We start from the raw sequence: 57306 nt of genomic DNA, 5'->3' as shown, positions 1-57306 counted from the left end.
GACGGGATTCGAACCTGTGACCCCATCATTATGAGTGATGTGCTCTAACCAACTGAGCTACGTAGCCATAATGGTGCGTTAATCTGAAAGCTAATCTTTCAAAACGCTGCTCCGTAAAAGGCTGATGACTTCGCGGGAACGGGGCGAATTATGCGGATATGAGAGAACAGCGTCAACAGTTTTTTATTGAAAAAATCTGACAAATCAATTGTTCGATGTCTTTTTGCACAAAAAGGCGTATTTGTCATCCAAAACTGAGCGAAAAAGTCGAATTTTATCGTCACTTTAGTGGGAGCGATTTCGTTGTTAATCAAGAGGGAATAAGTGTTGGAGTGCATTGGTTGCTTTTTACACCGACATTTATCATATCCGGTGTATAAAAAAAGCCAGCAGGCTGCTGGCTTTTAGAAACCGAATTTTCGGTGTGCGTTAGATGAGGCTGTGCCTATTACACGTTAAAACGGAAATGAACCACATCGCCATCTTTTACGATGTACTCTTTGCCTTCAAGACGCCATTTACCCGCTTCTTTGGCGCCATTTTCACCGTTGTACTGAATGAAGTCGTCGTAACCGACCACTTCTGCACGAATGAAGCCTTTTTCAAAGTCAGTGTGGATCTTACCCGCCGCTTTTGGCGCGGTGGCACCGATAGGAATAGTCCATGCGCGTACTTCTTTGACACCTGCGGTGAAATAAGTGTGCAGATTTAACAGTTCGTAACCGGCACGAATCACGCGGTTTAGTCCTGGCTCTTCAATGCCAAGATCCGCCAAGAACTCTTCGCGTTCGTCGTCTTCAAGCTCTGCCATTTCAGACTCGATAGCCGCGCACACTGGAACCACAACGTTATTCTCTTTTGCCGCAAACTCACGTACCGCATCAAGATAAGGGTTATTCTCAAAACCGTCTTCGTTGACGTTAGCGATGTACATGGTTGGTTTTAGGGTTAAAAAGTTTAGGTAGCCTACTGCCGCCAATTCTTCTTTTGATAGATCAACCGTGCGCGCAGAACCACCTTCAGTCAAAACGGGTAGCAGTTTTTCAAGTACGATTAGTTCGAACTTGGCATCTTTGTCGCCACCTTTGGCTTTTTTCGCGTTACGCTGAATAGCGCGTTCACACGAATCAAGATCAGCCAGTGCCAGTTCGAGGTTGATCACTTCAATGTCTTCAATTGGCGAAACTTTACCTGCGACATGGATGATGTTGTCGTTTTCAAAGCAGCGCACAACGTGACCGATAGCATCGGTTTCACGAATGTTAGCCAAGAATTTATTGCCAAGGCCTTCACCACGTGACGCGCCTGCCACAAGACCTGCGATATCAACAAATTCCATGGTGGTTGGTAGAACGCGTTGCGGATTCACAATTTTAGCCAGTGCGTCCAAACGCAGATCCGGCACAGGTACCACACCTGTGTTTGGTTCGATGGTACAGAACGGGAAGTTTGCCGCTTCAATACCCGCTTTCGTCAGTGCGTTAAACAGAGTCGATTTACCCACGTTTGGTAAACCCACGATGCCACATTTAAAACCCATGATAGTAACCTTATTCCGCTTTGAACGTGTGAAGTCGATTTTGTGCTTTTGCTAAGCCATCTTTCAGCAAGATATCTAGGCAGCGTACCGACTCATCGGCGGCCGCATCAAGCAATTCTTGCTCTTTTGTTGGGGCTTTACCCAGCACATAACCGGCAACCTTGTCTTTGTGCCCAGGATGGCCAATGCCAATCCGTAAGCGATAAAATTCTTTGCAATTGCCCAGTTTGCTGATGGTGTCACGAAGGCCATTATGACCACCATGACCGCCACCCAATTTGAATTTTGCAATACCCGGAGGTAAGTCGAGTTCATCATGCGCTACCATGATCTCTTCCGGTTTTATTTGGTAGAACTTAGCCACGGCGGCGATTGATTTGCCGGACAAATTCATAAAAGTGGTCGGGATCAATAAGCGAAGATCTTGCCCGTTGAGCGTAATACGTCCGGTGAAACCAAAAAATTTTGGTTCATTTTTTAGCGTGACGCTATGAACACGAGCGAGTTCTTCTACGACCCACGCTCCCGCATTATGGCGAGTTTTCGCGTATTCAGGCCCCGGATTAGCAAGGCCAACCAACAATTTGATCTGCGGCGTCACGGTATTATTCTCTTAGTGAATTGCAAAAGCGCCGTATGATAGCACACAAAAAGCGTCGCTCGGCTATAGCAATGTAAATAAAAAAGCACCTCAGATTGAGATGCTTTTTAAATTTTTAGGCTGTGTAACTGATGTTAAGCGAAGGTGCCTATCAGTTAAACATCGCAGAAATTGACTCTTCGTTGCTAATGCGACGAATGGCTTCAGCCAGCATGCTGGATAGAGTCAATTGAGTCACTTTGCCTGTTGCCGCCATCTCTTTAGAAAGCGTGATCGAGTCAGTGACAATCACTTGGTCAAGCACAGAGTTTTTGATGTTTTTCGCAGCGTCGCCAGAAAATACCGCGTGAGTCGCGTAAGCAAATACACGTTTTGCACCACGTTCTTTTAGAGCTTCTGCGGCTTTGCACAACGTGCCACCAGTATCAATCATATCGTCGACGATAACACAGTCACGGCCTTCAACATCACCGATAAGGTTCATCACTTCAGAAACGTTAGCACGTGGACGGCGTTTATCTACGATAGCAATGTCAATATCACCTAGTGCTTTAGCCGTTGCACGAGCACGTACAACACCACCAAGATCAGGAGACACTACGACTGGATCTTCCAGGCCGCGTTCTTTCATATCTTCAAGGAGAACAGGCGTACCGAAGATGTTGTCTACAGGCACATCAAAGAAGCCTTGGATCTGCTCAGCGTGAAGATCGATGGTCAATACGCGGTCAACGCCAACGTTAGAAAGGAAATCAGCAACCACTTTTGCGGTGATTGGCACACGAGCAGAGCGAACGCGACGGTCTTGACGCGCGTAGCCGAAATAAGGAATAACGGCAGTAATACGGCCTGCTGAAGCGCGGCGCATTGCGTCAATCATTACAACCAGCTCCATCAAGTTGTCGTTGGTTGGAGCACAAGTCGATTGAATGATGAAAACATCGCTACCACGAACATTCTCATTGATTTGTACTGCAACTTCGCCATCGGAAAAGCGAGAAACAGTAGCATCACCAAGAGAGATGTAAAGGCGATCAGCAATACGTTGGGCTAGTTCAGGTGTTGCGTTACCAGCAAATAGCTTCATATCAGGCACGGTGGAAACCTCAGGGTTGCATCCAGTTTTTAAGTAGGTCAGTATTTTGCTGAGCGGTAGTCAGCCAGTGCCTCAATCAGTGGCGAAACATTTCGACCTTGAGCGACGAACGCAGAGACACTGTCAGAGAGTTGGGCAAGAACAGTCTCTGCTTGCGATTTGCTCGAAAACTCGGCATATACGCACGATCCTGTCCCTGTCAATCTTGACGGCGCATATTGTAGCAGCCATGAAAGTTGCTTATCAACCTCCGGATAGAGCAAACGAACAATTTTTTCGCAATCGTTTCCGTAAGTTCCTTTAATTAATTGTGCCATCGGTTGCTTAGGGGTGTTACGAGTTAAGTCTGGGTGCTGAAAAATTTCAGCCGTCGCAATGCTCACCTTCGGCCGAACAACAACAAACCAGCGTTCTGGAATATCAACAGGGACGATTTTCTCGCCAACACCTTCTGCGAACGCAGCGTGTCCGCGAACAAATATCGGCACATCGGCGCCAAGATGCAGGCCTATCTCCGCTAACGTATCGAAATCATAGTTGAGCTGCCAAAGCTCATTAAGTGCCACTAACGTGGTTGCGGCGTTGGACGAGCCACCACCGATACCTCCCCCCATGGGCAAGATTTTTGCGATCTCGATATGAGCGCCAAGCGAGCGCTGCGAAGAGTCTTGCTGCGCTTTGATTTGCAGCGCGCGCGCCGCTTTCCAGATTAAGTTGTCTTGGTTGGCAACACCTGGTAAAGGGTTGGCCAGGGTGATCTCCCCACTGTGATTAGGCGTGATGCTCAATGTGTCGCAGCGGTCAATAAATTGAAACAGAGTTTGCAGCTCATGGTAGCCATTAGGTAAGCGGCCGTTCACGTATAGAAAAAGATTCAGTTTTGCAGGTGATGGCCAGTGGCTGGTAATCATCATGGGGTTACAGTCCATTTGGTAATGACAATGTTGAGTTTGATATCGCCCTGAGTCAGCTGCAATTTACTTGGCAGCGGTAAACGCTCGCCATTGACGTCAATATCACGATAGCGCTGGTAGGCAATATGCCATGGCGCACGCGTTACGCCTTGACGGGTGGATTCCGCTGTCAGTGAGGCCAACGTATTTTGGTCATTAAGCGTAAATTGCTGCTCATCTTGTGGCAGGCCAAGCAGCCACGCAGGCAGTTGCGTCACGGGTATGCGTAAGCCTGTCAGACGATAAATGAGTGAGGTCGCATCTTGGCCCTCGAACACATCGTCTTCGTAAGTGGTAATACGCGCGCCATCAGGCGAGATAGCCAGTTTTAAAGCGGTTTGCCCTAACACGGTGGTGAGCCGCAACTCACTGTAATACGGTTGGTGATGCCAAAAGAAATTCAGGCTTTGGCGCTCTTCTGGACTGATATACCCCAACTTGCCGGTCACTTGGAACTGATCAATTTGCTGAAGTGTTTTTTGGTGTTGCTGCCACTGTACTGGAAGCGTGGATTGCGGTACGGAGCTGCAGCCAAGGAGCAAAAGGGGAGTGAGAACCATCAGAGCAATGAGCGATTTTAGTGACATCCTGCCTACTTGTTAGTCAAATTTCGAAGGTTGAAGGCTGACTATAGCATTGAACTCACGAACTGAGGAAAACAAATCCGGCTCACCCTTTCATTAACGTCAACGTTACAGTAAAATTCGGCTCTTATTTTTATTTCCTGCCCGAGAATCCATCGTCAATGCCTTTGCTCGCTCTTGGTATCAATCACAATACAGCGCCTGTCGAATTGCGAGAAAAAATCGCCTTTGGCCCTGATAAATTGCCCAAGGCTTTGGCGCAGTTGAGTACCAATGGATTGGTCAATGGCAGTGTGATTGTCTCGACATGCAATCGCACGGAAATCTATTGCGATATTAAAGCGGGTGCTCAGCAAGAATTAATCGCTTGGTTGGAGCAATTTCACGGCGTCAGTGGTGACGCGCTAAAACCAAGCTTGTATTTGCACCAAGACCAAGCCGCGATTAAGCACCTTATGCGTGTCGCGTGTGGGTTAGACTCGCTGATTTTGGGTGAGCCGCAAATTCTCGGACAAGTTAAGCAAGCCTATGCGCAAGCTCGTGAGCATACGGCAATCAACCCTGCGTTGGAAAAATGGTTTCAAAAAACGTTTTCGGTTGCCAAACGGGTACGCACCGAAACGGACATTGGTGGCAACGCTGTTTCGGTTGCTTATGCGGCGTGCACACTTGCTAAGCATATCTTTGAATCCTTGGCAAAATCCACGGTGCTATTGGTGGGCGCGGGCGAAACCATCGAGTTAGTGGCAAAACATTTGGCGGCAAATGGTTGCCAACGCATGATAGTCGCAAATCGCACCGCTGCGCGAGCGCAGTCTCTTGCTACGCAATTTGGCGCCGAAGTGATAGGGCTGTCTGATATACCAAGCCACCTTGCGCGTGCCGATATTGTGATCAGCTCGACCGCCAGCCCCTTGCCAATTATCGGCAAAGGTATGGTGGAAACGGCGTTAAAAAAACGTAAGCGTCAGCCGATGTTATTGGTTGATATTGCTGTGCCTCGTGATGTGGAATCTCAAGTGGGCGAGCTGAACGACGCTTACCTTTACACCGTGGATGATTTGCAGTCGATCATTGATAACAACATTGAGCAACGCAAACTTGAAGCGATTCAAGCGGAAGCGATTGTTAGTGAAGAAAGTGCCGTCTTTATGACTTGGTTACGCTCATTGCAAGCAGTTGAAACCATCCGTGATTATCGCGAACAAGCTAATGCGGTGCGTCATGAATTGATGGAAAAGGCGCTGCAAGCGTTAGCCTCGGGAGCGGCCCCTGAAAAAGTGCTGCTTGAATTGAGTAACCGCTTAACCAATAAATTGATCCACGCGCCAACTCGCGCATTACAACAGGCCGCCGAACAGGGCGAGCCCAATAAATTATCGGTGATCCGCCAAAGCCTCGGCTTGGATGACCCCAAATAACCTGACTTATCGGTAAGATGAATACCCTATGAAAGCTTCTATTCTGACTAAGCTTGAAACACTGGTTGAACGCTACGAAGAGGTTCAACACCTGCTTGGCGATCCTGGCGTGATTGGCGATCAAGACAAATTCCGCGCATTGTCCAAAGAATATTCTCAATTGGAAGAGATAACCAAATGCTTCCAAGCTTACCAACAAGCGCAAGACGACTTGGTGGCGGCAGAAGATATGGCGCAAGAAGATGACGCAGAAATGCGCGAAATGGCGCAAGAGGAAATGAAAGAAGCGCGCGCGGCAATTGAGCGCTTGAGCGATGAATTGCAAATTTTGTTACTACCGCGCGATCCTAATGATGATCGTAACTGCTTTTTGGAAATTCGAGCGGGTGCGGGCGGTGATGAGGCGGGCATTTTTGCCGGTGATCTTTTCCGTATGTACAGCAAATTTGCTGAGAAAAAAGGTTGGCGCATCGAGGTCATGTCGTCAAATGAGGCGGAGCACGGCGGTTATAAAGAGATGATTGCCAAAGTGAACGGCGATGGCGCTTATGGCGTGCTTAAGTTTGAGTCGGGCGGTCACCGCGTGCAGCGAGTACCGGCAACCGAATCACAGGGCCGCGTGCACACTTCGGCGTGTACTGTGGCGGTGATGCCAGAAATTCCAGAAGCGGAAGTGCCTGAAATTAAAGCGGCCGATCTAAAAATTGACACCTTCCGCTCCTCTGGTGCCGGTGGTCAGCACGTCAACACCACAGACTCAGCGATTCGAATCACTCACTTACCAACCGGCACTGTCGTTGAGTGTCAAGACGAGCGTTCACAACACAAAAATAAAGCGAAAGCGATGGCGGTGCTTGCCGCGCGTATTGCACAAGCTGAAGAAGCCAAACGAGCGGCAGAAGTGTCAGACACGCGTCGTAACTTGTTGGGCTCTGGCGATCGTAGCGACCGTATTCGTACTTATAACTATCCGCAAGGCCGAGTGTCAGATCATCGAATCAACCTCACCATTTACCGTTTATCGGAAGTGATGGAAGGAGATTTACAATCTTTGATTGACCCAGTTATTCAAGAGCATCAAGCGGATCAGCTTGCCGCACTGGCTGAAGGTTATTAATGGCCCCGCTGACGCTTGAGCAAACGCTGAAAAATGCGGTGGGACAATTGCAGCAATCGGGCAGCCCTTCAGCGCAGGTGGATGCGCAAGTGCTGCTTTGCTTCGTGCTCGGCAAACCGCGCAGCTATCTGCTGACTTGGCCTGAAAAAATCCTCAGTGCTGAAGAGGCAGAGCAATTTAACCAGTTAATGCAGCGCCGTCTTACTGGCGAGCCGGTTGCCTATCTGGTGGGTGAACGCGAATTTTGGTCATTGCCGCTGAAGGTCTCGCCTGCCACCTTAATCCCACGACCCGATACCGAGCGGTTGGTCGAGTTGGCATTAGTGTGCGCGCAGCATAGCCAGGGACCGATTTTGGACTTAGGGACCGGAACAGGGGCGATTGCTTTGGCTTTGGCGCACGAGTTACCTCAGCGCACAGTGATCGGTGTTGATCTGATGCTAGAGGCTCAAGCCCTTGCCACTCAAAATGGCGAGCGCCTCGGCATTAAAAACGCCCAATTTCGCCAAGGCAGTTGGTTTGAGCCAATTGATGCAGATGAACGTTTTGACGTGATAGTGTCTAATCCGCCATACATTGACCCTGACGATCCGCATCTCTCGCAAGGGGATGTTCGATTTGAACCGCTTAGCGCGCTGGTGGCGCAAGAGCACGGCTTGGCCGACCTACGCTACATTAGTGAGCAAGCACGTTCGTACCTAAAACCAAACGGCTGGCTATTGTTTGAACATGGGTACGACCAAGGCGAAGCGGTGCGAAATTTGCTTACGCAACTGGGCTACCAACAGGTGCGTACTGAACAAGATTATGCTGGCAATGATCGCGTGACCTTAGGCTGTTACATCTAGCGCCTACTCGCGTTGAAAGCCAAAGCCATTGGCAATATACCCACACAATGTTCAGTCGAGTGGGTATCCGTATGCAAAGGACTATACCCAAACAACTTGAAGATGCAGGTAGGCGGCCAACGAACAAAGCCTCTGAGCACTTCGTGAACATAGATACACTATGTGATGAGGTTTGTGAGTGCCCGTCAACACCGCTGCAACTTCAAGTAGGACGGGTATATAACAATAAAGGATATTTTATGTATTCAGCGCTAAAACATCTTCACATGCTCACTGCGATTATCAGCGTCGGCTTACTGACACTGCGTTACGCCTTGATGATGATGGACTCGTCAAAACGTAACGTGCGCTTTTTGCGCGTTTTTCCGCATATTAATGACACCGTATTACTGGCTAGTGGCATTGCATTAATCTTTGTCACAGGCTTTATGCCGTTCACCCCAGCGGCCCCTTGGCTGACCGAAAAAATCACGTGTGTTTTGGCGTATTTCGCACTAGGATTTTTTGCGTTGAAATTAGGCAAAACTAAGCTACTACGCTCACTGGCGTTTTTTGGCGCATTGGGATGGTTTGGTATGGCGGCTAAATTGGCTATCACGAAAACGCCGATTTTGTTTGGTTTCTAGTCGAGGCAATTTCGATTCATGTTTGAGTATTTTGACGAAGATTTTGACGCAATGGAGCTGGCAGAAGGCGCTCTTACCTTAAACCAAGCTGTGGATCCAGAAACGGATGTGGCTTGGGCTAAGAGCGAACTTGAACGCTTGGTTAAAGAAGCGGAGCAGCTGCTTTTTATGGAAAGCGATGCAAAAGGGCGCTTTGATGCGTTTTTGCGTCTGTTTTACCAAGAGTGGGCGTTTCGTGGCGATCGTGATGCGTATTTTGATTCGGCAAACAGCTTTATTGATAAAGTATTGCTTCGTCGCCGTGGTGTGCCTGTCAGTCTTGGGGCCATTTTCCTATATATTGGCCGTAAACTCGGTTTTCCACTCGAAGGGGTGACGTTTCCTACCCAGTTTTTGGTTAAAATCCGCTGGTACGATGAAGCACCTCGCTATTTGAATCCGTTTGAAGGCGAGTACGTGAGTGAAAAAGTGCTTGCGGCTTGGCTGATTGGCAGTGAAGGCCCATTGGCTAAGATGAAACCGGAATACTTGCGCACGGTTGATAACCCGACCGTGATTGGACGGTGGCTCGCAATGATGAAAAGCGCACTGCTGCGTGAAGGCCGCTATACTCTGGCTCTGCGTTGTACCGATTTGGCGTTAACGTTTGTGCCCGATGATCCGTATGAAATTCGCGACCGTGGCTTTATCTATCAGCAGCTTGATTGCTATGACGTTGCCGCCATGGATTTTCAGTATTTTATTGATCAGTGCCCCGAAGATCCGGCCGCTGATATCCTCAAGGCCCAAGTGAGCGCCATGAGTCATAAATTAACCACGCTACACTAACTAAGAGAGCGACAATGGAACAAAAAATCGTCCGCATTGGTGACATCAATGTTGCCAATGACCAACCCTTCACCTTGTTTGCTGGCATGAACGTTCTTGAATCACGTGATATGGCAATGCGTGTGTGTGAGCATTACGTTAATGTCACAAATAAGCTTGGTATTCCTTACGTTTTTAAAGCGTCGTTTGATAAAGCAAATCGCAGTTCAGTTCACTCGTATCGTGGACCTGGATTGGACGAGGGGATGAAGATTTTCCAAGAGCTGAAGGCCACATTTGGCGTGAAAGTGATCACTGATGTTCACACCAGTGAACAAGCACAACCGGTTGCCGACGTTGTGGATGTGATTCAGTTACCGGCGTTTTTGGCTCGTCAGACCGATTTAGTGGAAGCGATGGCAAAAACTGGCGCTGTGATCAATGTGAAAAAGCCTCAATTTATGAGCCCAGGTCAGGTGGGTAATATCGTTGAAAAATTCGCCGAGTGCGGTAACGATAAAGTGATCTTATGCGAACGAGGTTCAAGTTTTGGTTACGACAACCTTGTGGTGGACATGCTTGGGTTTGGTGTAATGAAACAAGCGTCAAACGGCAGCCCGATCATTTTTGACGTGACTCATTCGTTGCAAATGCGCGACCCTGGCGGCGCGGCTTCTGGCGGTCGTCGCGAGCAGACAGTTGAACTGGCAAAAGCGGGCCTGGCAACGGGCATTGCAGGTCTGTTTATTGAAGCGCACCCTAACCCAAGTGAAGCCAAATGCGATGGCCCATCCGCATTACCTCTGGACAAACTTGAGCCATTTTTGGCGCAAATGAAATCACTGGATGATCTCATTAAAAGTTTTGCTGATATCGAAATTCGTTAATTAAACGTTGGGTATATGAGGTCAGCGGTGCTGGCCTTTTTTTGATCTGAACGACAATTTAGGATGTTGTTATGACACCGGCACTATTACTGGCCAAAAAGAAAAAAGTAGCGCACACCATTCATCAGTATGAACACGATCCTCGCGCGCAGAGCTATGGGTTGGAAGCGGCTGCCGTTTTGGGGCAAGATCCGAGTCGTGTGTTTAAAACCCTGCTGTTTTGCCTCAATGGCGATGCGAAAAATTTAGCGGTTGCCATTATTCCGGTTGATAAAAAGCTGAATCTAAAATTGGCGGCAAAGGCGGCCGGAGCGAAAAAAGCGGAAATGGCGGTTCCTGACATCGCGCAAAAAACCACCGGTTATGTGATTGGGGGCATCAGTCCACTAGGGCAGAAAAAAGCGCTACCCACCTTTTTGCATTTGAGCGCGCAAGAGCAAGCAACAATTTGCGTCAGCGCAGGCAAGCGTGGATTGGAAATTGAGCTTGCGCCAAACGATTTATTGATGCTGACTCGCGGCCAGTTTGCACCATTGTGCGAGGAGGCTGGGCTTTGATGAGCGTCACTTGAGGGCGCCGATAACGAGTCTCGGCACCTTAAGTGCAGGTTTGGGTTAGTGATTATTTTTTCAAGCTTAATGTTCCACCAACGCGTTCACTGTGCGTGCGTGTTTTGTGTTGTCCTTGGCCCTTCCCATGAGTCACTCGTGGTTTTTTTGCCTGCGATTGAGCATTGGTGTCGTGCCGAGACGCTGTCTCATTATTTCGAGGTTGAGGCTTACGTGGGTCATGCGCACGTCGGTCTGTGGTCTCTTCGCGTCGCTGCTGACCTTTTTTTGAGTTCGGCGCATGACGCCATTTATCGGCATCTTTACCTTTAAATGTTTTCGGCTTTTGGTTACGGCGCGCAGTGGAACCTTGGTTTTCCTCACGCGAGTCAAACAGTTTGGCATCGGTTGCACGGCGAATGCGCTGCCCTTGACCACTCACTCGCGACGCCTCTTCGGTGCTGCTTGAGCTTTCACACATCGCCATAATTTGCTGCACTTCATTGTCGCTTAAATAGCGCCATTTCCCATTAGGGATGCCATCAAGCGTAATGTTCATGATTCGAACGCGGCGCAGTTTAAACACTTCATAACCTAGCGCTTCGCACATGCGGCGAATTTGGCGATTTAACCCTTGTGTTAACACAATTCGAAACGAGAACTTGGTTTCTTGGGTCACTTTGCATGGCAACGTGATGGTATCAAGAATATTGACCCCTTGACTCATTTGAGTCAAAAACGCCGGCGTGATTGGTTTATCGACGCGAACCACATACTCTTTCTCATGTTGGTTACCCGCGCGCAGGATTTTATTCACGATATCGCCATCGTTGGTCAAAAAAATTAGCCCATCAGAGGGTTTGTCCAGACGACCAATCGGGAAGATTCGTTTACGATGCCCGATAAAATCAACAATGTTGCCTTCGATATTTCGCTCTGTGGTACACGTGATCCCGGTTGGTTTGTTTAGCGCAATATAAATCGGTTTTTCTTTTGCTTTTAGGGGCTTGTCATCAATGCAAACGTCATCACCGGGCTGCACCTTGCTGCCCATTTCGGCGCGATGACCATTAATGGTGACACGGCCTTGGTCGACCAATTTGTCGGCTTCGCGGCGCGAGCAAAAACCGGTCTCACTGATAAATTTATTTAAGCGTTTGGCATTGTCTTGAGGCATGGTCATTATGTTTACGTTTCCCAACGGCTTTGGCTTTTGGTCTTGGTCGAGCGGTTTACTGGCAATAATAGATGCACTGTCAGTCCGGTGCGACCAAGCTTGAGAGCGGAGAGTCAATAAAACGCTGCCCATTCAGGCAGCGAAAGTGGGCGCTAGTGTACCAGTTTTACTCTGTCATCCAAGGCGTTTTTGGTGACGCTCGCGTGTTTCCAATTTTTTCTCATCACTTTTTCGCAGTAGAACGTAGCTGGCACCACTGCCTCCGTGAAAGCGTTGTGCGCTATGAATGCATTGCACTTCGGTTAACTGTTGTAACCAGTGGCAGACAAAACTTTTCATTAAGGCGGGTGGATTGGCGCGTTCACCACGACCATGCACAATTAACACGGTGCGAATGTCTAATGCCATTGATTGGCGCAAAAAAGCCAGAACGTCTTCGCGCGCCTGTTTTAAGGTTCTGCGATGCAAATCAAGTTTGGCCTGAATAGGGTATTTACCAAGCCGAAGCTTGCGATACACGCCATCTTGCACACCATCGCGTTTGTACTCAACGATATCATCGGGTTTGAGCATCGGCGCGTGATCAAGAGAGAGCCCATCGGCGTCCTTACCTTCAAGGGATACCGCTGCAGCCCGTTTGGCTAAATGAGTCTCGGTCACTTGGTGGTTTTTTTTGTGCTCTGCCGTATCGTAATTCAGTGGGGTTACATCGCCCATCATCTGTTGGAAGAGATCCAGATCATCGTTTGACATCGTCAGCCCCTTTGGGATTGGTTGGTGCTTTGGTTTCAGTATACCAAGAGCCAAGGATAGGCTGAATAAAAAACGGAACGCGCAGAAAACGCGTTCCGGTGCTATACAAGTCGCTTTTACATAAGGCTTGCGTATATTACGTTAGCGACCATGGTACTTAGCGATGTCTAGTGAGGAGATTTGTCGTTTGTCACTTTAAAGCTGAAGCGTCGGTTGAAAGCAAAGCGTAAGCGCGAAGATTTCAAATAGGCTAGGATGGAAGAGAGCGCCACCGCGCTTTGTTGCGTACAGATCTAGCCAAACATTTAGACGCGTTTGTTAAAGTGGTGCGACAGGGTTACCTTAGGCATCTTGGTCTTTTTTTATGATGATCTGGATCAATTGGGGTTAATTGGTTAATTATTTGTAGCAAAAAGCGTGTATGTGGTCGCGAAAAAATGTTGAATCACGACTTTGTTGCTGAGAGAGTAACCAATCGATACATTTACGCGTTTTTTTTCGACTGAGGGGTTGTTAAAACGGAAATTCTCAGTAATATAGCGCTTCGTTGACCGACGTTGAGTTGGTGGCAAATCTCGGTGAATAGCGCAGTTTGGTAGCGCATCTGGTTTGGGACCAGAGGGTCGGGGGTTCGAATCCCTCTTCACCGACCACTTTTAAAAGCCTCGCATTATTGCGGGGTTTTGTCGTATTGGGGCTAAGGAAAGTGCCTAGGGTCGGGGTCTGGAAGCCCAGCCGCGTCAAATCCCTCTTCACCGACCACTTTTAAAAGCCTCGCATTATTGCGGGGTTTTGTCGTATTGGGGCTAAGGAAAGTGCCTAGGGTCGGGGTCTGGAAGCCCAGCCGCGTCAAATCCCTCTTCACCGACCACTTTTAAAAGCCTCGCATTATTGCGGGGTTTTGTCGTATTGGGGCTAAGGAAAGTGCCTAGGGTCGGGGTCTGGAAGCCCAGCCGCGTCAAATCCCTCTTCACCGACCACTTTTAAAAGCCTCGCAGTATTGCGGGGTTTTGTCGTTTTGGCGCTAAGGAAAGTGCCTAGGGTCGGGGTCTGGAAGCCCAGCCGCGTCAAATCCCTCTTCACCGACCACTTTTAAAAGCCTCGCAGTATTGCGGCGTTTTGTCGTTTTGGCGCTAAGGAAAGTGCCTAGGGTCGGGGTCTGGAAGCCCAGCCGCGTCAAATCCCTTTTCACCGACCACTTTTAAAAGCCTCGCAGTATTGCGGGGTTTTGTCGTTTTAGCGCTAAAGAAAAGCGTCTCGGGGTCTGGAAGCCCAGCCGCGTCGAATTCCTCTTCACCGACCACTTTTAAAAGCCTCGCAGTATTGCGGGGTTTTGTCGTTTTAAGGTCAAAGAAAGCACATGGGCAGAATGACCTCAAGGCAGTAGGTGGCAGGAAATAGGATCGGCTTGGGTTAATCGCTTAACACTAAAACCACGGTTTTTGAGCAGCTCAAGCAAATTATCTTGGCCGACCAAATGCAGGGCGCCCACCACCATGACATATTCGCCTGGACGCTCAACCGTCCAGCGCATGATTTTACGTGCCCAATCTTGATTACGTAGATAGAGCAAGCGTTCTTTGAGTGGTTTCGACATTTCCGGATTGTTAGCAAACTGCGCCAAGTTACGAGTGTTGCCTGCTTGCCAGCTCTCAATCATACAACGAAAGTTCGCTTCACTTTTGGTCGCAGGTTGTAAATAGGCTTGTAAGAGCGCCTTACCATCTTCGGCATCACCAGTGAGCAAATCGAGCTGGTATTGCGCAGTTTCAAGAGGCAATAGTGGCACGCCGTCTTTCTGCGCTAAAACGACCAAATGTTGGTCAACGCCATATTCAGGAGTCATCCCAGCCTTCGCCGCCAAAGTGAGTTCTATGGTTGCTGCCGTCAGCCAAGGCGCTGACTCCAGTAATGGGGCTGCGGGTAGCCCCAATGTGTTAGCAAGGCGTTCGAGTGTTTTTTTCTGAGGCTGGGTCAATATTGCATCGGTTGTGATGTCGGTTTTTGGATAGCGTAGTGGCTTGGTGGTGGAGAGGTCAGCTTCAATAATTAAGCCGTCTGCGGTGGTTAAAGGCTCGGTGATGGCTTTCGGCAATGGGTAGAAACTCGCGTCGCCAACGTGGATTGAGCCAATAATGCGAATCGTCATCTGATGCTGAGTTATTTCCCAAACGGCAGGGGCTGCACTCAGTGATATTGGTAAAAAAGCGTTCAGCAGAACAAACCAGAAACGACGCATGAGCGGACTCCTTTGATGAAAGGGAAAATGAACCACAATATGCCAAGTGTAATGAATGGCTGATTCTTGACGATGTTCTTTTTTGGGAATGAGTTAAATCGACCTAGAAAGTGAGATCTCATGTGCAAATTTGTAACCATTTATGATAACTCGCTCGAAATAAATGAGTTTATTTTGCGTGTTAAGTCACGTCATTGGATTTATTTGCTGCATAAAAGTGTGAAATTGATCGGCTTTGTTTTTTTATTTGCGCAAATTAATGAAGAGTTGGCTTGCGCTTAACTCATTGATTTGTATTTGGAGATATGGGTTTTTGACATCTTGTTGCGAGTGAGATCACTAAATTGGACTAATTATTTTACGGCAAGAAATAACTGAGCGTATCTTTGCCTCACGATTTGTTTGCTGTTTTGGCGAACGCGTATTTTTTAGGGGTAAGTAAGATGTTCAAACGGAATCTCATTGCGGCAACGATGGTCGCGACGCTTGCTGGCTGTGCCACGGTGCAGTCACCGGAGCAGAGCGTGGTTAACACGTTGGCAAATAACCTAGATATTCATTACCAGGTCGTGACGAATCACGGCGCAAATGAGGGTATCGCCTGTCAAGATTTGGGTGCTGAGTGGGCCTCATGCAATAAAGTCATAATGACACTAATCAATGAAGGTGAGGCCGTTGCAGCAAAAGATTGGGCAATTTATTTTCACAGTGTTCGATTGATCTTAGATGTACAAAATGAACAATTTAAGATTACTCGTGTTACTGGCGATCTTCACAAGCTTGAGCCAACAGAAAAATTTGATGGTTTTGCCGCTGGGGAAGTGATCGAAATTCCTTATGTTGGTGAATATTGGCAGTTATTTGCGACTGACTTTTTCCCTGGTGCCTTTGTTACTGCCCCGAATGCTGAACCCAAACGCATCGCATCGTTAGACACTGAAGAGATAGGCGCTTTTGTGTCTGGCCTTAGTGGTGATAATTTAAAACGCACTCCGGATGACAACAATGTCATCGCCACAGCGGCGACGCGTTATGAAAAAAATGTCGACACTCAGTTTGAAGATGTTTCGACAGCCTTGATCCCAAGCCCACTTTACGTTGAAGCTACTCAAGGAACGGTGAAGCTTGCCAATGGCATTGCATTGAGTAAAGCCCCGTTTACGGAGGAGCAATGGCAAGCACTTGAGACTCGCGCTGAGGTGATTGGTGTTGATATTGACGGCGCTTTGCCGATGAGTGTTGTGCTTGCATCTGAGACATTTTCAGGCGAGATGGCTCGCTCTGGTGCCTACAAACTGGTGATTGGCGATGAGGGGATTGAGGTAACTGCGTTTGATCAAGCTGGCGCGTTCTATGCGGTGCAGTCGGTTTTTGGACTTATGGATAGCAATAATACGACGTCTTTACCGAAATTGAGAATTCAGGATGCGCCGCGTTTTGATTATCGCGGCATCATGGTTGATGTTGCGCGTAACTTCCATTCAAAAGCGGCGATTTTAGCCACACTTGATCAAATGGCCGCATACAAAATGAATAAGTTGCACCTTCATTTGAGTGATGATGAAGGTTGGCGCTTGGAAATTCCGGGATTGCCTGAACTCACCAACGTTGGTAGTCAGCGCTGTTTTGATCTTAATGAGCAAACTTGCCTTTTACCCCAGTTAGGTTCTGGCCCGGATAGTGACAATTTCGGTTCTGGTTTTTTCAGTAAAGCTGATTATGTTGAGATCTTACAATACGCTAAGGCACGTCACATCGAGGTCATTCCAGAAATTGATATGCCAGCCCACGCTCGCGCTGCGGTTATCTCAATGGAAGCGCGTTACACTCGTTTGATGAACGAAGGCAATGAAGCCGCCGCCAATGAATATCGTTTGATGGATCCCAACGACACATCAAACGTGACGACAGTGCAATTCTACAATCGACAAAGTTTCATCAACCCTTGCATGGATTCGTCCACTCGCTTTGTCGATAAAGTCATCTCTGAAGTAATGGCAATGCATAACGAAGCGGGTATGCCTTTGACAACTTGGCACTTTGGTGGTGATGAGGCAAAAAATATTAAACTCGGCGCGGGGTTCCAAGATATTCATGACGCCAATCCGGTGGCTTGGAAAGGGAGCATTGATTTATCAAAGCAAGACAAACCGTTTGCTCGTTCTCCTGAATGTGCGCGCTTGATTGAAAATGGTGTTGTCACAGATTATGGTCACTTGCCAAGTTATTTTGCCGCAAAAGTTTCTCAAATTGCCGCAAATAAGGGGTTACCAAGTTTTCAAGCGTGGCAAGATGGTTTGAAATACAACAAAGGCGGGGCGAGTGATTTTGCGACTGCCAATACGCGCGTTAACTTCTGGGATGTGTTGTATTGGGGTGGAAATGCCTCAGCTTATGAATGGGCGGAAAAGGGGTATGATCTGATTTTGTCAAACCCAGATTATGTATATATGGATTTCCCGTATGAAGTGGATGCGCAAGAGCGGGGTTACTACTGGGGAACGCGCGCAACCGACACGCGTAAGATGTTTGGATTTGCACCGGAAAACTTGCCTCAAAATGCCGAAACCTCGGTGGATCGCGATGGCAACGGATTTAGCGGGAAAGGCACGACCGGCGTGCAAACGTTCCATGGTTTATCCGCGCAGCTTTGGTCTGAGACGGTGCGCACGGATGAACAATATGAATACATGGTCTTTCCTCGAGTGCTTGCGGCAGCAGAACGCGCATGGCACCGCGGAGAATGGGAAAATGACTATCAAGTGGGCGTGGAATACACACAGCAAACCGATCTAGTTAATAAAGTGGCTTTGCATCGAGAGTGGCAACGTTTTGCCAATGTGATGGGGCAACGCGAATTGGCCAAGTTGGAAAAGTCAGACATTGATTATCGTCTCCCTGTTCCTGGTGCAATTATTGAAGCAGGTAAACTGATGATGAATGTTCAGTTTCCGGGAGTGAGTTTGCAATATTCAACTGATGGTCAAAATTGGCAAACCTATTCAGAGGTAGAACGTCCGACCATCTCTGGAGAGGTTTGGGTGCGTAGCGTTTCCGCGTCAGGTGAAAAAAACAGCCGCGCAATATTAGTCGACAAGTCGCACCCTAAAAAATAACTTGAGTCGTCGGCCTAGCTTAGGTCTTTGATTGGCCTCGACTTGGCGGTACGTTGCTAAGCCGGCGTCTCAGGTTGTTCTGCTCTCTTCCCAGCGTAGTGACTTAAAAAGAGTTCAGCGGTTTGGCGCGCCAAATCTCTGGACTCTTTGTCGTTTAATGGCCCGCTCATTCCCATCAACTGAGGCCAGATAGCCCGACCTGCGCCTATTGAACCTTGGTGGCAGGAGTGAGATCTCGGTTAGCCCATTTTATTTAAAGCTGTAGCGTTATTGATTTGTACTCGCAAACCTCATCCTAAAGCTTATCTATGTTCACGAAGTGCTCAGAGGCTTTGCTTGCTTATCGCCTACCTGCATCTCCAAGTGATTTGGGTATCGCTGCATTTTCAGCTCGCTTGGGTATCATTTGCGACGAATTTTCTGTTTTGGATGTCAAATCGACGTAAGCGATTTGCATTGCTGACCACCGTGATTGATGAAAGCGCCATCGCCGCGCCTGCAATCACAGGGCTCAGCAAAAAACCAAACAGAGGATATAAGGCGCCAGCGGCAATCGGAATGCCCAATGTGTTGTAAATAAAAGCACCAAGCAGGTTTTGCCGCATGTTTTTAAGCGTCGCTTTTGATAGTGCAATGGCATTAACCACCGCCATAGGTGATGAATTAAGCACCGTCATTTGCGCGCTTTCAATCGCCACATCACTACCGCTACCCATCGCAATGCCCACATCAGCCAGTGCCAACGCCGGCGCGTCATTGATCCCATCGCCGACCATGGCAACACAGTGCCCTTGCGCTTTTAATTGGCGAATATGCTCGGCTTTTTCGGTGGGCAGAACTTCGGCTAGCACCTCATCCACGCCCAGAGTATTGCCGATAGCCTTAGCAACCGCATGAGTGTCACCGGTGAGCATAATGGTACGAATGCCAAGAGTTTTAAGCGTGTGAATAACGTGTTTTGATTCGGCTTTGAGTGGAACTGAAACCCCAATCACCGCGGCAAGCTCATTATCAATCGCCACCAATAATGGTGTCCATGCTTGCGCTTGACAGCTGGCAAGTGCATCGGCGGCCGCATCGATGTTGATCCCAAGCTGCACAAGGCAGTGACGTGATGCCACAACAACGCGTTGTTGGTCTATGTATGCTTGCACCCCTTTTCCTCGCCAATTGGCAAAGTCTGTCGCAGGGAGGGCTGAAATTGAATGTGCTTTGGCGTAATCGCACACGGCTTTTGCCAACGGGTGCTCGGAGTGAATTTCAGCAGAATACGCTAACTGCAACACCTGTGCTTGGTCGTTGTTTAACGCAAAAAAGGCTTGAACACTCGGCTTACCTTGGGTTAGCGTGCCGGTTTTATCAAACACAACGGTATCGATGCGGCTGGCCGATTGCAGGACGTCGGCGTCCTTGATTAATATGCCCATTTCCGCCGCTTTTCCTATGCCAACGGTAACCGACAATGGAGTTGCCAAGCCCAAAGCGCAAGGACATGCGATAATGAGCACGGTAGTTGCAACAACCAGCATGTAACTGGCTTGGGGCGCCGGGCCAAACCAATACCAAATCAACGCAGCGACGACAGCAATGGTCACCACGACGGGCACAAACACGGCCGAGATTTGATCGGCTAATTTGGCGATGGCTGGCTTACTGCTTTGCGCTTCACGCACCAAACGAATGATGCGAGCAAGCATGGTATTGGCGCCAACGCCAGTCGCCTCAATAACCAGCGCGCCATCTTGGTTTAGTGTTCCCGCAGAGACTTTTTCGCCTGCTGTTTTGTGTACCGGTAATGGCTCACCAGTCAGCATGGCTTCATCAAGATAGCTATTCCCTTCAATCACCTGGCCATCGACAGGCACTTTTTCCCCTGGTTTTAGGCGCAAGCGCATGCCAATGGTGATCTGTTTAACATCGATGATCTCATCGCCTTGTGGCGTGATTTGCGTGGCTTGCTGAGGTTGCAAATGGATCAGAGCTTGCAGCGATTGTGTAGTTTTGGCTTTCGCTTTTGCTTCAATATAATGGCCCAATGAAATTAAACCAATGATCATGGCACTGGCTTCAAAGTAAACATGCCGTGATGCGTTAGGAAACCAGTTAGGGGCAAGGACAACGGCCATAGAGTAGGCCCAAGCTGCTCCTGTACCTAATGCCACCAAAGTATCCATTGTTGCGCGACCATGACGAATTGCGCCAATCGCGTTGACAAAAAAGGATTTTCCCGCCGTGGCAAGCATGATGAAACATAAAAGCCCGATGCTTCCCCAGCCTAGTTGGTCTTGAGCCGAGGCTATCATCATACTGCCGCCAAGCAATCCCCACAGCATTAAGGGCGCGCCAAGGCCAAGGCCGATGATTGCCGAGCGGCGGTGATGGTGCAAAGTGGCTGCCATTTGTTGACGCTGCTGCGCTTGTTGCAGCAGAGGATCTTGTACTTCTTGAGCTTGATATCCGGCTTGTTTTACCGCTTGAATCAGTTCGAGCGTGATTGAGTTTTGCGTGGGTGCCTTGTTATCCGTTTTCGCAGATGGCTCGAGCATGATCAGCGCGCTCTGCTCAGCAAGGTTAATTTGGGCTTTGGTGACCCCTTTCACTTGAACCAGAGCTTTTTCGACCGAGGCGACACAACTGGCGCAAGTCATGCCTTGGATCAGCAGCTCTACGGTGTGATAAGTCAGGTTCACAGGCACGTTATCCGTTGGCTCTAAGGCTTCATGGGAAGCGGATGTTACGGCAGTAGAAGACGCATTGGAGATCTGAAGCTCTTGGTGTGAGTCGAACGCTTGTGATGGCGCCATTGGCTCTGCGTTAAAGCCAAGCGATTGTATTGTCGCAATAATACTTGTCAGCGCGTCTTCGCTTTCAAAGGTAATTGATTGAGGGGAAAGGGCGCTGATCGTGACGCAATGTTGTTCATGCAGCGCTTTTTCGACTTTGCCTGCGCAACCCATACAATTTAACCCGCTGAGTGCGAGAGTATATTGGCTCATGGTTAATCTCACAAATTAGAATACAACCAGAATAAACCTTGCCTCAGGGGTAAGGTCAAGCACGGAGATATTGATGGTGAGTTATCATTAAGAGACTTGGCAATCGCTTGCAGGTCAACTGGTTGTAGAATTGCGCGGCAGTGGTAAAATGTCGCCACTTTTGTCTTTAACAGACCGTGGGCGTGACGCGCACGATAATTATCCTAAGGAATACACATGACGGTGAAAACTCGTTTCGCTCCCAGCCCAACTGGCTACCTCCATGTCGGTGGCGCACGTACTGCACTTTATTCTTGGTTGTATGCAAAACATCAAGGTGGTGAGTTTGTATTGCGTATTGAAGATACCGACCTTGAGCGTAACTCTCAAGAGGCGGTTGATGCGATCATGGAAGGGATGACGTGGCTTGGCCTTGATTGGGATGAAGGTCCATACTTCCAAACCCAGCGTTTTGACCGTTATAACCAAATGGTAGACAAGCTGCTTGCTGAAGATAAAGCGTATAAATGCTACGCCTCAAAAGAGCTGCTTGATGAAGTGCGCGCTGAGCAAGAAGCCAACAAAGAGATGCCACGCTATGATGCGGATCACCCAAAAATTAAAGCGGCCAATGCGGCAGCAAAAGAGGGCGATCCATGCGTCATTCGTTTCCGTAATCCTAAAGAGGGTAGCGTTGTTTTTGACGATCAAATTCGTGGTCGCATTGAGATCAGCAACACCCAAATGGATGATTTGATCATTCGCCGTACCGATGGCGCGCCAACGTATAACTTCTGTGTTGTAGTTGATGACTGGGATATGGGCATCACTCACGTGATCCGTGGTGAAGACCATATCAACAACACGCCACGTCAAATCAACATCTACCATGCATTGGGCGCGCCAGTGCCAACCTTCGCTCACTGTGCGATGATTTTAGGTGACGATGGCGCAAAACTGTCAAAACGCCACGGCGCAGTATCCGTAATGCAATATCGCGATATGGGCTACTTACCTGAAGCGTTGAACAACTACTTGGTTCGCTTAGGCTGGTCTCATGGGGATCAAGAAATTTTCTCTCGTGAGGAAATGGTGGAATTTTTCAGCCTGAATGCCATTTCTAAATCGGCATCGGCGTTTAATACCGATAAGTTGTTGTGGTTGAATAACCATTACATGAAAACTTCAGCGCCTGAGTATGTTGCAGAGCATCTGCAATGGCACCTTGATCAACAAGGCATTAATAAAGACAATGGCCCAGCTATCACGGAAGTGATTGCGCTGGTGGCAGAGCGTTGTAACACCTTAGTGGAGTTGGCTGAACAAATTCGCTACTTCTATGAAGATTTCTCTGAGTTTGACGCTGGCGCGGCGAAAAAGCACCTACGTGGCGTAGCAAAAGAGCCGTTAGAGTTGGCGCTAGCTAAAGTAGAAGCTTTGAATGAGTGGACGACGGAAAGCTTGCATCAAATGATCGCAGACGTGTGCGCTGAGCTTGAGATTGGCATGGGCAAAATCGGTATGCCACTTCGTGTTGCTGTGACGGGTGGTGGTCAATCACCATCAGTGGATGCGGTCATGCAATTGGTTGGCAAAGCGCGTTGTGTTGCGCGTATTCAGATGGCTCTGGCTTACATCGCTGAGCGCGAAGCTAACGCGTAACTGAGCATTTCGAATGTTGACTTTAAAAGGCCGCAATGATTGTGGCCTTTTTTATTTAAGATTAATACTCGCAACGCGTCCCATAAAAGAGAGAATTTCAATGTTATCGCGATGCGCCTCGAGCAGAGCTTTTTTGGTTTGAGTGTAAGCGGCAAGCTTGCCGTATTTTTTGATTGAACGGACCACGGTTTTGTAGTGCACTGTCCCGTCGTCATCGCATTCGCGCCATTTGGCGATATAACAGGCATCACGGTGGTTAGGGTCGCTTTGGGTGGGGTTGGGTTTATAGACAATTTTCGGCTCGACGCTGTGTGGCAAGCGTGTCATGAGATACGGGTCTTTTAATAGCCTTCGCCAAAACTTACCCCACATCGCAGCGCCCAATTCATTACGCAGCTTAATCGCTTTTTTGAGCGCCTTTTTTTCCCCCATCTTGATAAATCCGACAGAGCGATGCAATACGGTATCTTCGGGAGTATGGATATGGATTTTATAAGCGGTTTTACCTTTTGATATAAAGCGGTGACCTGTATTAGTAATGAGATTGCTCTTTGTCATGCCATCAAGTTATAAACCTATCAGTACATTGAGCTTAGAAAACACAAGGGCAAAGGGAAAGTGCATTGCTGCGACAAGAAAGCGGTCTGATGCCATCCCCCCGTCCTACTGAAAGCTGCAGCGCTTTTCTTTAAAAAATTAAAGGGCTGGCTTTCATTTTAGGTGTATCGGCTGGTGCATGAGGATGACGGTTGTAATTACAGCTTATGCATGACGTCACCAATTTGAATGCTGGCGGCAAGCTCGGGTTGGTCAACAGTGAGATCGGCACCTTGTTCGTAGACACGTGACACCGTTAGCGTGATCTCACTTTCGGTGACTTTGTTTCGAGCCAAACCATATTGATCAATGAATGAGGCAGTGTGCCAAAGCTGCAATTTATCGCCTTCACGAACGCCATGAATCCGGCCTAAATCCATACTGATGGTGTCATTCCAGATGGCCACGATTTCTGGCAAAGTGATTTTGCATGACAGCTCCGACTCCATATCTAACATGACGTTACGGCTGACACGTAACAGCATTTCACCGTAAGTTGAGGTCCAAAAACGTGCGCTTTGAGTATCGACTTGGCTGGTTTTTGCAAAAGGCCAAGTTGCCACTTCGCGGTAAGTTTCACTAAATACTTCATTGCCAGTCTTGCCGTCAAAGATCTGCAGTTCCATTGCAAATTGACGGTTAATCACATCGTCTTGCAGCACTTTGCTTTCAATGGTTGCCGTGAGATCGTTGATTTCTCCTCGCACCAGATATTGAGCGCCCGCATCTTGGGCGATCATTTTGAGTCGCTCAGGGTTTTGTGGCTCGAGCGCATAATCTGTGGTGCCTACAGAGACAAAGCTGCGTGATTGTTGGTCGAGCTGACGATTCAGCACGGTACTAAAATCATCGCCGACGCGATAAATTTGCCCCATCACTGCTTGTTGCGGAGAGGCGAGGTCGATATTGCCAACAAGGATAGATTTCTTATATTGGTCAACGTGGCAACCGCTTGCCGATGGGTAAATATCGGCACGCACAGTCAGCTCAATGGTGCCACCGCGTTTGCGTTCTTGCTCTACCACCACATAGCGAACTTCATGGTTGGTAAATTGATATTCTTTTTGATTTTGTTCCAAATAAGGCTGCAATTGACTCAGTCCACCAATGTCTGCGCCAGAAAATTGAATCGCCTTATACAATGCATCTTCAAGCGCGTGGCTACGTGCTGCCGCATCAGAGGCAACAATCGTCGCTGAGCCAGTGACTTCGAACCAAGAAGCGTGTGCCGAAGTGAGCGCTGCCATTGCGCTAAGTGTGAGTGTAGTAAGGCGTATGCGCAGATTATTCATTTTATTACGACCGTTTGGCTGAAATTTGGCAATTGGGTATAAAAATTGCTTTCTAGTTTATCAGTGAACTGATTCAGTGATGTTCAGCGTAAGCTGGAAACGTTTGGAATGAAGCAAAGTCCGTTCCACAATCGCATAAATAACACGGCCAGTAGCGAATAAAAACGCATGGCTCAGCAAACAGAGCAAAAGGCAAAGCATGGTGCTGTAGCGGATAGTGTGCGACCCCGTTCCATCATGGTTTATTTGGAGATATGACCGATGAAAAAATGGCTTATGGTGGCGTCAGTTTGTATGCTGACCGCTTGTGCTTATTCGCCTATTTATAACGGCAAAGAGCCATATTCTGGTAGTCAGTTCATGTTACTGGACAGTCCGAGACATACCATGGACTACTTCGTTGAAGGGCTGACAGAAGAACTGATGGTATCCAATACCAGCGTTTCCGCTCGCACGCCGATTGCGGTCACCTCGTTTGTTGACTTGCAGAATTTGGATGCAACGAACTGGCTCGGCAACTCGGTTTCGGAAGGGTTTATTTATCAGCTGCAGCGACGTGGTTTTAAGGTGGTTGATTTTAAGACCACAGGGTCGATTCAAGTGACGCAGACGGGAGATTTTGCCCTGAGTCGTGACTGGAAAGATTTAGCGCATGAGCAAGAAATTCAATATGTACTGACGGGAACCATGCTGCGACAAGAAGGTGGCGTGTTGGTCAATGCGCGAGTGGTTGGCATGCAAAGTCGCATTGTTGTTGCCTCTGCACAAGGCTTTTTGCCCGCAGACCGTATCGGACGCGATCTTGATACGCTCAATAGTATTCGTACCCAAGATGGCGTATTAATTCGCTCTGATCCGGAAATTCGTCAGCCTCATACCGTTATTCTGCGCCCATAAGAGTGGCGCGAGCGAAGAGCAGTACAAACCAAATATTGATAGGAAAGAGAAGTAGAGATGGGACACAAAGTGAGACACATCGGCTTACTATTGATGGCACTGATATCGGCTTGGCTCATTACGGGGTGTCAACCACTTCAGCAGATGCGTGAAGATGAAATCTTAGTTGCGGTAGGTTACGCATCGGTCAGTGAGCAAGTGGGCCGAACACCAGAAGAGAAACAAATACGTGCGATGCGAGCATCAAAAATTGATGCCTATAGAGAGCTGGCTGAGCAAGTGTATGGCATGCGTATTAGTGGTCGTGCTGAGTTAGAAGATCAACGTTTAGGCATTGAAACCACGTCAGGCGCCGTCGATGGTGTTATTCGTGGCGCTCAAGTGATTCGCGCTTATATGGTGGAAGATAGCTATGTGACAGAGTTGCGTCTTGATATTCGTAAAATGGACAAGTTGCGTGATTTTGGCGAAGTGCAACATGTGCCAGAGAAGCGTCAGCAAACGTTGTTTTAATCGGCTTCTCTGTTACACACTAAGTTTTGAGCATGAGGCTTAACTAGGACAAAGGATGTTTGTTGTTGTTTATGAGTTTGAAGTCACGCCTGGAAGTGAGGATCTCTTTCGCCAAGCGTGGCTTGATGTGACTAAAGCCATTTACCGATATTGCGGGAGCTATGGCTCTCGCCTGCATCGTTCAGACGAGCCGCAACGCTTTATTGGCTATGCACAATGGCCCAGCAAAGCGCAATGGCAGAAAAATTACATTGCCACTGACGCGAAAGAGGTTCAAGCACGTGAAAAAATGCGAGCGTGCTTAATTCAATCGAGCGTTTTGTATCAGCTTGAGGTTATGGATGATTATTTACAATGCGAGCTTTCAAATGAGTTTGCGAGCTCACTTACGCCTTGATGTTGGTGCCTAATGTGGAAATGGTGTGAGTTTTTCCTGCCGCGTTGTAGGTCATGCCAACTTTTCCATGAGTTTGCTGGAACAAATTGTTGAGTTTTCGAAAACTTAATTGCGCGCGGTGTAGAGCATCACCATTAGCTTGATTGATGGTTTGGCACTGCTCGATGAGCAACCGAATTTCACTAACCTTCTGATTAAAATCGACCTCTTGCTGCGCGCTGGCAAGGTGAGGGTGCGCGGCAATGCGTTGGTCAGTCGTTTTTAATGCCTCGATTAATGTTACTTTTTCTTTGGCTATCATCTCAATATCACGAGCAACCCGTGATGTGATAGCAAGTGTCTCCCGCTCAAGTACGGCCAATAACTGACGAGCACTGTCGCGTTGAAAATCGATTAAGTCTGTTAACGCAGCCATTTACTGTTTCTAGTTTTACGCTTTGTTCTGTGGGGCTAGCTCGTTTTCAAACTTCATGATGTTATCCGCAAGACGCTCTGGATCGACCTGATAAGAGCCATTAGCAATTGCTTCTTTAATCGCCGCAACTTTTGCTGCATCAAACGCTGGTGTTGCCGCCATACTCTGTTGCAACTGACCCATAGCTTTACCTTGCGAGCTGAGCGAAACGGAATCTTGACCTGCGGTAGTTTTGACATCACGGCTGGCGGTTGAGTGTGACGCCGAGCTGTCGGCACGTGCGGAGGGGCGATTATTGGTATTAAACAATTGCCCACTGCGAATGTTATCGATACCTGCCATTGATAAACCCTATTTTCGTGTGAATGTGACGAGATGCAATATCAAATTTAAATAACGAAATCATGCATTTTGGCTGCTGTCTTATCGAACATGAGCTTAAAAATACAGCGATATAATACGCAATACTTAATTGCGCTGCATCCATTTGACCACAATATCGGCCGATATTGTCAATACTTTAGCGCTTTTTCTCGATATACGGTAACGAGTTAATGTGAATTGCGCATCCTTAGCGCTTAAAACATCACGCTGACTTCGGCAACATCGGTCACTTGCGCTTCGATTATACGCTGTGTTTTATCGTTTTTCACTCTAACTTGTTGACCTAAAATGCCATCTTGCAGCGCGGTGCCTTTGGTGGTGATGGTCATTGTGCTTTTGACCGCTTTGATCATGACTTTTTCATTACGGCAAACAAGACACACATCGCTTTGTTCAATGACATCACCGGGGCGCAGTGCACGCTTGACTTTGGCGCCGATAATATCTTGAAATGTGGAAAATCCAGCCTTACGAAAACGCTGCAATTCGATAAACGTTGTTGAAATGTCAGTTTCACTGAGGACTTCGCCACGAGCTAACGCACGGTTGGCTGTAACAAGGGCAACAGCCGTAGAGAGTCGCACTGGCACGTACACCTTCCAGCCATCACTTGGGCACTCAACCAACACATTGATATTACTTCGAGTGCCTTTGGTGCTTGAGGCGCTCGTTTGCAGTGGCTGAGGACAGTCGGTGGCTCGAATTCGTGAATCGAGCTCTGCCGCTTCAATATGAAGTTCTCCACCTCTAGGCGTTTCAACAGTTTGCAAAATGTGCGTTTCAGCCGCTAACTGGATTTGTTTTATTTGATTTTCGGTAGCGCCGTTGGAGAAAAAGCTAAATAATGCGAGTAAAATGCCGATAGACTTTGCATAACAGCGAGAGCGATCCATTGGTGTGAACCAGTGAGCGCAGACGGAATTCATTTCAAATCGCGACATAAGAGTTTCTCTGGTGTTATCCATAAGTAGGTGTATCAAAGCCACCAGTCTTCGATGTTGGTGAGTGATAATCAATATGAGTGTGAAACGGACTCTTGCATTGATACCTAAAACACTCACAACGGACCTGCAGCATCGCGTTGGTTGGATATAGAGTATCACTTTATAATTAAAAAGTATGAGATGGAGATGAGTATATGACAGGCATTCTTGATTCGGTGAACCAGCGCACTCAGTTGGTGGGTCAAAACAGACTGGAGTTGTTGACCTTTCGCCTAATGGGGCGTCAGCGCTATGGCATCAACGTGTTTAAAGTAAAAGAGGTGCTTCAATGCCCTAAGCTGACACTGATGCCTAATCTTCACCGTCTCGTTAAAGGCATTGCTCATATTCGGGGTCAAACGGTTTCTGTGATTGACTTGAGTCTAGCGATTGGTGGTCGTCCAACACAAGATGTCGATAAGGCGTTTGTTGTCATCGCGGAATTTAACCGAACCATCCAAGCCTTTTTAGTCTCCTCTGTTGAACGCATTATTAACATGCGCTGGGAGGAGATTTTGCCGCCGCCAGAAGGCTCTGGCAAAGCGAACTATTTGACTGCTGTCACCAACATTGACAATGAGCTGGTTGAAATTCTCGATGTAGAAAAAATCTTAGCGGAAATTGCGCCCGTCAATGAAAACATGAGCGAAGGAATTGGCGCTGAAATTCAGCAGTCTAAGCGCGGTGATGACATTGTACGTCGTATTTTGATTGCCGATGACTCAACCGTGGCACGCAAACAGGTTGAGCGCGCGATGGGGTCAATTGGTTTTGAGTTTGTTTCAGTCAAAGATGGCAAGCAAGCCTACAACACCTTATTGGAGATGGCGGCACAAGGTTCTGTCTTTGACCAAATTTCACTCGTTATTTCAGATATCGAAATGCCTGAAATGGACGGTTACACTTTGACGGCTGAAATTCGACGTAACCCAGATCTTAAAGATCTGTATGTCATTTTGCATTCGTCATTAAGCGGTGTGTTTAACCAAGCGATGGTTGAGCGCGTCGGAGCGAATGCCTTTATCGCGAAATTTAACCCCGATGAATTGGGTAATGCGGTAAAGATTGCCCTCGCAGAATAATTAGAAAAGAGACGTGAATGACCGCGATTACAATTAACGACCAAGAATACCGCGAATTTAGCCGTTTTCTTGAAACGCAATGTGGCATCGTGCTGGGAGAGAGTAAACAGTACTTAGTGCGCAGCCGCTTGAGTCCGCTAGTGACAAAGTTTCAACTTCCTTCGCTGTCAGCGTTATTGCAAGATGTGGTAGTAGGTCGTAACCGCGAGCTGCGCATCGCTGCGGTTGATGCAATGACCACCAACGAAACACTTTGGTTTCGTGATAGCTACCCGTTTACCGTATTAGCAGACAAACTATTACCTGAATTAGCGGCGGAAAAAAAACCGATAAAAATTTGGTCTGCAGCGAGCTCATCGGGTCAAGAGCCGTATTCGATTGCCATGACCATTTTAGAAGCGCGAATGCGTCGGCCTGGCCTGATGCCCAGTGTTTCCATTACTGCAACCGACATCTCAAACACCATGCTGGAAATGTGCCGCGAAGGTGTTTACGATCATTTAGCATTAGGTCGAGGTTTGTCACCAGAGCGTCGCCGGGAGTTTTTTGAGCCGGTAGACGAGGGGCGTATGCGGATTAAAGCGAATGTGAAGCAGATGGTTTCATTTCGCTCACAAAACTTAATGGACAGTTATGCGCTGCTTGGTAAGTTTGATGTGATTTTTTGCCGTAATGTTTTGATTTATTTCTCTCCAGAGATGAAGGCTAATGTGTTGAATCAAATGGCCAATAGCTTGAATCCCGGGGGGTATTTGCTACTTGGCGCTTCGGAATCGCTGACGGGACTCACTGACCGATTTGAGATGGTGCGCTGTAACCCAGGCATTATCTATCGTTTAAAATAAAACTGGCGCGATTGGCATTTGAGTTATCGCCTAAACGGATTAAATAAAGCGGCGTCTACGCAAGTAGTGCCGCTTTTTCTTTTTACTGGCACATTAATTGCTTTTGTTATGTAGGCAATGTGATAACCACGGTGACGTAAAACCGAATATCACCCTGTGTCATTGGGAAACGAAGTGATTTGGAGGCATGATGGCCATCTCGTTTGATAAAGCTTTGGGCATACACCAACATACGGTAGGCGTACGTGAACGCAATGCTGAAATCATCTCAACCAATATTGCACAGGCAAATACTCCCGGTTTTAAGGCTCGTGGCCTTGATTTTGCAAAAGAGCTGCAAGCGGCAAGTTCAGGAGCAAGTATTGGCTTGAGTCGAACCGATGGTCGGCATATTCCTGCCACCTCAACCGTGATGGGGGACAAGCTTTACCGCTTGCCAACTCAGCCGGATACGGGTGATGGTAATACAGTGGATGTCGATTTAGAGCGTAATCTTTTTATGCAAAACCAAATTCGTCACCAAGCGTCGCTGGATTTTTTGGGCAGTAAGTTTAAAAACTTAACCAAAGCAATTAAAGGACAATAATTAGATGAGCTTATTCAATGTGTTCAACGTTACTGGTTCTGCAATGAGCGCCGAATCTGTTCGTCTAAATACGACCTCCAGTAACTTAGCCAATGCAGACAGTGTCAGCAGTTCAGCAAAAGATACTTACAAAGCTCGTCACGCGGTGTTTGGCGCCGAGATGAGTAATGCACTGCGTTCAAGTGGTGAAACCGTGCCAGTCAAAGTGTTGGGGATTGTCGAGAGCGACAAGCCCTTAACGGCAGAGTACAACCCTGAGCATCCTCTGGCCAATGAAGAGGGATACATTTACAAGCCTAATGTGAATGTAATGGAAGAGATGGCCAATATGATTTCAGCTTCACGGTCGTATCAAACCAACGTACAGCTAGCGGATGCCAGCAAACAAATGTTGCTGCGTACGCTGCAAATGGGTCAATAAGGATAGGGGAATAGCGAATGGCCGGAATAAACAATGTTGGTCAAAGCGGCTTGTCCTACATCGACCAGCTTAAAAGTTTGCAAGAGAACAAAAAGCAGAGCGAAGTCACGGGTAAGCAAGATCTTAAGCAAGAAGATTTTCTCTCGTTACTGACCAAGCAATTGGCTCAGCAAGACCCTTTTAAGCCGGTGAGTAACGAGCAGATGATTGCTCAGATGGCCTCTTTTGCCACCGTAGATGGCATTGGCAAAATGAACAATCAGTTTGAAAGTCTTAATTCATCAATGACCTCTAACCAGGCACTACAAGCCTCTTCACTGGTTGGACGTGATGTCTTGGTACCGGGCGCGGCTGGCGTAAAAGCTGCAGAAGGTGGCATGCCGGCAATGGTGAAGCTGCCTCAGTCGGTCGATAACCTGATGGTTCGCATCGAAAATGAGATGGGGCAACTTATCAGCAGTTTTGATGTTGGCCCACAATTGGCCGGGGACACCCGTGTTGAGTGGGACGGAAAAGACGAGAACGGCAATGCGTTGCCTGCAGGCAAATACAAAGTGAAGGCCTCTGGATTACTTGAGGGTGAGTCGACGGAGTTTCCTGTCTCTACGTATGCCAATGTAAACAGCGTATTACTCGGTAAAGGTGACGGCAATGTATTGCTTAATCTTGCCGGATTTGAATCGCCAGTGCGACTGGCCGAAGTTCTTGAAGTAGGCAAAGCCTAACGGCGATTTAAGGAGAATTTAGTATGTCTTATGTAGCGCTCAGCGGTTTATCCGCAGCTCAACTGGATCTGAACACGACCAGTAACAACATCGCCAACGCCAATACGTTTGGTTTTAAAGAATCACGCGCTGAGTTTGGTGATGTCTACTCAAACTCCTTGTTTACTAACGCAAAAACCACGCCGGGTGGCGGCGTTCAAGCGAACCAAGTCGCGCAAATGTTTCATGAAGGTTCAAGTATTTATACCAATAACCCGATGGATTTGCGTATTTCAGGCACGGGCTTCTTTGCCGTAGCGAAAGACCGGTTAACACCACAGCAAAATGAGATGACACGTAATGGTGCGTTTCATTTGAACAAAGATAATTACATGGTAACAGCAAATGAAGAGTATTTGCTGGGCTATAACGTGGATCCAAATACGGGTGAGGTGAGTTCATATGAGCCTCAGCCACTGAATATTCCGGCAGAATTTGGTAAACCAAAGCAGACTGCCAATGTTGAGGTTGGGGTGAACTTGCCTGCGAGTGCGGCAGTGAAAAATCCACAAGGGTTTAATTACGCCGACCCAGATACCTATAACCGCTCAACGTCGTCAACCATTTATGACTCGATGGGCCAGTCATACAAACTGACCACATATTATTTGAAAGATCAAACTCAGGCCAATAGCTGGCAAGTTTATTACACAGTGACAGATAAAGGTGGTGAAAAGCCGCTGAATGTCGCCGGTGGTGATGCGACCAATGCGACTGGGCACTTGGGTCACTCGATGCGTTTCAATAATGACGGCACATTGGCCAGCCTTAACTCAGGCAACCCGATTGTCACTCAGCCACTGGGTGAGCAACCGATCCCGCTTGAGCTGAATGGTGGCGATCCAACGCAATCGCTGGTCTTTGACTTGAATACATCCACTCAATTTGCCGCGCCATTTGAACTGACTAAATTTAACGAAGATGGTGCCACAACGGGCTTTTTGACCAAAGTGGACTTTGATGAAAATGGCAGTGTTTACGGTACCTATTCTAACGGTGAAAATATCACGCTTGGTCGCGTTGCGTTAGTACGTGTTCCCAATGAGCAAGGTTTGGATAAAAAAGGCGGGACTCAGTGGAATTCGACCAATAATTCGGGCGATAAAATCTGGGGCGAGTCAAATAAAGGCTCTTATGGCACAATTTCAAGTGGCAGCCTGGAGCAATCCAATATTGATATGACGCAAGAGCTGGTGGATTTGATTTCAGCGCAGCGTAACTTCCAAGCCAACTCTCGTTCGCTAGAAGTGCATAACCAACTGCAGCAAAACATTCTGCAAATTCGTTAAGATACGATATCACTATAAGGTAATGAAGGCGGCATGGGCAAACGTGTGCCGCCTACCTGTGTCTTCAAGTTGTTTGGGTCTATTTTTGTCGTGTTGTCATTGTTTCATCGATACAGGCTCAAAACTTCCCCCTATCAATTTCCAGCTCCTCTTTCTTGCTGCGACGGGGTTTGTTTCCGTTGCGCGTTGCCAATCCGATTCAAGTAACTATGCACTGGCATAGTTTTTGCTTTTTCTAGTGAAGTCAATTTTTTGTTCCCTAGCATTGGGGATCGGGAGCTCACTATGGATCGCGCTTTATTTCTTGCTATGAGCGGTGCAAAGCAAAACATGCAAGCGTTGCAACTGCGCGCAAATAACCTCGCCAACGTTAGCACAACAGGCTTTCGTGCTGATTTAGCGCAAGCGCGTTCGATGCAAGCGTATGGGGACGGCTTGCCGACCCGTGTATTCAGCATGACGGAGCGTCCCAGTCACAATTATGCTCAGGGCAGTGTTATCACCACAGGTCGCGATTTGGATGTGACCGTTGAAGGCGATGGCTGGCTTGCGGTGATGGACAATGCAGGTAAAGAAGGTTTAACGCGTAACGGTAACCTTAAAATTGACCAAAATGGCTTATTGACTAACGCGAGTGGACATTTGGTGTTAGGGGAAGGCGGTGGTCCCATTACACTGCCTTTACCGATCAGCAAAATTGAGATTGGTCGAGACGGCACCGTTTCCGTCTTACCGCAAGGGGCACCTGCTGAAGAAATGGCAGAAGTGGACCGGATTAAGTTAGTCAAACCCAACAACCAAGAGTTGTTCAAAGATATTAATGGTCTATTTCGCTTTAAAACCCCAGGACAAGCTTATCAAGCTGATGCCACAGTGACATTGCAGACCGGCGCGATTGAAGGCAGTAACGTTAACGCGGTGGGAGAAATGACCGCTTTGATTGATTTGCAGCGCCAATTTGAAATGCAAGTCAAGATGATGAGCACGGCAGAGGAAATGGATAAGGCCTCTGATTCGTTGTTGCGTATGAGCTAAGTCGTCGGGAAATTCATTAATTTAAGGGGTTATTATGCATCCAGCACTGTGGGTCAGTAAAACCGGTCTAGACGCCCAGCAGACCAATATTTCAACCATCTCTAATAACTTAGCCAACGCCTCAACCATTGGGTTTAAAAAGGGTCGTGCGGTTTTTGAAGATCTCTTCTACCAAAATATTAATCAGCCAGGTGGCCAATCATCGCAAAATACCGAACTTCCAACTGGTTTGATGCTAGGGGCGGGTTCAAAGGTTGTCGCAACACAAAAGGTGCATACTCACGGCAATGCACAAACCACCAGTAATGCGTTGGATCTGATGGTGGAAGGCGATGGCTTTTTTCAAGTGACTATGCCAGATGGCAATATCGGTTACAGCCGCAATGGTCAATTTACGTTAAACGCCGAGGGGATCATGGTCACCTCTGGCTCTGGTTACCCACTTGAACCTGAGATCGTGATCCCTGAAGATGCGATGTCGATTACGGTAGGTAATGATGGTGAAGTCTCGGTGCGGATCCGCGGCCAGCAAGATAACCAAGTCGTGGGACAAATTACCATTACGGATTTCGTCAACCCAGGTGGACTCGAACCCATTGGTCAGAACCTTTACTTGCCAACGGGCGCTAGTGGCGATCCACAAGAAGGCGTTCCTGGTTTGGACGGCTTAGGGTCAATTCGCCAATCGATGCTGGAAACATCGAACGTGAATGTGACTGAAGAGCTGGTCAATATGATTGAAGCCCAGCGCGTTTATGAAATGAACTCTAAGGTGATTTCATCGGTTGATAAAATGCTGAGCTTTGTGAATCAGCAGTTGTAATGGTGGAATGGATCATGAGTGGATGCGTATCAATCGATAGGATCAAACGATTAATACTGTCAGTGTGCCTCATCGGTGTGATGCCGGGGTGTGCTTTATTAAATCAAGAAAACGCTGATGACGTGACCCAAGCAACCACTGTGGTTGATGCCGTTGAAGGGGAGCAATCTAATGCGCAGCAAACGGGCCTTTTAGATACGCTACGAGGCCGTGTTGACCCCGTGGCAGGAGATCCGGCATGGGCGCCGATTCACCCTAGTCAACAACCAGCGCATTATGCTGCAGAAACAGGGTCATTATTTAACGCAAAGCAATTGACCGATTTATACGATGATTCTAAACCGCGTGGTGTCGGCGACATTATCACCGTTATGTTGGATGAGTCGACCAATGCCAGCAAAAGTGCTAATGCCGATTTATCAAAAACCAATGAAGCAATGATGGAACCACTTCAAGTAGGGGGGCAAGAGTTGACCATTGGTGGCAATAACTACACCTTTGAATACGATTTGAACAATAGCAATAAATTTCAAGGCGATTCATCAGCCCAGCAAAGTAACAGCGTCAGCGGTTATATCACGGTGGAAGTGGTTGAGGTGCTAGCCAACGGCAACTTAGTCATTCGCGGGGAAAAGTGGTTGACGCTCAATACTGGGGATGAGTATGTACGACTGAGTGGTACGATTCGACCTGAAGATATTGGCTTTGATAATACGATTGCCTCAAACCGAGTTTCCAACGCACGAATTCAATACTCAGGCACCGGCATTCAGCAAGATATGCAAGAGCCTGGATTCTTGGCACGATTTTTTAATGTCGCTCTATAACCTTAACTCCGTCACATGGCTGACGTAATGCAGAGTAACGCCTTATGTTAAAACATACCCTCTTATTGATTGTGAGTACGCTGTTTTTATGCACCAGCGCTCAAGCCGCGCGTATTAAGGATGTGGCTGAAGTGGCTGGCGTGCGCAGTAACCAATTAGTGGGTTATGGTTTGGTGTCAGGTCTTCCTGGAACGGGCGAGGCCAACCCGTTTACTGAGCAGAGCTTTACGGCCATGTTGCAAAATTTTGGCATTCAATTGCCGCCTGGTACAAAGCCAAAGATCAAAAACGTTGCCGCTGTTATGGTGACGGCAGAATTGCCGCCATTTTCAAAGCCCGGACAAAAAATCGATATTACGGTCTCGTCAGTGGGATCGGCGAAAAGTCTGCGCGGAGGAACCTTGTTGCAAACCTTTTTAAAAGGTCTTGATGGTGAGGTGTATGCAGTCGCCCAAGGCAACCTAGTGGTCAGTGGCTTTAGCGCTGAAGGCGCAGATGGCTCAAAAATCGTCGGGAATAACCCGACAGTCGGCATTGTCTCAAGTGGTGCGACGGTTGAACGTGAAGTGCCTAACCCTTTTGGTCGTGGTGATTTTATCACCTTCAATTTACTCGAATCGGACTTTACTACTGCTCAGCGTTTGGCTGATGCGGTGAATAATTTTTTAGGTCCGCAGATGGCCTCAGCGATGGATGCCACATCAGTGAAGGTTCGCGCGCCGCGCGATTTAAGCCAGCGCGTGGCATTTTTATCCGCGATTGAAAACCTTGAGTTCAATCCTGCTGATGGCGCCGCCAAAATCATTGTTAATTCTCGAACCGGCACTATCGTTGTGGGCAAGCATGTGAAGCTGAAGCCGGCTGCGGTGACCCATGGTGGAATGACGGTAGCGATTAAAGAGAGCTTGAGTGTCAGTCAGCCAAATCCATTTGGTGGCGGTGAAACGGTGGTAGTGCCGGACAGCGATATTGCCGTAACAGAAGCGCAAGGCAAAATGTTCAAATTTGAACCGGGTTTGACCCTTGACGATCTGGTACGTGCGGTGAATGAGGTTGGCGCTGCGCCATCTGATTTAATGGCTATTTTGCAGGCATTAAAACAAGCAGGAGCCATCGAAGGACAACTTATCATTATTTGAGTCATTATGATGAAAAATAGTAACGATATTGGTTTCATTCATGACATCAGCAGTCTCGATAAACTTCGACAGCAAGCGGTGGGTGGTGAAAAGCAGCATGAGCAAGCGGCACTTGAGGCAGCGGCGCGTCAATTTGAGTCAATATTTACCTCGATGCTGTTTAAATCGATGCGCGAAGCCAATTCAGGTTTTGAGTCTGAATTGATGAACAGCCAAAACCAAACCTTTTACCGGCAAATGCTGGATGAGCAGATGGCCAGTGAACTCAGCAGCTCAGGCTCGCTTGGTCTGGCCGATATGATAGTGAAACAGCTTTCGGCAAGCCAAGGAAATTCAGCAAATTCTGAAGATTCCTCTGCTGCGGGTGAGCGTGAGTTAGCCATTCGAGAGGCGGCGCGTGATGCCTCTGCCAGCCGTCTATTTGGTGATGGACGAGTCGATGAAACGAAAGCACGTGACATCGAACGTCGTTTGCTTGAATCAGGCGAATTAACCAAGGGTGAGCCGGCACACTTTGACTCTCCAGAAAGCTTTATTGCGACTTTAAAACCGTATGCTGAACGCGCGGCGAAAGTGTTGGGTGTGACCCCCAGTTTACTATTGGCTCAAGCTGCGTTGGAAACAGGCTGGGGACAAAAGGTGGTTAAGAATCAGCGCGGCACCAGCCACAACTTGTTCAATATCAAGGCCGATAGCAGCTGGCGAGGTGGAAAAGTTGCCACGCAAACCTTGGAATACCATCAACAAACGCCCGTCATGGAGTCAGCATCGTTTCGCGCTTATGGCTCATACGCGGAAAGTTTTGCCGATTATGTGCGGTTTTTGAATGACAATCCGCGTTATGCACAAGCGCTGTCGACACGTGATAGCGACGCACAATTCATTCACTCAATTCACCAAGCGGGATATGCAACCGACCCTCTTTATGTCGACAAAGTCCTGCGTGTTCAAGCTCAAATAGATACCATGTAACTCTCTGGCACGTTTTTTGCTTTTTTCGATTCAGGTAATGGTTGGTTTTACCAACTTATTTTGTCGTTTCGGGGGCATCCATGGCATCGGATCTGTTGTCGGTTGGTACGCAGAGCGTACTCACCAGTCAAAGACAGCTCAATACTACAGGTCACAACATCTCTAACGTGAACACGGAGGGCTATAGCCGCCAGTCTGTGATCCAAGGGACAAACGACCCGCGTCAGTTTGGCGGTTCGACCTATGGCATGGGTGTGCATGTGGAAAATGTTCGCCGCTCGTGGGATCAATTTGCCGTTAATGAGCTTAATCTCTCTACCACCAATTTTTCCAATAAACTCGATGGCGAAGCCAACTTAGATATGTTGTCGAATTTATTATCGTCCATGTCATCAAAGAAAATTCCTGAGACATTGAATGAGTGGTTTGACTCACTGAAAACACTTGCTGATAGCCCAAATGATATGGGCGCTCGTAAAGTGGTGCTGGAAAAAGCACGCCTGTCATCAGAAACATTGAATAGCTTTCAAGATACGATTCGTCAGCAATTTGATGTGACGAATAAAAAGCTTGATATGGGGATTGATCGCATCAACCAGTTAGCGATTGAAATCCGTGATTTGCACCGCTTAATGATGCGCACGCCGGGCGAGCATAATGACTTGCGTGATCAACATGAAACCTTGATCAAAGAGTTGTCAGAATACACCAAAGTGACGGTAACACCGCGAAATAATGCAGAAGGTTTTAACGTTCATATTGGCAATGGACACACACTGGTATCAGGCACAGAGGCGAGCCAGCTGAAGATGATCGAAGGGTATCCCGACGTTCACCAGCGCCGTCTTGCTATTTATGAAGGTCAGTCGCTAAAGCCAATCAAATCGATTGATATGGATGGAAAACTCGGCGCGATGCTTGATATGCGTGACACCTATATTCCCGGTGTCCTTGATGAGTTAGGACGTTTAGCAGCTTCGTTTTCTCATGGAGTGAACTTGATCCAAGATCAAGGGCTGGATCTCTATGGTGAAAAAGGCGGACCTATTTTTACGCCCGTTAACTCACCCGAGTTAGTCCGTTCTCGAGTGGTCACTGCGACCGGATCGGACGCTCAAGTTTCGGTCTATTTAGACGATTTGCCTGCGCTTAAAGGCGGTGAATATGCGTTAAGATACGATGGTGACCGCTATCAGGTAACATTACCCAATGGGCAAGTCGTGCAGCCGAAAATGTTAGAGAAAGGCGAGGGATTCTTGCTCGATGGCATGCGAGTTGAAATCAATCAGCGGCCTGAAGTGGGTGAGAAGATACTACTGCGACCAACGCGTCAATCTGCGGCGCAGATGCAAATGGTTACCGATGATCCTAAAGCGCTAACGGCGCAAAGTTATGAAGCCTCGACCACCTTTGCTAAGGGGACAGCGGAGTTCAAAATTGAGTCGATTGGTGATATTCGAGAGTTTGAACTGGTCATCTCACCCGATGGCACTCAGTTTGCGGTGGTCGATAAACATGGCAAATTGCTTTGTACACCGACCGATTATCCGCCAAAGGGTACAATAGAGATTGATGTGCCGCGCTCTCATCCTGATTATCATGATGGTGAGCCGACTATAGTCACCCTCACGGAAGGCGCTTTGCCGCAAGACCGATTCACCGCCAACCTTGTGCCCTCTGAAGGCGACAATGGTAACTTGCGTAAGTTGCAAAAAATGCAGACGGCTAAGTTTTTGGATGGCGGTGAGAGCACCATGATTGACGTTTATCATAACCTCAATACCGATGTAGGGCTCAAAACGGCAACGGCTCGCCGCTTATCTGATATTGCACGTTTGGAAAACGAAACCGCTCAAGAGCGTGTGGCGTCAATTTCTGGCGTTAATATGGATGAGGAGGCGTCAAATCTGATGCGTTTTCAGCAAGCCTATATGGCGTCCTCGAAAATCATGCAGGCAGCCAACGACACCTTTAACACCATATTGCAGTTGCGATAGGAGGCGATGAATGTTGAATCGTATTTCCAGCTTCCATAATTTTCAGTCGGTACAGAATGATCTGCGTCGCCAAGAGAATAAAGTGCATCACAATCACGCTCAGTTAGCATCAGGAAAGAAATTACTGACGCCAGGCGATGATCCGTTAGCGACCCACTATATTCAAAATATTAATCAGCAAACCGCGCAAATCACGCAATATAAAGACTCGATTGTGCTGGTGCGCAATCGACTGGAACAGCATGAGGTGAATGTTGCTGCCGCTGAGCAGTTTACTGATGAAGCCAAGCGTACTGTAATGGAAATGATCAACGGCGCGTTATCGCCAGCGGATCGTCAAGCGAAGCGGCGCGAGCTTGAAGAGTTAGCCACGAACTTATTGACGGTTGCTAACGTACAAGATGAGTCCGGTAACTACACCTTTTCGGGGACAAAACCACGTAGCCAACCTTATTTTCGTGATTATGATGGCTCGGTGACCTATTCCGGTGATGATTATCAGCGCAAGATGCGAATTTCGAATACGCTTGAGATCGCGATGAACGATCCTGGTAGCCACGTTTTTAGCGAAATCCCTAACCCCTTTGGTGACTATGAGCCAAGTTATCAGTTGCAATCCGGTTCCGAGCTATTGCTTGAGCGCGCAGAAAATTTAGATTTTGATGACACGGATCCTTATCGCGTTACTTTTGTTGATATGAGCAATGGCAAATGGGGCTACCAACTTGAAAAAGATGGCTCAGTGGTGGACGCGGATGAATTTGACCCTAAAACAGGCATTCGTTACGACGATTTAACCATAGAAATTCGCGGTCAGATCCACAAAGGTGACGTGATAGATTTGGCACCGCGTAAGACTTTTAGTTTGTTTGATAGCTTTAAGCGGGCTGAAGAGACGTCATCCGCCTCGGTGTCGGATGCCAGCGCAACCGCTGAACTGCAAAAAGTCTCTCAAGAGTTTCACGCCGCGTTTGTTCACCTAAATAAGGTGCGCGCTGATGTAGGTGCACGTTTGGGTACATTAGATATTCAAGAGCAGCAGCACCTTGATTATCAATTGTCACTTGCCAAAGCTAAGAGTAATTTTGAAGACTTGGATTATTCTAAAGCGGTGATTGAGTTTGCAGAAAACTCACGTGCGCTAGAAGCATCACAAAAAGCCTTTGGTAAAGCAAAAGATCTCACGCTGTTCAATTACCTCTGAGCCGTTCTTCATCAGAGTCTCAAAAGGAGTGCGAGTATTCGCACTCCTTTTGCTTACCTCAGTCCCTAATGATAAGCGCCTTTATTCCTAGGCTGTATACCCATCCTACTTGAAGTTGCAGCGGTGTTGACAGGCACTCACAAACCTCATCACATAGTGTATCTCTGTTCACGAAGTGCTCTATCGGACGGTAAATAAACGGCCAAAGAAGCGGCAAACAGGCGGCAAAATAGTCGGCAAGTATTGCCGCTGAAAAATTAAGAACAAAATAAAACCAAATAAACTGTTGATATATATGGAATTTAAATTAAATTGATTTGCAATTAAATTATTGGCACGTATGTTGTATAACCTGATTCAGAAGCAATTTCATCGTTAGACGTTCTGCTAGTCCCTTTGAGGGTGTACGTGAGATGAGCTTGAACTATGGCAATAAAATCATAGTAATAAAGCGACATCATTTCTTGCGTATCAACCTAAAGGAGAGGGCGCGAAGTAGCTAGAGCAAGTAAATATATTTACGGTCAGCGCATTTCACGAAAGTAGAACTGACCACTTCGCACCCGATGGCGAACTCACAAGGAGAGCAACAATGACTGTTACTGTAAGCACTAACGTGGCGGCTATGACCACTCAGCGCTACCTCAATAAAGCGACCAATGAGTTAAGCACCTCGATGGAGCGTCTTTCTTCTGGTCATCGTATTAATAGTGCCAAAGATGATGCGGCGGGCTTGCAGATTTCTAACCGTTTGACAGCACAATCTCGCGGTCTTGATGTCGCTATGCGCAACGCCAATGATGGCATTTCAATTGCGCAAACAGCGGAAGGCGCAATGAACGAGGTGACCTCGGTGCTGCAACGGATGCGTGATTTGTCATTGCAGTCGGCGAACGGCACAAACTCGCCAGCAGAGCGTCAAGCAATTAACGAAGAATCACTTGCCTTACAAGATGAGATCAACCGTATTGCTGAAACCACATCATTCGGTGGTCGTCGTTTGCTAAATGGTAGCTTTGGTGATGCGTCATTCCAAATCGGTGCTAACTCTGGTGAAGCGATGATCATGGCTCTGACCAGTGTTCGTGCGGACGACTATCGCATGGGTGGCGCGAGTTTCTTTGGCCTTAACGGCAAAGAAAAAGAGTGGATGGTCAATCCAGAACAAAATGATATGAAGATTGTTTTGCCCGGCATGGACGAAGATGAAGAGGGCAATGTTATTGACCTTGAAATCAACGTAAGTGCGCGTGCAGGCGATGATATTGAAGAGCTGGCAACCTACATTAATGGTCAAAGCGCTTTGGTCAATGCATCGGTCAGCGCTGATGGCAAACTTCAGCTGTTCATTGCTGAGCCAAACTTAAAAGGTGAAGTTCAAATATCGGGTTCACTTGCGGATGATTTGGGTTTAAGTAGCGTTGAGGCGACACCATTCACAGTTCAAGATGTTGATTTAGGCACGGTTCAAGGTGCGCAAAACGCAGTAGGTGTTATCGACGCTGCGCTAAAATACGTCGATGCGCAACGCGCAGATCTCGGTGCGAAACAAAACCGTTTGAATCACAGCATTAATAACTTGGCCAACGTTCAAGAGAACGTTGATGCATCTAATAGCCGGATTAAAGATACGGATTTTGCGAAGGAAACGACGCAGATGACCAAAGCACAAATTCTGCAACAAGCAGGAACATCGATTCTTGCTCAAGCAAAACAGTTGCCAAATTCTGCGATGTCACTATTGCAGTAATTGTGAATCGAAGTTTCTTTTATTACTCAGACGTGAGCAAGGAACTTCGAGACACATGGCAAGCAGCTTTATGTTGAATCACGGGCTCTCTCATCTCTCACCTGCCTGTTTTTGATAACTAAAGCTGTCTAGGTATGCCGGATGGCGATTATTTCTCTGATCTCCGCTTAGGCTCCGGCAGCCAACCTAGCCCCAGTTCTCTCAAAGAATAGGGGCTTTTCTTTTTTATCCACCTAAGTCATTCTCACTATCCCCAAACCACTGACGATATACGTAAGTGGTAAACGAACAAAGTCTTTGGCCTTTGAGCATTTCGAGAGCATATACTCAAAAACTTGAAGATGCAGGTAGGCGACAAGCGAGCAAAGCCTCTGAGCTCAGATGAGCTATGAGATGAGGCTTGGATAGCAAGCCAATACTGTAACAACGTTAAGTGTGATGAGTATAAATTGAGTATGTTGAAGTTACTTAGCTATAAGATAAAAAAAACGCAGCAATGAATGCTGCGTTTTAAAGTATGAGTGTTCGGTGAATCGATTATTTAGTCACACGAAGTACTGGCGTTTCACCAACAGTTACTGCACCAGAAAGTTTGTTCAGCTCTTTGATTTCATCCATGTTAGAAATCACAACTGGTGTTAGCGTTGATTTTGCTTTTTCTTCAAGAAGCGCAAGATCAAACTCAATGATAGTGTCACCCACTTTCACTGATTGGCCTTCTTCCGCGATGCGAGTGAAACCTTCGCCTTTCAATTCTACTGTGTCGATACCAAAGTGAACAAAAAGTTCTACACCGTCATCAGACTCAATTGAAAACGCGTGGTTAGTTTCAAAAATTTTGCCGATAGTACCGTTTACAGGAGCAACCATTTTGTTGCCTGCAGGTTTGATAGCAATACCGTCACCTACGATTTTTTCAGCGAAAACAACGTCCGGCACATCTTCGATGTTCACGATTTCACCAGAAAGTGGCGCGATAATTTCGATTGCACCAGCGTCTGCGCTATCGTCAGATACAAGCTTCTTAAGTTTATCAAACAGACCCATTGTGTCATGCTCCTAAGGTTCAATTTTATTCTGTCGAAGTATAGTATACCAATCAAGACAATTAGACGACATATTTCAGTCGTCTAATCTATTGGCAGCGCTGGTTATTTTGAGTTTTCAGCGATGAACTTTTCGACGACCGCTTCAATCTCAGCCGCTGTTGGAAGTGACAAGGCTTGCTCAGCCATCGCTTTCACTTCGGCGTAGCTTGAGTTACGGATCACTTTTTTCACTTTAGGGATAGAGATACCACTCATTGAGAATTCATCTAAGCCCATACCAAGCAGCAGCAGTGTTGCGCGCTCATCACCCGCAAGCTCACCACACATACCTGTCCATTTACCTTCTGCATGTGAAGCGTCAATGACTTGTTTGATCACAGTCAGGACTGCCGGTGATAGTGGGTTGTATAGGTGTGAAATCATCTCGTTACCACGGTCAACAGCAAGTGTATATTGCGTAAGATCGTTCGTACCGATAGAGAAGAACGCGACTTCTTTTGCCAAATGATGAGCGATCGCAGCTGCAGCTGGGGTTTCCACCATCACGCCGATTTCAATATTTTCATCAAAAGCATGGCCTTCAGAACGCAATTCAGTTTTGTATTCTTCGATCGCCGCTTTTAGTTCGCGGATCTCTTCAACTGAAATGATCATTGGGAACATGATGCGCAGTTTTCCGTGCGCGGAAGCACGCAAAATACCACGTAATTGGTCACGTAAAATGTCACGACGGTCAAGACTGATACGAACCGCGCGCCAACCCAAGAAAGGGTTCATCTCTTTTGGAAGATCCATGTATGGTAGGTCTTTGTCGCCACCGATATCCATGGTACGGATAATGACCGCTTGACCGTTCATCGCTTCTGCGACTTCTTTGTACGCGTGATACTGCTCTTCTTCTGTCGGAAGCGCATCGCGGTCCATAAACAAGAATTCAGTACGGTAAAGGCCGACACCTTCACCGCCATTGCGAATAATACCGTCACAGTCTTTTACTGTACCGATGTTGCCGCAAACTTCGACGCGATGGCCATCGGTGGTTTCTGCGTGCAGATCTTTAAGTTTCGCGAGTTCTTCTTTTTCTGCCAGAACAGCTGCTTTAACGGCTTTAGCTTCTTCGAGTTCTTCTGCTGATGGGTTGACGATGATCTTGTTATTTTCCGCATCCAAGATCAGCATGTCGCCATTTTTAACTTGTTTTGTGATGTCGTTAGTACCAACGATAGCAGGCAACTCAAGTGAACGCGCCATAATCGACGTGTGTGAGGTGCGGCCGCCGATATCACAGGCAAAACCAAGCACATAATCAAGATTAATTTGTGCGGTTTCAGACGGTGTTAAGTCGTAGGCAACAAGGATAACTTCGTCACGAATGTCACTAAGAGAAACGATGTTGATACCAAGGGCATTTTTAACAAAGCGTGAGCCAATGTCACGAATGTCTGTCGCGCGCTCTTTTAGATACTCATCATCCAATGATTCAAGGGCTGTCGCTTGCTCTTCGATGACCGTATGAATGGCCAAATCTGTGCTCATTTTGTCATTTTTGACAAGAGACAGGATCTCTTCTTCAAGCTCTTCGTCTTCAAGAAGCATGATGTGACCTTCGAAGATCGCTTCTTTTTCTTCACCAAACGTTTCTAGTGCTTTTTGTTTGATGGTTTCTAGTTGAGCTGCCGATTTGTTACGTGCATCGTAAAAACGTTGTACTTCTGCGTCGATTTGCTCGTCAGAAATTGAGGTGGTGTTAAGAACAATTTCATCTTCTTGAAGGAGTAATGCTTTACCAATTGCAATACCAGGAGATGCAAGGATGCCTGAAATCATAGCCTTACCTTAGTTTGGTCAATCTTGAACAGAAAAACGAGTATAAAAACGTGCTTAAAAATAAGCTGCTTTTATAGTAGTGCAAATTTAGAAAGCCATTTTGCTTTGCAAAATGGCTTTCTAAGTAACGTGACGGGATTAGTGCAATTCATCCATCAGAGCAACTAGGTGATCAACCGCTTGCTGCGCTTGAGGACCTTCTGCAGAGATGTTTACTACAGTGCCTTTAACTAGGCCAAGAGTTTGTAGTTTGAAAAGACTTTTCGCGCTTGCACTTTTTCCGTTTGAAGTCACTGTAATGTCCGCATCAAATGCTTTTGCTTCTTTAACAAATTGCGCCGCTGGACGAGTGTGAAGACCGTTTTCCGCAGTGATTTCTACTTGTTTCTCGTACATGTGATATACCCTAATTGAATGTTTTTGTATGTGTGTTCAGGTGTTTTGTCATTTGAGCCACTTCAGCAATGCCCAACTTAACTTGAAGGCGCTTATTTTTAATCAGCGGCTTCATGTTGTTCAGACAAACGCTTAGTTGTCATATTTGCAAAACACGTCAAAAAGTAAGTTACGGCATTTGAGGAGTGCAAAACGTAACCTCCTTTTTGTTGTAGCTTCTTTTATTTAGAAGCGAAAAATAAAACATCCTGATATTACCAAAGGTGAGGCAGGGATCAACAAAAAAGCCCCTGTTAGGGGCTTTTTTATATCAAAAATTGATTTTACAACGTATTACTGCTGATTTTCTTTTTCAGTAAAGATGCCGGCAAACAGTGCCGTGCTCAAATAACGTTCACCAGAGCTTGGTAATACAGTAACGATAGTTTTACCTTTAAATTCAGGCAGTTCAGCTATTCTGTTGGCTGCTACAACCGCCGCGCCCGATGAAATTCCGGCTAAAATACCTTCTTCTTCCATTAGGCGGCGCGCCATTGCAATGGCTTCGTCCGATGTTACCGTCTCGACGCGGTCAATCAATTCAAGGTCAAGGTTACCCGGAATAAAACCGGCTCCAATGCCCTGAATTTTGTGTGGCGCTGGCTTGATTTCGTCACCAGCAAGCGCTTGAGAAATCACCGGTGACTCTTCAGGCTCTACTGCAACAGACAAAATCGCTTTGCCTTTTGTGCCTTTAATATAGCGAGAGGTACCTGTTAATGTGCCGCCAGTTCCAACGCCAGCAACAAAGACATCAACCTCACCATCGGTCGCATCCCAAATTTCAGGTCCTGTGGTTTTTTCGTGAATCTCAGGGTTAGCTGGGTTGTTAAATTGCTGCAGTAGGAGATGTTTTTCTGGATTGCTAGCGACAATTTCTTCTGCTTTAGCAATCGCGCCTTTCATGCCTTTTGCCGCTTCGGTCAGCACTAAGTTTGCTCCAAGTGCTTTTAATAGCTTGCGGCGTTCTAAGCTCATTGACTCGGGCATGGTTAGGGTAAGTTTGTATCCACGCGCAGCTGCAACAAATGCTAGTGCGATGCCAGTATTACCACTGGTTGGTTCAACCAACTCAACGCCAGGTTTGAGCAAGCCATCTTTTTCTGCTTGCCAAATCATATTGGCACCGATTCGGCACTTGACACTGAAGCTTGGATTGCGTGCTTCAATCTTTGCCAGTACGTTACCGTTGCTCACTTTGTTTAAACGCACAAGTGGCGTATTGCCAATAGTGAGGGAGTTATCTTCGTAAATCTTGCTCATTGTGATGTTCCTTCATGACACGGTTAGTGAGTTACCCAAGCCTTAAAGGTCACTCAGGTATTTGATGACCAGAATAGGGGCTTATGCTTTCAAGGCAAAGGATTAAAAAGTTATATCTTATTTATACCCGTCCTACTTGAAGTCACTTGGGTATATGCTCAGAGGCTTTGTTTGCTGGTCGCCTACCTGCATCTTCAAGTTGTTTGTGTCTGCGAGTGTGGTGTTATTTGCGGTTGATACTCTTCTACCCACATTGCGGTGGCACCGCATACCGCTATCGGCATGACAAAAAGATTGAGCACTGGAACTGTAGTAAAAACAGAAACGACAGCACCAAAGCTGTAACTTTTGATTTGATTTTGTTTCAAGGTGCGCCGCATGGTATCGAATGGCACTTTGTGGTTATCAAAGGGATAATCGCAGTATTGCACTGTCAACATCCAGGCGGTGAAGGCGAACCAAAGCAGTGGTGCAAGTGTCTGTCCGAGTGCTGGGATCAAGAGTAAAATGAACAATCCAATCGCTTTGGGAAGCACGTAACGTAATTTGCGCCATTCACGGCGAAACACACGGGGTAAATCTTTAAGCAGTTCGGCTATACCATCGTTGGGTGGCGGAAGATCGCGAAGGTGATACTCGACACGCTCGGCAAGTAATCCGTTAAATGGCGCTGCGATAAGATTGGCCAGCGTGCTAAAAAAATAGGAAAACGTTGCCAGAATGGTGAGAACCATCAGCGGCCAAAGTACATAGCTCAGCCAAGTAAGGTAGCTTGGTAGCTCACCAATCCAATGGGCGATCCAACCTTGCAATTGGCTAAATAGATACCAAAGAGCGCTGCCGACCAGAAGTATATTGGCCAGCAATGGCATGAGGACGAAACGACGTATTGTCGGCGAAAGTGCTAATTGTGCGCCGTAAATAAAGTAGCCAATTCCTGAACGTTTTTTCATTATCTTCTTTTTCGTTTAACTGAACGGATATGCTGTAAGTCAATGACCTGTAGATTAGGTGCGTCAATCTCATAGCAGAAGACTGACTTTATGATCGCGGTGTTGTTTAGGCGATGACTTGAGCGTTTGATAAAGACAATAACGAAAATGATGAGAAAAATCATGCTTAGGTTGGAACTTATTGCATTTAACAGTTCTAATTTACGGTTTATCTTTGATAAAGTAGTTTGATTAACATTTAGTACCCCAACCACATTTCACAGCTTGTTGGCGCTATTTTGCTAAGCGCTAGACAAAATCGATTTGATGATGTGATAGGCGAGATTCATTCATGCAGGAATTGCGATTTATACTTATTATCGTTGGCGGACTGTTTATTGCCGCGATTTTGTTTCACGGCCTTTGGACCAGTAAAAAAGAAGGTCACGCTAAATTTGGTGATAAGCCATTGAATAAGCTGGAGCCTGAAGAGATTTTGCCAGCATCGAATGATGATTATGACGTTATTCGTAAACCTGCTATTAGCGCTGATAAAGGCAACCCATTTGATATTGACCCTGTTGATGAAGATCCGTTGGTGTCAGAGGTCGCTGCCGCGCAATCGAGTTTAGTGACCGATCCAGAAATGAATTTAGTGAGTGGCAAACCGGTGGCATCGCCAGTCACCAGTGATGCTGAATTTCCCTCCTTTTCTGCGCGCGATGATGACGACGACGTAGACACCGTGCTTACGGATGCGCCTGCAGACCCCATAACTTCGAACGCTTACCCTGACGAGGCCGCTGTAGCGTCGGCGGAACCAGAAATGGAAGTCATTGTCCTTAATGTTAAGTGTGGTAGTGCAGCCCCCTTTAAAGGACATGAGTTGGTCAATAGCATGAATCGCCATGGTTTATTTCTTGGGGAAATGGCAATCTTTCATCGCACCATCGAGCCACAAAATAAAGTCATTTTTAGTGTCGCGAATATGATGCAACCCGGCACGCTAGACGACGCAGACAGTGAAGACTTCACAACGGAAGGGGTCTCTTTGTTTATGACGCTTCCCGGTTTTGGTAGTGAAGAGCAAAACTTTAATCAAATGCTGCAAGCGGCGCAGCAAATTGCCGATGATCTCAGTGGCCATGTGCTTGATGAGCGTCGTAATTTATTGACCCCCGATAGGATAAAGGCCTATCGGCGTCAGATAGTTGAATTTCATGCTGCAACGGCATAACCTCAATTAACTAAGGGCTCCGCAAGGAGCCCATTTTCATTTTTGAATAATCACATGATCACTAGCGCAGGATCTCATCATGTCTGAATCTACATTTGAACGGCTGCAGGCCCTTAAAGCCACTTTGCACTATCATGCAATGAAATATTATGTTGAAGATGCGCCGGAGCTGCCGGACGCTGAATACGACAGAATGATGCGTGAATTGCTTGATATTGAAGCGGCTAATCCACAATGGGTGACAATTGACTCGCCGAGTCAGCGTGTTGGTGGGGCGCCATTAGCCGAATTTAGCCAAGTCACTCATGAGATGCCGATGTTATCACTCGATAACGCATTTGATGATGAGGAATTAAATGGGTTTGCACGTCGTGCACAAGAGCGATTGGCTGGTGGCTTACTAGGGGCATTTTGCTGTGAACCTAAACTGGATGGTTTAGCGGTCAGTTTGCTCTACCAAGATGGCGTGTTGGTGCAAGCTGCAACGCGTGGTGATGGGACAACGGGTGAGAATATCACTGAGAATATTCGAACCATTGCTGCGATCCCTTTGCGGTTGCGCGGGGAGCATTGGCCAACGCGGCTCGAAGTGCGCGGTGAGGTTTTTATGCCAAAAGCGGGATTTGAGCAACTTAACGCCAGCGCCAAGCAAAAAGGAGAAAAATTGTTTGCCAATCCACGTAATGCTGCTGCAGGCAGTCTACGTCAATTGGACTCTCGAGTGACGGCAAAACGACCGTTAAGTTTTTATGCCTATGGTGTCGGCACGGTCGAGGGGGTAACGCTCGCCTCGAGTCACTATGAGCGCTTTATGCAGCTCAAAGAGTGGGGACTCCCGATTTCACCGGAAACCCGCTTAGTCAACTCGCTTGAGGACGTTCGTGATTTTTATCAATCGATTTTACAGCGCCGTGACACGCTCCCTTATGAAATTGACGGCGTGGTAATCAAGCTAGACGATATTGAGATCCAAACGCGCTTGGGTTTTGTCGCTCGAGCGCCGCGTTGGGCTATTGCGTATAAATTTCCTGCTCAAGAGGAGATCACGCTTCTTAACGACGTTGAGTTCCAAGTGGGACGAACAGGAGCAATTACCCCTGTAGCTAAACTCAAGCCTGTTTTTGTCGGAGGTGTGACTGTTAGTAATGCCACATTGCACAATGGCGATGAGATAGCGCGTCTGGGAGTGAAAATAGGGGATACTGTGATTGTACGCCGAGCCGGTGATGTGATACCGCAAATTGTCTCGGTAGTACTCGATAGGCGACCAAGTAATGCACGTGAAATTGAATTTCCAGCGCTATGCCCCGTTTGTCATTCACACGTAGAGCGGATTGAAGGCGAAGCGGTGGCACGTTGCACCGGTGGCTTAGTTTGCCAAGCTCAACGGAAAGAGGCATTGAAACACTTTGTCTCTCGCAAAGCATTGGATGTCGATGGTTTAGGTGAAAAAGTGATTGAGCAGTTGGTTGACAAAGAGATGGTCCATACACCTGCTGATCTTTTCACACTGAGTGCTGGTCGCCTTACTGTGCTTGAGCGAATGGGGCCCAAATCTGCCCAGAATGTTGTCATAGCACTCGAAAAAGCAAAAGCCACCACATTGGCGCGTTTTCTTTACTCGCTTGGAATTCGAGAAGTTGGGGAAGCGACGGCTTTAAATTTGGCGCAGCATTTTCGAGAACTCCAAGCCATTGAGTCGGCGACCCATGAGCAATTGATCGCGGTTCAAGACATCGGGCCGATAGTGGCCAGCCATATTGTGGCCTTCTTCGCTGAAGAGCAGAATCAACAAGTGGTCAGTGCCTTAATTGAACAGGGGATTCATTGGCCCGATTTAGCCGAACCATCCAAGAGTGAAGATTTACCTTTGGCAGGAAAAGTCGTCGTTTTGACCGGATCGCTTAGTCAATTAAGTCGTAACGATGCAAAAGCCGCATTACAAGCCTTAGGGGCAAAAGTGACCGGCAGTGTGTCAAAGAAAACCGATGTGGTTTTTGCAGGTGAAGCGGCGGGCTCAAAACTGGCTAAAGCGCAAGAGTTAGGAGTTGAAGTTAAAACGGAGCAAGATTTAGTCGATATTTTGGCGGCATCTCGATGATAACGTACTCAAGTTATTAGCATTATGTTTATTCAAAGGCGCGATACGAGCATCGCGTCTTTTTTCTTTACTGATTTTTAGCCCTCCTCTTTTTATATCCCATCACTTCCGATTAAAACCGCGCGAAATTATACCGTCCGAAGGCACTCTGAAATATTTCTGTGAACCTAGCCGAAAATGCTGAGTTAAATGTTGACGTTTTGTTTATTTTCTTGGTGAAAAATGGTGCTGAATAAAAAGGAAAAAGTGAATATTTCACTTATCATATTTCTCGATAGCTTTGTTAAATTTAATCGCCATTTGCGATCAAGATCTTTTGATATCATTTTTTATTTATATAAATTTAATATTTTCAATAGCTTGAATTGAGTGTGAGTGATGACTGTTAAAATTCGATCTCGATCAAGATGTCGTTAATAAATTTGGCATCGCTCATATTTTTTTAGAAAAAAAATAAGTTCTGATTGGCGCAGTGAAAATCGAGAGTTAGTCTAAGAGTCATGGATACACAAGGTGTATGCAGGAGTTCAGAATTTTACATCAATCAACGTGTTGTGAATTTTTGAAATGATCATTTTCTCCCTTCGGCGGCCAACTAAAGGCGAGAAACATTAGATACAGCAACATCCATTTTTTAGGAGTTTTCCATGGACAAATTTTTTAAACGCTCACTTTTAGGTGCAGCAATCGCGACTGCAGCTGTTGCAGGTTCTGCAAATGCAGCAATTGAACTTAATGGTCAAGCAGTTCAATTTTACGGGCAAGCTGCAGGCTTTATTCAATTTTCTGCACCTGACAAGGGAGACAATAAAGTTTCAACTACCATTGAATCGCGAGTCGGTTTTCGCGGAGTGGTAGAGTTTGATGATTTCGGACCGGATCTACTTTGGCAAATTGAAGGTGGTAATGCAGATAATGGTGGCTTCAGTCCAGACACACCATGGACCCACAATAATAACGGCCAGCTAGGTGCTCGTGACACATATTTGGGTTTGCAATTTGATGGTATCGGCTCGTTCAAGTTTGGTCGCCAATTGGTTGCCGTATATAACTATGTCGATTGGCCACATTCAAACCCTGGTCTAGGTAATGTGTTTGACTGGAACCAAGCAGATATTGGTGCTAGCTTTGGTGATCGTGTAAATAACAATTTGCGTTTTGATTCAGTAAACTTTGGTGGTTTTAATCTTCAAGCAACATTAAGCGGCATGAATGAAACTACAGATGCGCTTGTTGCAAGTGTTGCTGGTTCGTTCCAAGCGGGCCCGGTGAACATCCATGGTGGTATCTACTCTCAGGATAAATACACTGTAGATGGCGTTGAAAAAGGCGATCAACAATATTACTTATTAGGTGCGACCGCTGGCTTTGATGCATTGACTATCACTGGTGCTGTAAAAGAGATGAAAAACAACATTGGTGACAAAAAACAAACCGCTTATTCAGCGACTGTTCAATACGTGATTGATAAAGTGGTTCTAAAAGCAGGCTACGCAGCAACTTCAGATGCGAAGTTCGATGGTAAGAAACAGTCAGACACTGGCGATACCGCAATTACTGCGCGTCTAGGCTATTTGTTACCAAGCACTTACCTCTTCATCGATTCACGTAATTACAAGATGAACGCTGCAGATGGTTACGATTACAACATTCTAGTTGGTGCGGAATACTACTTCTAAATCACCTTTTGAATGATTAATATGATGTTCGAGCACCATATGGTGCTCGATTTATTTGGAGATAGTCTATGAAGTTTTGGAGAAATACTGCATTGATAGGCGCGCTTGCGCTGCCTTGTTTGGCTAGTGCGCAAGTGACACTTGAACTTGATGATGAAATTTCATTGATTGCCTTAAATGGGGAGGCACTCGGGATTAACTTCTTTGCCAAAAACCGTTATGACCTAGAGGATGGGATTAATCAGGCCGTTGTCCGCGTTGGTAAATTAGTGCGCAAAACGAATGGTGAATTCGAAAAGTTCAACTCTTCACCGATGATCATCACGTTTAAAGCCAGTAATGAAACCGTTATGTTACTTGCTGATGATACTATTGAAACAGTGGCCCAAGCTGAGCAATTTAATAAAAAACCCTACATCACAGTGCAGGCAGAGAGTGGCAATGCGATTGTCACCCAACAAGAGTTGCTACCGCCTTCAGAAGGAATAACTCGAGACTACGAAAAAGAAGTGAAACGTTATAATGCTAAGCGTAATATTATTCTGAAGCAGAAAACAATCGAAACCGAGTTCTCTTCTCCTATTATTGTGACTGAGTTTTCATCGCCGATTGCTGAAAATGAAGAGCCAAAGGCACAAACGACCTTGCATAAAGCGACTGACGCTGAATTAACAAGTGCAACAATGAATCTTCTTCAACAAGGTTATTTGACTTTAAATGAAACACAGAGAAAACAGTTTTTGAGTTGGGCAGTTGCTCAATAAGTTGCTGAAGTAATTTTAATGATGAAGTCGCCAAGAGGCGACTTCACTCATTTTAGAGGGCTGTCTGCTTCTGAGCTAGAAATTGCCATAGGCTTTGTGCTTGCCACCGATCAGTTCGCAATAGCCGATAGGCACATACATTTGAGTCCCATCGGGATAAGTACATTGAACACGTGGGCCTAACCCTGCGCCCTGAGTGTTCGCTCCATTGCTAGAGGCGCTAGATGAACCAGTACTTGCGCTAACACCGAAGGTTAACATTGCTCCCAGTGCTGCAATAACGAATGCTTTCATAATAACTCTCCCAAAGTGTGGTTTAAATCGCAAAAGTAACGTCATTTGCTGATGGGAGTATAGATAGTGTTTTTTGCGCGGCGCCGAAAATAAGTCGGCCATTTTATTGTGATTTTGGCGCGAAATTTGGCAAAGCATGGAGATAGACGGTGAAGAATTGAATGAAATGTAAAACAAAGTCGTTTCTTTATTTTTCAAATAAACGAAATAAGCATTTGATTTTAATGAGTATTTTTTAGGGTTATTTGAAGTTTGGTGACATTTGGTCGTTTCAACGTCACCGAGAATAAATGGGATGCACTGACTTAGTGCAAAATCCCATCAATGTGACAGTATTAAGTTGAGTTGCATTGAATAGCAGAATAAATGAGGCGTAAGCTACTCGCCGCAACTCAAGTGGTTTGGGCATTCCACTTAATACAGGAGAGAGTAGAGTTTGCGTCGGTAAGTTGATGCAACTCGGTCACCTTGGCCAAGTGCCGAAAGAATATCCATAAACCGTTGTTTTATCTCACCATCTTTCACATTGAGGTTAGTCATTAGCACTTGCCATAATAACTCCAAAGCCTCTTCGTTGCGCTTAGCCTGATGATAAAGGGTTGCAAGCTCTAAACGTAATTCAAGGTCGTTAGTATTTTGTGCAAAGGCAGACTCTAACTCTAATAGCTCTGGGCTTTCTGCGGCTTGCTGAGTGAGCGCAATTTTTGCTACTAGGCTTTCGAAATAGTTGTCTTGATATTCCAGCGGAATTTGCTCAAGGAATGCTTTAGCCGCATCAATTTGCTCTAAGCCAATAAGTGTTTCTGCCATAACAAGTTTGGCTTCTGGATGATGACGGATCTCGTCACTGAGTGTCACCAGAATGGTTTGAGCAGAATCAAACTGACCTTGCTGATTCAATTGTTTCGCTTGGTCGAGAAGTTGCAACTCTGGGTTTGGAAGGTGTTTTGCCAACATGGCTCGAATCGAATCAATCGATTGTGGTCCGCCAAGCCCATCGACCGGCTGGCCTGAAACAAACAAAGCAATTGTGGGGAGCATTTGTACGCCAAACTGCCCAGCAATGGCAGGTTGACTTTCACAATCGAGTAACGCGAGGGTCATTTGACCTTGATATTGTTGCGCAAGGTTCTGTAATGCGGGAATGATTTCAACACTTTCTGGCTGTGGATTAGCCCAAAAATGAATTAAAAGTGGCGTGTTCAGCGAGCTCTCAATGAGCTGTTGAAAGTTGTGCTCGGTGAGTTCGACAACAAAGGGAGTGGTCATGCTGATATCCTAACAGTGGCAGAGAGTGTTACAAGAATATGGGGATAACCTTGGTGATTTCAAGCAACTGAGATAAAAAGGCGACGCCATAAAATGAAAAACGCTGCCGAGGCAGCGTTTCATCGTCGAACAGGAACCGAGTCGTGATATTAATCGATGTCTGCAAAGCTTGATGTGATAAAAGGAGCAGTAATGCGCGCGCTTCCTTTTGTGTCACCAAGCCTGCTGAGTAACTGAACGGTGTTTAGTTTGAGCCACGTTATCTTGATTGCTTCGCTTTGGCATCAAATTAAAACACGATAAACAGTACGACGACGACCCCCAAGCTCAACCAATTTAAATGATTCAGCGTCATTTGTGTTCTCATGCAGCAAGGGTAGGGTCTGCCTAAATTAAGCAGATGATGCATCTTCGCACGCTTTTGTTACCGAATAATGACAGTCACATCAATTAATGTTACTCGCGCTTTTCAAACGTCTTGAGCCTTCCCTCTGATCTGTAACTCGAGACTGTTTGGATATGAACTCTTAACCTTAAGCTGCACGCGCCAAAATGCTATCGAGCCAGCGTTGGGGAAGCAGCCGTTTTAGCACGGCAAAAAGCCGAGTTGGTGTGGTGATTCTGTAACGTATTTTCGGCTGGCGGGCAGTAAGTGCATGACGCAATGGTTCAAGACACGCCTCTGGCGGTAATGTAAACTTATTGTTTGATTTTTTGTTGCTAAGTCTATGAATTTGTTGGTTGTATTCATGGTGGTGTCGGCTGGTCTCATAGGCAATCCAACGTTGAAATGCCGCTAATGCATTCGCGCGAAATTGGGTTTCTATCGGTCCGGGCTCAAGAATACTAATGTGAACATTGGTGTTACGGAGTTCCAGTCGCAGCGTGTCACTCCAACCTTCGATGGCAAATTTTGATGCGTTGTATGCACCGCGATATTGCATCGCAGCAAAACCCAGTACGGAGCTATTTTGGATAATGCGCCCGCGCTTTTCGCTTATCATGATGGGCAGCACCTGTCGAACCAGATGATGCCAACCAAATACGTTGGTTTCAAATTGTTCACGTAATGCTTCGGTGGGAAGATCTTCAAGTGCACCTGGTTGACCGTAGGCACCATTATTAAAAAGTGCGTACAATTTACCGTCGGTGAGTTTTAGGGTTTCGGCGACAGCGTCATCGATGCTTTTCTTATCGTTCAGATCAAGCTGTATGCAAGTGAGTCCTTCGTGCTGTAAGCGCTTGACATCATCAAGGCTGCGACATGACGCTATCACTTGATAACCCTCTTGAT

The 57306-nt window shown here is 46.8% G+C and carries 52 protein-coding genes and 2 tRNA genes (1 of these 54 only partly in view); 31 read left to right on the top strand and 23 right to left on the bottom strand.

The window, feature by feature from the left end; all coding sequences use genetic code 11:
- The 6 genes from HGP28_RS01975 to lolB all read right to left on the bottom strand — a co-directional run bounded on the left by HGP28_RS01975 (position 1) and on the right by lolB (position 4777).
- Positions 1 to 59, bottom strand: a tRNA-Met gene (locus HGP28_RS01975).
- Between the two features lie 389 nt (positions 60 to 448).
- A complete protein-coding gene (gene ychF, locus HGP28_RS01970; protein WP_168834745.1) occupies positions 449 to 1540 on the bottom strand; it encodes a redox-regulated ATPase YchF in 1092 nt (363 codons plus the stop codon).
- 10 nt (positions 1541 to 1550) lie between these two features.
- On the bottom strand, positions 1551 to 2141 hold the full coding sequence (gene pth / locus HGP28_RS01965) for an aminoacyl-tRNA hydrolase (RefSeq protein ID WP_168834744.1): 591 nt from the start codon (positions 2139 to 2141) through the stop codon (positions 1551 to 1553).
- Between the two features lie 151 nt (positions 2142 to 2292).
- Positions 2293 to 3237, bottom strand: a complete 945-nt coding sequence (locus tag HGP28_RS01960; protein WP_168834743.1) for a ribose-phosphate diphosphokinase — start codon at positions 3235 to 3237, stop codon at positions 2293 to 2295.
- A gap of 38 nt (positions 3238 to 3275) precedes the next feature.
- The gene (gene ispE, locus HGP28_RS01955) at positions 3276 to 4166 is read right to left on the bottom strand and encodes a 4-(cytidine 5'-diphospho)-2-C-methyl-D-erythritol kinase (RefSeq protein WP_168834742.1); all 891 of its coding nucleotides are present in this window, start codon (positions 4164 to 4166) and stop codon (positions 3276 to 3278) included.
- Positions 4148 to 4777: a lipoprotein insertase outer membrane protein LolB gene (gene lolB, locus HGP28_RS01950; RefSeq protein ID WP_168834741.1), complete on the bottom strand. Its 630-nt coding sequence runs from the start codon at positions 4775 to 4777 to the stop codon at positions 4148 to 4150. The genes ispE and lolB overlap by 19 nt, the downstream gene beginning before the upstream one ends.
- A 158-nt stretch (positions 4778 to 4935) precedes the next feature.
- Here lolB and hemA point away from each other — a divergent pair, with 158 nt between their 5' ends.
- The 7 genes from hemA to ybaK all read left to right on the top strand — a co-directional run bounded on the left by hemA (position 4936) and on the right by ybaK (position 11037).
- A complete protein-coding gene (gene hemA / locus HGP28_RS01945) occupies positions 4936 to 6195 on the top strand; it encodes a glutamyl-tRNA reductase (protein ID WP_168834740.1) in 1260 nt (419 codons plus the stop codon).
- Between the two features lie 28 nt (positions 6196 to 6223).
- The gene (gene prfA, locus HGP28_RS01940; protein ID WP_168834739.1) at positions 6224 to 7312 is read left to right on the top strand and encodes a peptide chain release factor 1; all 1089 of its coding nucleotides are present in this window, start codon (positions 6224 to 6226) and stop codon (positions 7310 to 7312) included.
- Complete coding sequence (gene prmC / locus HGP28_RS01935) at positions 7312 to 8160, top strand: peptide chain release factor N(5)-glutamine methyltransferase (RefSeq protein WP_168834738.1); 849 nt, start codon at positions 7312 to 7314, stop codon at positions 8158 to 8160. Before prfA ends, prmC begins: the two co-directional genes overlap by 1 nt.
- A 239-nt stretch (positions 8161 to 8399) precedes the next feature.
- A complete protein-coding gene (locus HGP28_RS01930; protein WP_168834737.1) occupies positions 8400 to 8786 on the top strand; it encodes a SirB2 family protein in 387 nt (128 codons plus the stop codon).
- An 18-nt stretch (positions 8787 to 8804) separates the two neighbouring features.
- Entirely contained in the window at positions 8805 to 9614 is an 810-nt protein-coding gene (locus HGP28_RS01925; protein ID WP_168834736.1) for a SirB1 family protein, read from the top strand.
- A 14-nt stretch (positions 9615 to 9628) separates the two neighbouring features.
- On the top strand, positions 9629 to 10480 hold the full coding sequence (kdsA, locus tag HGP28_RS01920) for a 3-deoxy-8-phosphooctulonate synthase (RefSeq protein ID WP_168834735.1): 852 nt from the start codon (positions 9629 to 9631) through the stop codon (positions 10478 to 10480).
- A gap of 71 nt (positions 10481 to 10551) precedes the next feature.
- The gene (gene ybaK / locus HGP28_RS01915) at positions 10552 to 11037 is read left to right on the top strand and encodes a Cys-tRNA(Pro) deacylase (RefSeq protein WP_168834734.1); all 486 of its coding nucleotides are present in this window, start codon (positions 10552 to 10554) and stop codon (positions 11035 to 11037) included.
- A 64-nt stretch (positions 11038 to 11101) separates the two neighbouring features.
- Here ybaK and rluF read toward each other — a convergent pair whose 3' ends face one another.
- Both rluF and smrA read right to left on the bottom strand, forming a co-directional pair.
- Positions 11102 to 12205: a 23S rRNA pseudouridine(2604) synthase RluF gene (rluF, locus tag HGP28_RS01910; RefSeq protein WP_168834773.1), complete on the bottom strand. Its 1104-nt coding sequence runs from the start codon at positions 12203 to 12205 to the stop codon at positions 11102 to 11104.
- Between the two features lie 174 nt (positions 12206 to 12379).
- Positions 12380 to 12958, bottom strand: coding sequence for a DNA endonuclease SmrA (smrA, locus tag HGP28_RS01905; RefSeq protein WP_168834733.1), 579 nt, complete (start codon positions 12956 to 12958; stop codon positions 12380 to 12382).
- A 576-nt stretch (positions 12959 to 13534) separates the two neighbouring features.
- On the opposite strand from smrA, the gene HGP28_RS01900 reads away from it, so the two are divergent.
- A tRNA-Pro gene (locus HGP28_RS01900) sits at positions 13535 to 13611 on the top strand.
- 722 nt (positions 13612 to 14333) lie between these two features.
- Here HGP28_RS01900 and HGP28_RS01895 read toward each other — a convergent pair.
- Positions 14334 to 15197, bottom strand: a complete 864-nt coding sequence (locus tag HGP28_RS01895; RefSeq protein ID WP_168834732.1) for a TraB/GumN family protein — start codon at positions 15195 to 15197, stop codon at positions 14334 to 14336.
- A gap of 443 nt (positions 15198 to 15640) precedes the next feature.
- Here HGP28_RS01895 and HGP28_RS01890 point away from each other — a divergent pair, with 443 nt between their 5' ends.
- Positions 15641 to 18313, top strand: a complete 2673-nt coding sequence (locus tag HGP28_RS01890; RefSeq protein WP_168834731.1) for a beta-N-acetylhexosaminidase — start codon at positions 15641 to 15643, stop codon at positions 18311 to 18313.
- Between the two features lie 386 nt (positions 18314 to 18699).
- Here HGP28_RS01890 and HGP28_RS01885 read toward each other — a convergent pair whose 3' ends face one another.
- Positions 18700 to 21309 carry a heavy metal translocating P-type ATPase gene (locus HGP28_RS01885; protein WP_168834730.1) on the bottom strand — a complete coding sequence of 870 codons (2610 nt, stop codon included), beginning with the start codon at positions 21307 to 21309 and terminating at the stop codon, positions 18700 to 18702.
- Positions 21310 to 21525: 216 nt separating this feature from the next.
- Between HGP28_RS01885 and gltX the strand changes: the two genes are divergently transcribed.
- A complete protein-coding gene (gltX, locus tag HGP28_RS01880; protein ID WP_168834729.1) occupies positions 21526 to 22950 on the top strand; it encodes a glutamate--tRNA ligase in 1425 nt (474 codons plus the stop codon).
- A 51-nt stretch (positions 22951 to 23001) separates the two neighbouring features.
- Here gltX and HGP28_RS01875 read toward each other — a convergent pair whose 3' ends face one another.
- Both HGP28_RS01875 and HGP28_RS01870 read right to left on the bottom strand, forming a co-directional pair.
- Positions 23002 to 23508: a Fe3+-citrate ABC transporter substrate-binding protein gene (locus HGP28_RS01875; RefSeq protein WP_168834728.1), complete on the bottom strand. Its 507-nt coding sequence runs from the start codon at positions 23506 to 23508 to the stop codon at positions 23002 to 23004.
- Positions 23509 to 23705: 197 nt separating this feature from the next.
- A complete protein-coding gene (locus HGP28_RS01870) occupies positions 23706 to 24794 on the bottom strand; it encodes a flagellar assembly protein FlgT (protein WP_246225509.1) in 1089 nt (362 codons plus the stop codon).
- A gap of 306 nt (positions 24795 to 25100) precedes the next feature.
- Here HGP28_RS01870 and HGP28_RS01865 point away from each other — a divergent pair, with 306 nt between their 5' ends.
- The 3 genes from HGP28_RS01865 (at position 25101) to HGP28_RS01855 (ending at position 26646) form a co-directional block, all read left to right on the top strand.
- Entirely contained in the window at positions 25101 to 25736 is a 636-nt protein-coding gene (locus HGP28_RS01865) for a FlgO family outer membrane protein (protein WP_168834726.1), read from the top strand.
- A gap of 93 nt (positions 25737 to 25829) precedes the next feature.
- Positions 25830 to 26249 carry a flagellar assembly lipoprotein FlgP gene (gene flgP / locus HGP28_RS01860; RefSeq protein WP_439333812.1) on the top strand — a complete coding sequence of 140 codons (420 nt, stop codon included), beginning with the start codon at positions 25830 to 25832 and terminating at the stop codon, positions 26247 to 26249.
- Positions 26250 to 26304: 55 nt separating this feature from the next.
- The gene (locus tag HGP28_RS01855) at positions 26305 to 26646 is read left to right on the top strand and encodes an antibiotic biosynthesis monooxygenase family protein (protein ID WP_168834724.1); all 342 of its coding nucleotides are present in this window, start codon (positions 26305 to 26307) and stop codon (positions 26644 to 26646) included.
- On the opposite strand, the gene HGP28_RS01850 is transcribed toward HGP28_RS01855, so the two are convergent.
- The 3 genes from HGP28_RS01850 to flgA all read right to left on the bottom strand — a co-directional run bounded on the left by HGP28_RS01850 (position 26636) and on the right by flgA (position 28371).
- Positions 26636 to 27061 carry a flagella synthesis protein FlgN gene (locus HGP28_RS01850; protein WP_168834723.1) on the bottom strand — a complete coding sequence of 142 codons (426 nt, stop codon included), beginning with the start codon at positions 27059 to 27061 and terminating at the stop codon, positions 26636 to 26638. The two genes, HGP28_RS01855 and HGP28_RS01850, sit on opposite strands and share 11 nt — an antisense overlap.
- Positions 27062 to 27076: 15 nt before the next feature.
- Positions 27077 to 27403, bottom strand: a complete 327-nt coding sequence (gene flgM / locus HGP28_RS01845) for a flagellar biosynthesis anti-sigma factor FlgM (protein WP_168834722.1) — start codon at positions 27401 to 27403, stop codon at positions 27077 to 27079.
- 236 nt (positions 27404 to 27639) lie between these two features.
- The gene (flgA, locus tag HGP28_RS01840) at positions 27640 to 28371 is read right to left on the bottom strand and encodes a flagellar basal body P-ring formation chaperone FlgA (protein ID WP_246225508.1); all 732 of its coding nucleotides are present in this window, start codon (positions 28369 to 28371) and stop codon (positions 27640 to 27642) included.
- A gap of 212 nt (positions 28372 to 28583) precedes the next feature.
- On the opposite strand from flgA, the gene HGP28_RS01835 reads away from it, so the two are divergent.
- From HGP28_RS01835 to HGP28_RS01770, 14 genes are all read left to right on the top strand, one after another.
- Positions 28584 to 29510, top strand: coding sequence for a chemotaxis protein CheV (locus HGP28_RS01835; RefSeq protein ID WP_168834720.1), 927 nt, complete (start codon positions 28584 to 28586; stop codon positions 29508 to 29510).
- 17 nt (positions 29511 to 29527) lie between these two features.
- A complete protein-coding gene (locus HGP28_RS01830) occupies positions 29528 to 30355 on the top strand; it encodes a CheR family methyltransferase (protein WP_168834719.1) in 828 nt (275 codons plus the stop codon).
- Between the two features lie 190 nt (positions 30356 to 30545).
- Complete coding sequence (gene flgB / locus HGP28_RS01825) at positions 30546 to 30941, top strand: flagellar basal body rod protein FlgB (RefSeq protein WP_168834772.1); 396 nt, start codon at positions 30546 to 30548, stop codon at positions 30939 to 30941.
- A 4-nt stretch (positions 30942 to 30945) separates the two neighbouring features.
- A complete protein-coding gene (gene flgC, locus HGP28_RS01820; protein WP_168834718.1) occupies positions 30946 to 31362 on the top strand; it encodes a flagellar basal body rod protein FlgC in 417 nt (138 codons plus the stop codon).
- A 17-nt stretch (positions 31363 to 31379) separates the two neighbouring features.
- A complete protein-coding gene (gene flgD, locus HGP28_RS01815; RefSeq protein ID WP_168834717.1) occupies positions 31380 to 32087 on the top strand; it encodes a flagellar hook assembly protein FlgD in 708 nt (235 codons plus the stop codon).
- A gap of 23 nt (positions 32088 to 32110) precedes the next feature.
- On the top strand, positions 32111 to 33415 hold the full coding sequence (gene flgE, locus HGP28_RS01810) for a flagellar hook protein FlgE (RefSeq protein ID WP_168834716.1): 1305 nt from the start codon (positions 32111 to 32113) through the stop codon (positions 33413 to 33415).
- 285 nt (positions 33416 to 33700) lie between these two features.
- Entirely contained in the window at positions 33701 to 34450 is a 750-nt protein-coding gene (flgF, locus tag HGP28_RS01805; protein ID WP_168834715.1) for a flagellar basal-body rod protein FlgF, read from the top strand.
- Between the two features lie 34 nt (positions 34451 to 34484).
- Complete coding sequence (gene flgG, locus HGP28_RS01800) at positions 34485 to 35273, top strand: flagellar basal-body rod protein FlgG (RefSeq protein WP_168834714.1); 789 nt, start codon at positions 34485 to 34487, stop codon at positions 35271 to 35273.
- A gap of 14 nt (positions 35274 to 35287) precedes the next feature.
- Positions 35288 to 36100 (top strand): flagellar basal body L-ring protein FlgH, encoded by an 813-nt coding sequence (flgH, locus tag HGP28_RS01795; protein ID WP_168834713.1) that lies wholly within the window; start codon positions 35288 to 35290, stop codon positions 36098 to 36100.
- A gap of 44 nt (positions 36101 to 36144) precedes the next feature.
- On the top strand, positions 36145 to 37239 hold the full coding sequence (locus HGP28_RS01790; protein ID WP_168834712.1) for a flagellar basal body P-ring protein FlgI: 1095 nt from the start codon (positions 36145 to 36147) through the stop codon (positions 37237 to 37239).
- Positions 37240 to 37245: 6 nt separating this feature from the next.
- Positions 37246 to 38211, top strand: coding sequence for a flagellar assembly peptidoglycan hydrolase FlgJ (flgJ, locus tag HGP28_RS01785; RefSeq protein ID WP_168834711.1), 966 nt, complete (start codon positions 37246 to 37248; stop codon positions 38209 to 38211).
- Positions 38212 to 38291: 80 nt separating this feature from the next.
- The gene (gene flgK, locus HGP28_RS01780) at positions 38292 to 40208 is read left to right on the top strand and encodes a flagellar hook-associated protein FlgK (RefSeq protein ID WP_168834710.1); all 1917 of its coding nucleotides are present in this window, start codon (positions 38292 to 38294) and stop codon (positions 40206 to 40208) included.
- Positions 40209 to 40218: 10 nt separating this feature from the next.
- Positions 40219 to 41412, top strand: coding sequence for a flagellar hook-associated protein FlgL (gene flgL, locus HGP28_RS01775; RefSeq protein ID WP_168834709.1), 1194 nt, complete (start codon positions 40219 to 40221; stop codon positions 41410 to 41412).
- A 592-nt stretch (positions 41413 to 42004) separates the two neighbouring features.
- Positions 42005 to 43162, top strand: coding sequence for a flagellin (locus HGP28_RS01770; protein ID WP_168834708.1), 1158 nt, complete (start codon positions 42005 to 42007; stop codon positions 43160 to 43162).
- A gap of 537 nt (positions 43163 to 43699) precedes the next feature.
- Here HGP28_RS01770 and crr read toward each other — a convergent pair.
- From crr to cysZ, 5 genes are all read right to left on the bottom strand, one after another.
- Positions 43700 to 44209, bottom strand: a complete 510-nt coding sequence (gene crr / locus HGP28_RS01765) for a PTS glucose transporter subunit IIA (RefSeq protein WP_168834707.1) — start codon at positions 44207 to 44209, stop codon at positions 43700 to 43702.
- Between the two features lie 104 nt (positions 44210 to 44313).
- The gene (gene ptsI, locus HGP28_RS01760; RefSeq protein ID WP_168834706.1) at positions 44314 to 46038 is read right to left on the bottom strand and encodes a phosphoenolpyruvate-protein phosphotransferase PtsI; all 1725 of its coding nucleotides are present in this window, start codon (positions 46036 to 46038) and stop codon (positions 44314 to 44316) included.
- A 138-nt stretch (positions 46039 to 46176) separates the two neighbouring features.
- Positions 46177 to 46434: an HPr family phosphocarrier protein gene (locus HGP28_RS01755; protein ID WP_168834705.1), complete on the bottom strand. Its 258-nt coding sequence runs from the start codon at positions 46432 to 46434 to the stop codon at positions 46177 to 46179.
- A 333-nt stretch (positions 46435 to 46767) separates the two neighbouring features.
- Positions 46768 to 47736: a cysteine synthase A gene (gene cysK / locus HGP28_RS01750; protein ID WP_168834704.1), complete on the bottom strand. Its 969-nt coding sequence runs from the start codon at positions 47734 to 47736 to the stop codon at positions 46768 to 46770.
- 194 nt (positions 47737 to 47930) lie between these two features.
- Entirely contained in the window at positions 47931 to 48689 is a 759-nt protein-coding gene (cysZ, locus tag HGP28_RS01745) for a sulfate transporter CysZ (RefSeq protein WP_168834703.1), read from the bottom strand.
- A gap of 331 nt (positions 48690 to 49020) precedes the next feature.
- Between cysZ and zipA the strand changes: the two genes are divergently transcribed.
- The 4 genes from zipA (at position 49021) to HGP28_RS01725 (ending at position 54449) form a co-directional block, all read left to right on the top strand.
- Positions 49021 to 49905 carry a cell division protein ZipA gene (gene zipA / locus HGP28_RS01740; RefSeq protein WP_168834702.1) on the top strand — a complete coding sequence of 295 codons (885 nt, stop codon included), beginning with the start codon at positions 49021 to 49023 and terminating at the stop codon, positions 49903 to 49905.
- Positions 49906 to 49984: 79 nt separating this feature from the next.
- Positions 49985 to 52006 carry an NAD-dependent DNA ligase LigA gene (ligA, locus tag HGP28_RS01735; protein ID WP_168834701.1) on the top strand — a complete coding sequence of 674 codons (2022 nt, stop codon included), beginning with the start codon at positions 49985 to 49987 and terminating at the stop codon, positions 52004 to 52006.
- A gap of 647 nt (positions 52007 to 52653) precedes the next feature.
- On the top strand, positions 52654 to 53685 hold the full coding sequence (locus HGP28_RS01730; protein WP_168834700.1) for a porin: 1032 nt from the start codon (positions 52654 to 52656) through the stop codon (positions 53683 to 53685).
- Between the two features lie 92 nt (positions 53686 to 53777).
- Positions 53778 to 54449 (top strand): YccT family protein, encoded by a 672-nt coding sequence (locus tag HGP28_RS01725; protein ID WP_168834699.1) that lies wholly within the window; start codon positions 53778 to 53780, stop codon positions 54447 to 54449.
- A 75-nt stretch (positions 54450 to 54524) separates the two neighbouring features.
- Here the strand turns inward: HGP28_RS01725 and HGP28_RS01720 are convergent, their stop codons facing one another.
- The 3 genes from HGP28_RS01720 to HGP28_RS01710 form a co-directional block, all read right to left on the bottom strand.
- Positions 54525 to 54743 (bottom strand): hypothetical protein, encoded by a 219-nt coding sequence (locus HGP28_RS01720; RefSeq protein ID WP_168834698.1) that lies wholly within the window; start codon positions 54741 to 54743, stop codon positions 54525 to 54527.
- Between the two features lie 414 nt (positions 54744 to 55157).
- A complete protein-coding gene (locus HGP28_RS01715; RefSeq protein WP_168834697.1) occupies positions 55158 to 56012 on the bottom strand; it encodes a thioredoxin family protein in 855 nt (284 codons plus the stop codon).
- Positions 56013 to 56545: 533 nt separating this feature from the next.
- Positions 56546 to 57306, bottom strand: partial view of an SDR family oxidoreductase gene (locus HGP28_RS01710; RefSeq protein ID WP_168834696.1) — the 3' portion only. Its footprint extends 67 nt past the window's final position; only the last 761 of its 828 coding nucleotides appear in the window; the start codon falls outside the window, past its right edge; the stop codon is at positions 56546 to 56548.

The organism is Vibrio agarilyticus (genome assembly GCF_012641465.1).
Lineage (GTDB): Bacteria > Pseudomonadota > Gammaproteobacteria > Enterobacterales > Vibrionaceae > Vibrio > Vibrio agarilyticus.
The sequence above is the reverse complement of the archived record's forward strand: the minus strand, read 5'-3'. Positions and strand labels throughout refer to the sequence as shown.

Bases quoted from the DNA above. Each gene is read 5' to 3' on its own strand.
- HGP28_RS01790 (WP_168834712.1), top strand. From the start codon at position 36,145: ATGTTAAAACATACCCTCTTATTGATTGTGAGTACGCTGTTTTTATGC.
- HGP28_RS01755 (WP_168834705.1), bottom strand. From the start codon at position 46,434: ATGTACGAGAAACAAGTAGAAATCACTGCGGAAAACGGTCTTCACACT.
- HGP28_RS01930 (WP_168834737.1), top strand. From the start codon at position 8,400: ATGTATTCAGCGCTAAAACATCTTCACATGCTCACTGCGATTATCAGC.
- flgK (WP_168834710.1), top strand. From the start codon at position 38,292: ATGGCATCGGATCTGTTGTCGGTTGGTACGCAGAGCGTACTCACCAGT.
- flgM (WP_168834722.1), bottom strand. From the start codon at position 27,403: ATGGCAGGTATCGATAACATTCGCAGTGGGCAATTGTTTAATACCAAT.
- HGP28_RS01715 (WP_168834697.1), bottom strand. From the start codon at position 56,012: ATGACCACTCCCTTTGTTGTCGAACTCACCGAGCACAACTTTCAACAG.
- kdsA (WP_168834735.1), top strand. From the start codon at position 9,629: ATGGAACAAAAAATCGTCCGCATTGGTGACATCAATGTTGCCAATGAC.
- HGP28_RS01925 (WP_168834736.1), top strand. From the start codon at position 8,805: ATGTTTGAGTATTTTGACGAAGATTTTGACGCAATGGAGCTGGCAGAA.
- HGP28_RS01855 (WP_168834724.1), top strand. From the start codon at position 26,305: ATGTTTGTTGTTGTTTATGAGTTTGAAGTCACGCCTGGAAGTGAGGAT.
- flgB (WP_168834772.1), top strand. From the start codon at position 30,546: ATGGCCATCTCGTTTGATAAAGCTTTGGGCATACACCAACATACGGTA.
- HGP28_RS01730 (WP_168834700.1), top strand. From the start codon at position 52,654: ATGGACAAATTTTTTAAACGCTCACTTTTAGGTGCAGCAATCGCGACT.
- gltX (WP_168834729.1), top strand. From the start codon at position 21,526: ATGACGGTGAAAACTCGTTTCGCTCCCAGCCCAACTGGCTACCTCCAT.
- ligA (WP_168834701.1), top strand. From the start codon at position 49,985: ATGTCTGAATCTACATTTGAACGGCTGCAGGCCCTTAAAGCCACTTTG.
- lolB (WP_168834741.1), bottom strand. From the start codon at position 4,777: ATGTCACTAAAATCGCTCATTGCTCTGATGGTTCTCACTCCCCTTTTG.
- crr (WP_168834707.1), bottom strand. From the start codon at position 44,209: ATGGGTCTGTTTGATAAACTTAAGAAGCTTGTATCTGACGATAGCGCA.
- ychF (WP_168834745.1), bottom strand. From the start codon at position 1,540: ATGGGTTTTAAATGTGGCATCGTGGGTTTACCAAACGTGGGTAAATCG.
- cysK (WP_168834704.1), bottom strand. From the start codon at position 47,736: ATGAGCAAGATTTACGAAGATAACTCCCTCACTATTGGCAATACGCCA.
- ybaK (WP_168834734.1), top strand. From the start codon at position 10,552: ATGACACCGGCACTATTACTGGCCAAAAAGAAAAAAGTAGCGCACACC.
- smrA (WP_168834733.1), bottom strand. From the start codon at position 12,958: ATGTCAAACGATGATCTGGATCTCTTCCAACAGATGATGGGCGATGTA.
- hemA (WP_168834740.1), top strand. From the start codon at position 4,936: ATGCCTTTGCTCGCTCTTGGTATCAATCACAATACAGCGCCTGTCGAA.
- rluF (WP_168834773.1), bottom strand. From the start codon at position 12,205: ATGCCTCAAGACAATGCCAAACGCTTAAATAAATTTATCAGTGAGACC.
- flgD (WP_168834717.1), top strand. From the start codon at position 31,380: ATGGCCGGAATAAACAATGTTGGTCAAAGCGGCTTGTCCTACATCGAC.
- flgG (WP_168834714.1), top strand. From the start codon at position 34,485: ATGCATCCAGCACTGTGGGTCAGTAAAACCGGTCTAGACGCCCAGCAG.
- ptsI (WP_168834706.1), bottom strand. From the start codon at position 46,038: ATGATTTCAGGCATCCTTGCATCTCCTGGTATTGCAATTGGTAAAGCA.
- zipA (WP_168834702.1), top strand. From the start codon at position 49,021: ATGCAGGAATTGCGATTTATACTTATTATCGTTGGCGGACTGTTTATT.
- flgP (WP_439333812.1), top strand. From the start codon at position 25,830: ATGGCACTGATATCGGCTTGGCTCATTACGGGGTGTCAACCACTTCAG.
- HGP28_RS01875 (WP_168834728.1), bottom strand. From the start codon at position 23,508: ATGACAAAGAGCAATCTCATTACTAATACAGGTCACCGCTTTATATCA.
- HGP28_RS01770 (WP_168834708.1), top strand. From the start codon at position 42,005: ATGACTGTTACTGTAAGCACTAACGTGGCGGCTATGACCACTCAGCGC.
- flgH (WP_168834713.1), top strand. From the start codon at position 35,288: ATGAGTGGATGCGTATCAATCGATAGGATCAAACGATTAATACTGTCA.
- cysZ (WP_168834703.1), bottom strand. From the start codon at position 48,689: ATGAAAAAACGTTCAGGAATTGGCTACTTTATTTACGGCGCACAATTA.
- HGP28_RS01890 (WP_168834731.1), top strand. From the start codon at position 15,641: ATGTTCAAACGGAATCTCATTGCGGCAACGATGGTCGCGACGCTTGCT.
- flgA (WP_246225508.1), bottom strand. From the start codon at position 28,371: ATGAATTCCGTCTGCGCTCACTGGTTCACACCAATGGATCGCTCTCGC.
- HGP28_RS01850 (WP_168834723.1), bottom strand. From the start codon at position 27,061: ATGGCTGCGTTAACAGACTTAATCGATTTTCAACGCGACAGTGCTCGT.
- HGP28_RS01835 (WP_168834720.1), top strand. From the start codon at position 28,584: ATGACAGGCATTCTTGATTCGGTGAACCAGCGCACTCAGTTGGTGGGT.
- prfA (WP_168834739.1), top strand. From the start codon at position 6,224: ATGAAAGCTTCTATTCTGACTAAGCTTGAAACACTGGTTGAACGCTAC.
- prmC (WP_168834738.1), top strand. From the start codon at position 7,312: ATGGCCCCGCTGACGCTTGAGCAAACGCTGAAAAATGCGGTGGGACAA.
- flgC (WP_168834718.1), top strand. From the start codon at position 30,946: ATGAGCTTATTCAATGTGTTCAACGTTACTGGTTCTGCAATGAGCGCC.
- flgL (WP_168834709.1), top strand. From the start codon at position 40,219: ATGTTGAATCGTATTTCCAGCTTCCATAATTTTCAGTCGGTACAGAAT.
- ispE (WP_168834742.1), bottom strand. From the start codon at position 4,166: ATGGACTGTAACCCCATGATGATTACCAGCCACTGGCCATCACCTGCA.
- flgJ (WP_168834711.1), top strand. From the start codon at position 37,246: ATGATGAAAAATAGTAACGATATTGGTTTCATTCATGACATCAGCAGT.
- flgE (WP_168834716.1), top strand. From the start codon at position 32,111: ATGTCTTATGTAGCGCTCAGCGGTTTATCCGCAGCTCAACTGGATCTG.
- HGP28_RS01885 (WP_168834730.1), bottom strand. From the start codon at position 21,309: ATGAGCCAATATACTCTCGCACTCAGCGGGTTAAATTGTATGGGTTGC.
- flgF (WP_168834715.1), top strand. From the start codon at position 33,701: ATGGATCGCGCTTTATTTCTTGCTATGAGCGGTGCAAAGCAAAACATG.
- HGP28_RS01830 (WP_168834719.1), top strand. From the start codon at position 29,528: ATGACCGCGATTACAATTAACGACCAAGAATACCGCGAATTTAGCCGT.
- HGP28_RS01865 (WP_168834726.1), top strand. From the start codon at position 25,101: ATGAAAAAATGGCTTATGGTGGCGTCAGTTTGTATGCTGACCGCTTGT.
- HGP28_RS01720 (WP_168834698.1), bottom strand. From the start codon at position 54,743: ATGAAAGCATTCGTTATTGCAGCACTGGGAGCAATGTTAACCTTCGGT.
- HGP28_RS01895 (WP_168834732.1), bottom strand. From the start codon at position 15,197: ATGCGTCGTTTCTGGTTTGTTCTGCTGAACGCTTTTTTACCAATATCA.
- HGP28_RS01870 (WP_246225509.1), bottom strand. From the start codon at position 24,794: ATGGCAGCGCTCACTTCGGCACACGCTTCTTGGTTCGAAGTCACTGGC.